This window comes from Altericroceibacterium spongiae (genome assembly GCF_003610805.1).
In the GTDB taxonomy this organism is placed as follows: domain Bacteria; phylum Pseudomonadota; class Alphaproteobacteria; order Sphingomonadales; family Sphingomonadaceae; genus Altericroceibacterium; species Altericroceibacterium spongiae.
In genome coordinates, this window is sequence record NZ_RAPF01000003.1 from 112,225 (window position 1) to 169,895 (window position 57,671).

46 protein-coding genes and 1 tRNA gene (2 of these 47 only partly in view) are annotated in these 57,671 nt (G+C 57.3%); 21 read left to right on the forward strand and 26 right to left on the reverse strand.

Annotation, left to right across the window (positions count from 1 at the left end):
- The 3 genes from tolB to D6851_RS06515 all read left to right on the forward strand — a co-directional run.
- Positions 1 to 802: the 3' portion of a Tol-Pal system beta propeller repeat protein TolB gene (gene tolB, locus D6851_RS06505; protein ID WP_120324092.1), read on the forward strand. It extends 617 nt beyond the left edge of the window; the window shows 802 of its 1,419 coding nt (coding positions 618–1,419); its start codon lies beyond the left edge, outside the window; it ends in the stop codon at positions 800 to 802.
- A 60-nt stretch (positions 803 to 862) separates the two neighbouring features.
- Positions 863 to 1,372, forward strand: coding sequence for a peptidoglycan-associated lipoprotein Pal (pal, locus tag D6851_RS06510; RefSeq protein ID WP_120324093.1), 510 nt, complete (start codon positions 863 to 865; stop codon positions 1,370 to 1,372).
- 213 nt (positions 1,373 to 1,585) lie between these two features.
- On the forward strand, positions 1,586 to 2,119 hold the full coding sequence (locus D6851_RS06515) for a J domain-containing protein (protein WP_120324094.1): 534 nt from the start codon (positions 1,586 to 1,588) through the stop codon (positions 2,117 to 2,119).
- A gap of 148 nt (positions 2,120 to 2,267) precedes the next feature.
- Here the strand turns inward: D6851_RS06515 and infC are convergent, their stop codons facing one another.
- Together infC and pdeM are read right to left on the reverse strand one after the other, a co-directional pair.
- Positions 2,268 to 2,810, reverse strand: a complete 543-nt coding sequence (gene infC / locus D6851_RS06520) for a translation initiation factor IF-3 (protein WP_120324095.1) — start codon at positions 2,808 to 2,810, stop codon at positions 2,268 to 2,270.
- Between the two features lie 86 nt (positions 2,811 to 2,896).
- Positions 2,897 to 3,589: a ligase-associated DNA damage response endonuclease PdeM gene (pdeM, locus tag D6851_RS06525; protein ID WP_120324096.1), complete on the reverse strand. Its 693-nt coding sequence runs from the start codon at positions 3,587 to 3,589 to the stop codon at positions 2,897 to 2,899.
- Between the two features lie 47 nt (positions 3,590 to 3,636).
- Here pdeM and hemF point away from each other — a divergent pair, with 47 nt between their 5' ends.
- Together hemF and D6851_RS06535 are read left to right on the forward strand one after the other, a co-directional pair.
- Positions 3,637 to 4,491: an oxygen-dependent coproporphyrinogen oxidase gene (hemF, locus tag D6851_RS06530; protein ID WP_120324097.1), complete on the forward strand. Its 855-nt coding sequence runs from the start codon at positions 3,637 to 3,639 to the stop codon at positions 4,489 to 4,491.
- Between the two features lie 92 nt (positions 4,492 to 4,583).
- Positions 4,584 to 6,668, forward strand: coding sequence for a RelA/SpoT family protein (locus D6851_RS06535; RefSeq protein ID WP_120324098.1), 2,085 nt, complete (start codon positions 4,584 to 4,586; stop codon positions 6,666 to 6,668).
- A 23-nt stretch (positions 6,669 to 6,691) separates the two neighbouring features.
- Here the strand turns inward: D6851_RS06535 and D6851_RS06540 are convergent, their stop codons facing one another.
- Complete coding sequence (locus tag D6851_RS06540) at positions 6,692 to 9,235, reverse strand: TonB-dependent receptor (RefSeq protein ID WP_120324099.1); 2,544 nt, start codon at positions 9,233 to 9,235, stop codon at positions 6,692 to 6,694.
- A 164-nt stretch (positions 9,236 to 9,399) separates the two neighbouring features.
- Here D6851_RS06540 and D6851_RS06545 point away from each other — a divergent pair, with 164 nt between their 5' ends.
- Entirely contained in the window at positions 9,400 to 9,948 is a 549-nt protein-coding gene (locus tag D6851_RS06545; protein ID WP_120324100.1) for an RNA polymerase sigma factor, read from the forward strand.
- Positions 9,949 to 9,970: 22 nt separating this feature from the next.
- Positions 9,971 to 11,005: a FecR family protein gene (locus tag D6851_RS06550; RefSeq protein ID WP_183030012.1), complete on the forward strand. Its 1,035-nt coding sequence runs from the start codon at positions 9,971 to 9,973 to the stop codon at positions 11,003 to 11,005.
- 102 nt (positions 11,006 to 11,107) lie between these two features.
- Here D6851_RS06550 and D6851_RS06555 read toward each other — a convergent pair whose 3' ends face one another.
- From D6851_RS06555 to D6851_RS06575, 5 genes are all read right to left on the reverse strand, one after another.
- A complete protein-coding gene (locus tag D6851_RS06555; RefSeq protein WP_120324102.1) occupies positions 11,108 to 12,574 on the reverse strand; it encodes an amidohydrolase in 1,467 nt (488 codons plus the stop codon).
- 90 nt (positions 12,575 to 12,664) lie between these two features.
- A complete protein-coding gene (locus tag D6851_RS06560) occupies positions 12,665 to 15,670 on the reverse strand; it encodes a TonB-dependent receptor domain-containing protein (RefSeq protein ID WP_120324103.1) in 3,006 nt (1,001 codons plus the stop codon).
- A 157-nt stretch (positions 15,671 to 15,827) separates the two neighbouring features.
- A complete protein-coding gene (locus D6851_RS06565; protein WP_183030013.1) occupies positions 15,828 to 18,620 on the reverse strand; it encodes a M14 family metallopeptidase in 2,793 nt (930 codons plus the stop codon).
- 103 nt (positions 18,621 to 18,723) lie between these two features.
- A complete protein-coding gene (locus tag D6851_RS06570) occupies positions 18,724 to 20,136 on the reverse strand; it encodes a putative 2OG-Fe(II) oxygenase (RefSeq protein WP_120324104.1) in 1,413 nt (470 codons plus the stop codon).
- Positions 20,133 to 21,098, reverse strand: a complete 966-nt coding sequence (locus D6851_RS06575) for a peptidylprolyl isomerase (protein WP_120324105.1) — start codon at positions 21,096 to 21,098, stop codon at positions 20,133 to 20,135. Before D6851_RS06575 ends, D6851_RS06570 begins: the two co-directional genes overlap by 4 nt.
- A gap of 141 nt (positions 21,099 to 21,239) precedes the next feature.
- Here D6851_RS06575 and D6851_RS06580 point away from each other — a divergent pair.
- From D6851_RS06580 to D6851_RS18350, 3 genes are all read left to right on the forward strand, one after another.
- A tRNA-Ser gene (locus D6851_RS06580) sits at positions 21,240 to 21,330 on the forward strand.
- Between the two features lie 192 nt (positions 21,331 to 21,522).
- Entirely contained in the window at positions 21,523 to 21,798 is a 276-nt protein-coding gene (locus D6851_RS18005; protein ID WP_238473974.1) for an integrase arm-type DNA-binding domain-containing protein, read from the forward strand.
- Positions 21,740 to 22,015, forward strand: a complete 276-nt coding sequence (locus tag D6851_RS18350; protein ID WP_420797096.1) for a phage integrase central domain-containing protein — start codon at positions 21,740 to 21,742, stop codon at positions 22,013 to 22,015. Before D6851_RS18005 ends, D6851_RS18350 begins: the two co-directional genes overlap by 59 nt.
- A gap of 121 nt (positions 22,016 to 22,136) precedes the next feature.
- Here D6851_RS18350 and D6851_RS06590 read toward each other — a convergent pair whose 3' ends face one another.
- The 3 genes from D6851_RS06590 to D6851_RS06600 form a co-directional block, all read right to left on the reverse strand.
- Positions 22,137 to 23,675, reverse strand: a complete 1,539-nt coding sequence (locus D6851_RS06590) for a bifunctional aminoglycoside phosphotransferase/ATP-binding protein (protein ID WP_120324106.1) — start codon at positions 23,673 to 23,675, stop codon at positions 22,137 to 22,139.
- A 441-nt stretch (positions 23,676 to 24,116) separates the two neighbouring features.
- Positions 24,117 to 24,704: a VOC family protein gene (locus D6851_RS06595; protein WP_120324107.1), complete on the reverse strand. Its 588-nt coding sequence runs from the start codon at positions 24,702 to 24,704 to the stop codon at positions 24,117 to 24,119.
- Positions 24,705 to 24,788: 84 nt separating this feature from the next.
- Positions 24,789 to 25,283 carry a VOC family protein gene (locus tag D6851_RS06600; protein ID WP_183030014.1) on the reverse strand — a complete coding sequence of 165 codons (495 nt, stop codon included), beginning with the start codon at positions 25,281 to 25,283 and terminating at the stop codon, positions 24,789 to 24,791.
- Between the two features lie 719 nt (positions 25,284 to 26,002).
- On the opposite strand from D6851_RS06600, the gene D6851_RS06605 reads away from it, so the two are divergent.
- A complete protein-coding gene (locus D6851_RS06605; protein WP_120324109.1) occupies positions 26,003 to 26,986 on the forward strand; it encodes a zinc-dependent alcohol dehydrogenase family protein in 984 nt (327 codons plus the stop codon).
- Positions 26,987 to 27,074: 88 nt separating this feature from the next.
- Here the strand turns inward: D6851_RS06605 and D6851_RS06610 are convergent, their stop codons facing one another.
- Positions 27,075 to 28,715 carry a BCCT family transporter gene (locus D6851_RS06610; RefSeq protein ID WP_120324110.1) on the reverse strand — a complete coding sequence of 547 codons (1,641 nt, stop codon included), beginning with the start codon at positions 28,713 to 28,715 and terminating at the stop codon, positions 27,075 to 27,077.
- A 363-nt stretch (positions 28,716 to 29,078) separates the two neighbouring features.
- On the opposite strand from D6851_RS06610, the gene D6851_RS06615 reads away from it, so the two are divergent.
- Together D6851_RS06615 and D6851_RS06620 are read left to right on the forward strand one after the other, a co-directional pair.
- The gene (locus D6851_RS06615) at positions 29,079 to 31,751 is read left to right on the forward strand and encodes a TonB-dependent receptor (RefSeq protein WP_120324111.1); all 2,673 of its coding nucleotides are present in this window, start codon (positions 29,079 to 29,081) and stop codon (positions 31,749 to 31,751) included.
- A gap of 79 nt (positions 31,752 to 31,830) precedes the next feature.
- Positions 31,831 to 33,810, forward strand: a complete 1,980-nt coding sequence (locus D6851_RS06620) for a tetratricopeptide repeat-containing sulfotransferase family protein (RefSeq protein ID WP_120324112.1) — start codon at positions 31,831 to 31,833, stop codon at positions 33,808 to 33,810.
- Here the strand turns inward: D6851_RS06620 and D6851_RS06625 are convergent.
- Together D6851_RS06625 and gmd are read right to left on the reverse strand one after the other, a co-directional pair.
- Entirely contained in the window at positions 33,734 to 34,762 is a 1,029-nt protein-coding gene (locus tag D6851_RS06625) for a GDP-L-fucose synthase family protein (protein ID WP_120324113.1), read from the reverse strand. The two genes, D6851_RS06620 and D6851_RS06625, sit on opposite strands and share 77 nt — an antisense overlap.
- Before the next feature lie 2 nt (positions 34,763 to 34,764).
- Positions 34,765 to 35,844, reverse strand: coding sequence for a GDP-mannose 4,6-dehydratase (gene gmd, locus D6851_RS06630; RefSeq protein WP_120324114.1), 1,080 nt, complete (start codon positions 35,842 to 35,844; stop codon positions 34,765 to 34,767).
- Positions 35,845 to 36,280: 436 nt separating this feature from the next.
- Here gmd and D6851_RS06635 point away from each other — a divergent pair, with 436 nt between their 5' ends.
- The 5 genes from D6851_RS06635 (at position 36,281) to D6851_RS06655 (ending at position 44,364) form a co-directional block, all read left to right on the forward strand.
- On the forward strand, positions 36,281 to 39,760 hold the full coding sequence (locus D6851_RS06635) for a PAS domain S-box protein (protein WP_183030015.1): 3,480 nt from the start codon (positions 36,281 to 36,283) through the stop codon (positions 39,758 to 39,760).
- A 140-nt stretch (positions 39,761 to 39,900) separates the two neighbouring features.
- Complete coding sequence (locus D6851_RS06640; protein ID WP_120324116.1) at positions 39,901 to 41,301, forward strand: aldehyde dehydrogenase; 1,401 nt, start codon at positions 39,901 to 39,903, stop codon at positions 41,299 to 41,301.
- Positions 41,302 to 41,546: 245 nt separating this feature from the next.
- Positions 41,547 to 41,942, forward strand: coding sequence for a protocatechuate 4,5-dioxygenase subunit alpha (locus tag D6851_RS06645; RefSeq protein ID WP_120324423.1), 396 nt, complete (start codon positions 41,547 to 41,549; stop codon positions 41,940 to 41,942).
- A complete protein-coding gene (locus D6851_RS06650) occupies positions 41,939 to 42,793 on the forward strand; it encodes a class III extradiol dioxygenase family protein (RefSeq protein ID WP_120324117.1) in 855 nt (284 codons plus the stop codon). The genes D6851_RS06645 and D6851_RS06650 overlap by 4 nt, the downstream gene beginning before the upstream one ends.
- A 113-nt stretch (positions 42,794 to 42,906) precedes the next feature.
- Positions 42,907 to 44,364, forward strand: coding sequence for a lignostilbene-alpha,beta-dioxygenase (locus D6851_RS06655; RefSeq protein WP_120324118.1), 1,458 nt, complete (start codon positions 42,907 to 42,909; stop codon positions 44,362 to 44,364).
- 99 nt (positions 44,365 to 44,463) lie between these two features.
- On the opposite strand, the gene D6851_RS06660 is transcribed toward D6851_RS06655, so the two are convergent.
- The 11 genes from D6851_RS06660 to ccoN form a co-directional block, all read right to left on the reverse strand.
- Positions 44,464 to 45,363, reverse strand: coding sequence for an NAD(P)-dependent oxidoreductase (locus D6851_RS06660; RefSeq protein ID WP_238473975.1), 900 nt, complete (start codon positions 45,361 to 45,363; stop codon positions 44,464 to 44,466).
- A 65-nt stretch (positions 45,364 to 45,428) separates the two neighbouring features.
- Positions 45,429 to 46,742, reverse strand: a complete 1,314-nt coding sequence (gene hemN, locus D6851_RS06665; RefSeq protein WP_120324120.1) for an oxygen-independent coproporphyrinogen III oxidase — start codon at positions 46,740 to 46,742, stop codon at positions 45,429 to 45,431.
- A gap of 32 nt (positions 46,743 to 46,774) precedes the next feature.
- Complete coding sequence (locus tag D6851_RS06670) at positions 46,775 to 47,047, reverse strand: hypothetical protein (RefSeq protein WP_120324121.1); 273 nt, start codon at positions 47,045 to 47,047, stop codon at positions 46,775 to 46,777.
- Positions 47,044 to 47,211: a cbb3-type cytochrome oxidase assembly protein CcoS gene (gene ccoS, locus D6851_RS06675; RefSeq protein ID WP_120324122.1), complete on the reverse strand. Its 168-nt coding sequence runs from the start codon at positions 47,209 to 47,211 to the stop codon at positions 47,044 to 47,046. The genes D6851_RS06670 and ccoS overlap by 4 nt, the downstream gene beginning before the upstream one ends.
- A complete protein-coding gene (locus D6851_RS06680) occupies positions 47,208 to 49,343 on the reverse strand; it encodes a heavy metal translocating P-type ATPase (RefSeq protein WP_120324123.1) in 2,136 nt (711 codons plus the stop codon). The genes ccoS and D6851_RS06680 overlap by 4 nt, the downstream gene beginning before the upstream one ends.
- 17 nt (positions 49,344 to 49,360) lie before the next feature.
- Positions 49,361 to 49,825 (reverse strand): FixH family protein, encoded by a 465-nt coding sequence (locus D6851_RS06685; protein ID WP_120324124.1) that lies wholly within the window; start codon positions 49,823 to 49,825, stop codon positions 49,361 to 49,363.
- Between the two features lie 16 nt (positions 49,826 to 49,841).
- Positions 49,842 to 51,344 carry a cytochrome c oxidase accessory protein CcoG gene (gene ccoG, locus D6851_RS06690; protein ID WP_120324125.1) on the reverse strand — a complete coding sequence of 501 codons (1,503 nt, stop codon included), beginning with the start codon at positions 51,342 to 51,344 and terminating at the stop codon, positions 49,842 to 49,844.
- Positions 51,331 to 52,257, reverse strand: coding sequence for a cytochrome-c oxidase, cbb3-type subunit III (ccoP, locus tag D6851_RS06695; protein ID WP_120324126.1), 927 nt, complete (start codon positions 52,255 to 52,257; stop codon positions 51,331 to 51,333). Before ccoP ends, ccoG begins: the two co-directional genes overlap by 14 nt.
- The gene (locus D6851_RS06700) at positions 52,247 to 52,411 is read right to left on the reverse strand and encodes a cbb3-type cytochrome c oxidase subunit 3 (protein WP_120324127.1); all 165 of its coding nucleotides are present in this window, start codon (positions 52,409 to 52,411) and stop codon (positions 52,247 to 52,249) included. Before D6851_RS06700 ends, ccoP begins: the two co-directional genes overlap by 11 nt.
- Complete coding sequence (ccoO, locus tag D6851_RS06705) at positions 52,408 to 53,169, reverse strand: cytochrome-c oxidase, cbb3-type subunit II (RefSeq protein WP_120324128.1); 762 nt, start codon at positions 53,167 to 53,169, stop codon at positions 52,408 to 52,410. Before ccoO ends, D6851_RS06700 begins: the two co-directional genes overlap by 4 nt.
- Before the next feature lie 12 nt (positions 53,170 to 53,181).
- Positions 53,182 to 54,840 carry a cytochrome-c oxidase, cbb3-type subunit I gene (ccoN, locus tag D6851_RS06710; protein WP_120324129.1) on the reverse strand — a complete coding sequence of 553 codons (1,659 nt, stop codon included), beginning with the start codon at positions 54,838 to 54,840 and terminating at the stop codon, positions 53,182 to 53,184.
- 223 nt (positions 54,841 to 55,063) lie between these two features.
- Here ccoN and D6851_RS06715 point away from each other — a divergent pair, with 223 nt between their 5' ends.
- Positions 55,064 to 55,753, forward strand: a complete 690-nt coding sequence (locus tag D6851_RS06715; RefSeq protein ID WP_120324130.1) for an OmpW/AlkL family protein — start codon at positions 55,064 to 55,066, stop codon at positions 55,751 to 55,753.
- Between the two features lie 16 nt (positions 55,754 to 55,769).
- Here D6851_RS06715 and D6851_RS06720 read toward each other — a convergent pair whose 3' ends face one another.
- A complete protein-coding gene (locus tag D6851_RS06720) occupies positions 55,770 to 56,450 on the reverse strand; it encodes a Crp/Fnr family transcriptional regulator (RefSeq protein WP_120324424.1) in 681 nt (226 codons plus the stop codon).
- A gap of 196 nt (positions 56,451 to 56,646) precedes the next feature.
- Here D6851_RS06720 and D6851_RS06725 point away from each other — a divergent pair, with 196 nt between their 5' ends.
- Complete coding sequence (locus D6851_RS06725; protein ID WP_120324131.1) at positions 56,647 to 57,429, forward strand: enoyl-CoA hydratase-related protein; 783 nt, start codon at positions 56,647 to 56,649, stop codon at positions 57,427 to 57,429.
- Between the two features lie 141 nt (positions 57,430 to 57,570).
- On the forward strand, positions 57,571 to 57,671 hold the start of the coding sequence (locus tag D6851_RS06730) for a pilus assembly protein TadG-related protein (protein WP_183030016.1). The gene runs 1,684 nt beyond the window's last position; 101 of the gene's 1,785 nt are visible here — the first part of the coding sequence; its start codon is at positions 57,571 to 57,573; its stop codon lies off the right edge, out of view.

Consider the following 57,671-nt stretch of genomic DNA (forward strand, 5'->3'; position numbering starts at 1 on the left):
GATTGCCTATATCGCTGAAACAGGCCCCAAAGGTAAGAGGGTGAAGCGTCTGGCGATTATGGATTCGGACGGAGCCAATCACCGTTTTATTACCAACGGTCAGTCTACTGCGCTGACGCCGCGTTATTCGCCCGATTACCAGAAAATCGTCTATCTCAGCTATATGAACGGCAATCCGCGGATCTATATTTACGACGTGGGTACCGGCAAACAGCATTTGGTGACTGAAAGCAAGAATGCCACTTTCGCCCCCCGCTGGTCACCGGACGGAAAGTATATTCTCTATTCGATGGCTTCGGGCGGGAACACGGATATTTATCGTGTATCGGTTTCGGGTGGCCCGAGCGTGCGCCTAACCGATAATCCAGCCATTGATGTCGGCGGTTCTTATTCGCCTGACGGATCGAAGATCGTTTTTGAGAGTGATCGGTCGGGCAAACAGCAAATCTATGTGATGAACGCGGACGGCACCAATCAACGGCGGATCAGCTTTTTTGGCGGTGCGTCGGCTACACCGGAATGGAGCCCTCGCGGTGATTTGATCGCTTTCACCCATATTGCGGGCAATCTGCGTATTGCCGTGATGAATCCATCAGGTGGAGGGATGCGCTATTTGACCAATAGCTGGCAGGACGAGGCGCCCACATGGTCGCCCAATGGCCGCATCATTCAATTTTTCAGGACTCAGCCCAATTCGGGCGAAACGTCTTTGTGGCAGGTCGACCTGACCGGTCGCAATGAACGGCGTCTGCCGACGCCCGTGGGGGCATCCGATCCCGCTTGGGGACCGGTTTTGCCATAAGTGCGTTAGTGTGAATAACCGGGCGTGCCCGGCTGTGTTGATGCCTGAAAGGAGGAAGGCATGAAGTATGTCGTCACGTGTATGACTGTGGCCAGTGCGATTGCACTGGCTGGCTGTTCCAAGAAAGCACCGGAGTCGCTTCCCCCGGCTCCTACTGAAACTACCCCGGCTCCGGCGCCTACGCCGACGCCAACCGGTCCTGTTCCCGGATCGCAGCAACATTTCCATCAGGCAATGATGGGGCAGGATGTCATTTATTTCGATACTGACAAATATGACATTGACGGTGAAGATATGGCAGCTCTGCGCAAGCAGGCGCAGTATCTGATGCAATATCCCAATATTAGCGCCACAGTTGAGGGCCATTGCGACGAACGCGGGACGCGTGATTATAACCTCGCCTTGGGTGAACGTCGGGCTAACGCGGCCAAGAACTATCTAGTGAGCCTTGGTGTGCCGGCTTCGCGTTTGTCGACCATCAGTTACGGTAAGGAACGCCCTGTGGCTATGGGATCAAACCCTGAAGCTTGGGCCAAAAACCGTCGAGCTGTGACCATCGTCGTTAACTGACGGGAATTACTCACGACGTCATATTCCTCCTTGGAGGGATCAGTAAAGCGGGCGGTCCGTTATTCGGGGCGCCCGCTTTTTGTCTGGCAGGGCAGATCATCTGGAAGGGCGTTGCACGGCGACAGCATAGCCCCCATAGTAAAGTACAAATATACAGCTTTCCCGGGGCCTGATCTGCCTCAAAAGATACTAAGAGATTTAGGAGTTTGTTTTATGGTCCGCGCGCGCCGATCCAATGATTGGGGTTTCCCGCGCTGGAGAGGATATGGTGCTTCTCGTGAAGCGGCCAATGTGCGTTTGTGTGACCGGCATGGTTGTGAGGAGCCAGGCGATTGCCCAGCACCCAAAGCCCCCAATAGCCCTGAGAAATGGTATTTCTGCCAGAAGCATGCTGCGGAATATAATTCGAAATGGGATTATTTCGCTGGACTTGAAGAGGAAGAAGCCAAGCAGCGGGCTAAGGCCGAGGCGAACGAAAATGCGGGCTATGCCGAATCCGCTCATTACGGGTGGGCCGGTTCGGGTGATGGCAGTCGCAGTCAAGACGAATTACGGGCGCTGGACGTCCTGGGGCTGGAGCCTGATGCCGATTTCGATACTGTGAAGAAAGCGTGGCGAAACCGTGCCAAGGAAGTGCATCCCGATGTCAAACCGGGAGACCAGGAAGCTGCTAAACAGTTTCAGGCCTATCAGGTTGCATATGACGTGCTCCGGCAGGCCGAAGAACGCCGTGTGTGGAAGGGTTAACCACCCACATAGCCTTAATCTCACTGTATGAACTAAGCGATTATGACTGGTCTTCGTTTGATAGAGATGTCGAATGCTTTTTTGAAATAACGAAAACTCCGCCCGTTCCCGAGCGGAGTTCTGCCATTTCACAATAGATGTCCAGACTCTACTTTGGTGCGAGCACCATGAGCATCTGGCGGCCTTCAAGGCGTGGAAACGCTTCGACTTTAGCCACTTCGGAAGCTTCTTCCTGTACGCGGCGAAGGAGGTCCATGCCAAGCTGTTGATGCGCCATTTCACGACCGCGAAAGCGCAAAGTAACCTTTACCTTGTCACCATTATCGATGAACTTGAAAACATTACGCATCTTCACGTCATAATCATGCGTGTCGATATTGGGACGCATCTTGACCTCTTTAATATCCTGGGTCTTCTGCGTCTTGCGTGCAGCATTGGCTTTTTTCTGTGCTTCGTAGCGATATTTGCCGACATCAAGGAATTTGCAGACAGGCGGGTCCGCATTGGGGGATACTTCCACCAAATTGAGGCCTGCGTCAGCCGCTTGTTCGATGGCTTCGCGCGTGTACATGACGCCGAGATTCTCGCCATCGCCATCGATGACGCGAACTTTGTCGACTTGAATGAAACGGTCGTAGCGCGGCCCGCTTTTGGTTGGGGGCGTTAATGAGCGCCGGGGTGGACGAGCTATTGTGTGGTCTCCTGTAATTACTTCGGTTGCAGCCTGATATTTAAGAGCAATCGTTCAATTGTAAAAGGGGTTCCGTATTTGTGCGGCTATGCAGCCGTTCGCCAGAGGGGAAAGTGCAACAGTTGGTCCTGGGCTGTAACGAGGGCTTCGATCTCTCTGGCGGGGCTGAGGGCTTCGCGAATAGCTGGATCGGCAGCGTTCATTCCGCCTGTAAGTGCCCCAAAAGCGGGGAGAATCATGCGGTCCGTACCATGCTCCATGCGTGCTATGACGGCACAAGGGCGACGAATATGACGTTGGCGTAAAGAGAGCTGAATGCGCGGGTGAAAATGGCCTGAAATTTCAGATCTGGTTTCGCCTTTTCGTGCTTCATGTCTGAGAATTAGCCCGGAAATATCGAGCTCGTCGGCGATTGAGCCGCCCATATCGGCGATAAGGGCCGAATCGTGATTGCCGGTGATCCAGACCCAGTCGACTATGCGGATCAGAGCTGCCATCATACCTGACGCATAGGGTTCGAGTCTTTGCGGCCCGTCATTATCGTGAAAATTGTCTCCCAGACTATATACACGTCTCGCCCCTGTTTCCCGAATAGCCAGAGCGAGGCGAGAGAGTGTTTCACGGCTGTCATAAGGTGGCAGCATTTGGCCGTGGCGAGCATAAAAGCTGGCTTTTTCGAGATGCAGATCGGCAACCAGCAAAGCCGCTTCACGCGGCCAGTACAGCGCATTGCTGCTGGTCATCACCAATTCCTCACCAGAGAACGAAACGGGAACCATTGCATTCTCTTGCCGTAGGCGCGCGTAAATGGCAAGCCAGCAAAACGATGATCGACTGGACACCTTATACAACCCGCGCTCGCGAATGGTTTGAAACGTTGCGTGACAGCATTTGTGCCGAGTTCGAAGCAATCGAATCCGAAGCCGGGGATTCTGCGCAATTCGAATACATCCCTTGGAATCGTGACACGGAAGACGGCTCTGATGGTGGCGGGGGAGTGCGCGGCGTGATGAAAGGCAAGGTGTTCGAAAAGGTCGGTGTGAATGTCTCGACCGTTTCAGGCACGTTCGCACCGGAATTTGCCCGGACGATACATGGGGCACAGGATGATCCGAGTTTTACTGCAACCGGGATAAGTCTCGTTGCACATATGGCCAATCCGCATGTTCCAGCGGTTCACATGAACACGCGTTTTCTCACAACCGGCAAAGCCTGGTTCGGTGGCGGGGCCGATCTCAATCCACCGATTCCCTATCAAGAGGATACAGAAACTTTCCACGCGGCGTTCCGGGCGGCCTGCGCCAAACATAACCCCACTTATTACGACCGCTTCAAGCAATGGGCGGATGATTATTTCTTTATTCCCCACCGCAATGTAGCCCGAGGGGTCGGGGGCATTTTCTATGACCATCTGGAATGTGAAAACGAGGCTGGCTGGGAACGGAACTTTGCGTTCACACAGGATGTCGGTTCGACGTTTCTCGATATTTTCCCGCAGCTTGTCAGACGCCGTATGAATATGCCTTTCACCGAAGCAGAAAAACATCGGCAACGTGAATGGCGCGGGCGCTATGTAGAATTCAATCTGGTCTATGATCGCGGAACACTGTTCGGCCTCAAAACTGGCGGGAATATCGATGCTATACTGATGAGCCTGCCTCCGGATGTCAGTTGGTCCTGATCGCGCAGCTTTCCTGAATCCGGAAGTTACGCCCTTTTAACGTCGCTTTGTCATTGCTAAAGCTTCATAAATCCCCAAATCATTGGCATGAGATGCTGCGCCAATATGAACTTGTAGAGAGGGTCAAGGAATACGACCCGGATGCCGATGAGGCGCTGTTGAACCGTGCCTATGTTTACACGGTGCAGAAGCATGGTTCGCAAAAGCGAGCCAGCGGTGACCCCTATTTCAGTCATCCTGTCGAAGTGGCAGGATTGATGACCGATTTGAAACTCGATCAGGAAACGATCATTACAGCGCTACTCCACGATACAGTGGAAGATACGCTGGCGACGATCGAAGATATCGAGAAAAATTTCGGCCCGGATGTCGCGCGGCTCGTTGATGGGGTGACCAAACTTTCAAAAATCGAGCAAATGCCTGAAAATGAGCGGGCCGCCGAGAATCTGCGCAAATTTCTCCTCGCGATGAGTGAAGATCTGCGTGTGTTGCTGGTGAAGCTGGCGGACCGGCTGCATAATATGCGTACGCTGCATTTTATTAAAAAGCCGGAAAAACGGCGCCGCATCGCTCGCGAGACGATGGATATCTATGCTCCGCTCGCTCAGCGCGTGGGCATGTATGAATATATGCGCGAAATGCAGTTGCTCGCCTTCGAGCAACTTGAACCGGAAGCCTATGCGACGATCACCGGAAGGCTGGAACAGATTCGTAGTCAGGCGGGCGGTCAGGTCGATGAAATCGCTCTGAAGATCAAACAGGCGCTGGCGGAAAGTGACATCCGGGTCGAAGTGAAAGGGCGTGAAAAACATCCTTATTCGATCTGGAAGAAAATGGCCGAGCGTCATGTAAATTTCGAGCAGGTCACCGATATAATGGCATTCCGCGTGCTTACGGATAGCATTGAAGATTGTTATCGGGCTCTGGGTGTTCTGCACAGTAACTGGCAAATGGTGCCAGGGCGCTTCAAGGATTACATTTCGACTCCTAAAGCCAATGGCTATCGCAGCCTTCATACGACTTTGATCTATGCCGGGTCTATGCGGGTAGAAGTTCAGATCCGCACACACGAAATGCACCGCCTGAACGAGTTCGGGCTGGCCGCTCACTGGGCTTATAAGCAGGGAGGAAAGAGCCCTGACGGTCAGGTTGGCTGGCTGCGCGATCTGATCGAGATTATCGATGCCAGTCAGGATGCTGAGGAACTGCTCGAGCACACCAAACTTGCAATCTATCAGGACCGGATTTTCGCTTTTACCCCCAAAGGCGCGCTTTTCCAGCTTCCCAAGGGGGCAACCCCGATTGATTTCGCTTTTGCGGTGCATACCGATCTCGGCGCTCATGCGGTGGGTGCCAAGATCAATGGTCGCCACATGCCATTGCGGACGCCGCTCAATAATGGCGATGTGGTAGAGGTTATCAAAGGCGCCAATACAGAACCGCAACTGTCCTGGCTCGGCTTCGTGGTGACAGGTAAGGCGCGGGCGGCCATTCGCCGTGCTGTCAGGCAAAAGGAGCGGCAGGAAGTTACCGCGATCGGCCAGATGCTGTTCGACGATATTTGCGAAAGGCTGCCGACTAAAATCGGTAAGAAAGCTATTTCTGCCGCTCTGGAACGGCTTGAACTGGACGATGAGCGCGAGCTGATGTTTGCGATGGGCTCCGCCAAATTGACGGATCGTGCGGTTATGGAAGCGCTCGTTCCGGGCAGCACTGCCGATCTTCCGGAACCGCCTCGACAGGAAAAAACTATTTCTATCAAAGGCCTGACACCGGGAATGGGGTATAAGCTGGCTGATTGCTGCCACCCTGTTCCGGGCGACCGGATCGTAGGGTTGCGGCATCATGGGCAGGGGGTGGAAGTTCACACGATCGACTGTCTTGAACTGGCGCAACAGGCCGATGCCGACTGGCTGGACCTGTCCTGGGGAGAGCGTTCGCAAGGTGCCGTCGGCCGGTTGCGGATCGTTCTTTATAACCGGCCGGGAACTCTGGCAGATATGGCCGGAATTTTTGCCAAGAATCATGCCAATGTCATGAATCTGGAAATGTCGGAAAGAGATGGGCCTTTCCATACTTACGATGTCGATCTGGAAGTGCAGGATCTGGCTCATCTGACACGGATTATTAGTGCCATTCGGGCCAGCGATGCTGTGGCTGAAGCAGAGAGAATCTAGCGGTTTTTCAGGAGTATATTGGCTCAGAACTGGCGTGTGAGCTGCAGGCTGTAGGAACGGGGCTTGCTGCCATAGATCTGCCCGGTGAAGGAAGGGCCGGAATTGATCCGCGTTGCCCCGACAGCCCCGAAAATATTCTCTATATTCAAGGCGATAGTCCAGTTTTGATAGTCCAGGCTGGCTGAGGCATCGAACAGGATATGGCTGTTCAGCCTGTCATAATACCGGAAGCTGCTGTTGAAGCGCGATTGCGTGCCGCTGATACCGTTGCTGTTGAGCTGGAAAAAAGCGATAATATCTGAAGTTATCGTGGTTTTCCAGGCGGTTCCGAAAGAATAGCTGAAAGGGGTTATGTCAGGCAGACGATCCCCCGGTTGCGCCCCGAGAGCCAGAGCGCCCGAATTGGCCAGCCTTGCATCGGTATAGCTAAGGCGGCCATAAACCGACCATAACGGGGCCAGAAGCAGATTGAAGCGGGCCTCAAAGCCGTTGACATTCACGCTACCGACATTGGCATTATAATAGAAAGCGCCATTGGGGCTTCCTGTATAATAGATCATATCCTGCCAATCGACGTGATAGATCGATGCCTCGATATCGCTGCCATTGGCAGTCTGGAATTTCGCCCCGGCTTCATAGCTCCAGAGCCTGTCGGAATTATAGATCTGTTCCTGCGCAGTGAGGCCGGGAGTGATGTTGACGCCGCCGGGGCGAAAACCTTCACTGGCCCGGACATAGACGAGCAGATCGCTGTGCGGAGTGTAGCTCAGTTCGAATTTTGCCGAAGTGCCGTTCTCATGGGTTGAAAATTCGCCTTCTGCAATTTCGCCCGTCCCGGTAATGATATTTGGAACCTCGACATGGCCGCTGGCTTCGCGCTTGTAGGAAAAGCGCCGCAGCCCGGCCGTGAATGTCCACCGGTCGCTCAGGGCCAGACGATATTCCCCGAAAACAGCCCGCTGTTCCAGCCGGGTCTGAATAAAACGCAGGCCTGTGATGTCGAGCGGGCGGACGGGCTTTCCCGTGTCACTTTCAGCGCGCACCGTATAGCTGTCGGCATTGTCCGACCGATCCTCGAAAAAAGCGCCCAAACTCCAGCCCGATGCGAACCCGCCGGAGGATTGAAAGCGGATTTCCCCATTCGTACTGCGGACACCCATGGGTTGATACAGCATGCCGAGCAGGCGCGAATCGACGAAACGTCCATAGTTGCGCAGATCGGAGGCCGAGCATGAATCGCCGGAGCTGAGACCGCGAAACCGAGCACATCCGGCTTCACTGTCGCGCTGAGAGGCCAGAACCGCGGTAAAATCGTTCTGACGGAGCAGATTCCATTTATAATAAGAGAGCGTGGCCAGCATATCGACCGGGCCCAGTTCGCCCGAAAAGGTAAGATTGCCTAGTTTCAGACGGCTGGAATAGGGCGTTCTGACAAGGTCCTGATTACGATAGAGCGGTCCGCCGCGTTCCCAGCTCAGACTGTCATCGAGAGACAGGCGGTGGGAAAAGCCGGTCGCGGTCAGCTTATACCCGGCAGCAGGTTGCCAGGCGAGGATCAGTCTTTCCCCATGCCGTTTGACGCTGCCGACATTGGTGAGATCGAGTGCGGGCTTGTCTATGAAGCTCGACGACACGCTGCGATAGGCCACGGCGCGCATGGCCAGCTTATCATCGATCAACGGCGCGTTGAGAATGGCCGAAACTTCACCTCCGGGATCGCCGCCTTCAGCGATCGAGCTGCCAGTGCTCAGCGTTGCGGCCCAGTCATTCATCTCTGGTTGCCGGAACAGCAACCGCAATGTTCCGCCCATCGAGCTGGCCCCGTAAAGCGTGCCTTGCGGGCCACTCAGCAACTCTACCCGATCCATATCGATCAGTTCGATATCGGGCGTTGTACCACTGGGGTCCAGCGTAGTGCCGGAGGGGCCACTGACCGGTGTTTCCCCGAAATATACCCCAACCGTGGCTTCACCGGTGCCATATATCCCGCGGATGGCGATACGCTGTTCGCCATTGCGTGAATCGATCACGGCCAGACTAGGGCTGACCCTGGCGAGATCGCGCAATTCGGTGAGATGACGTGAGGTGATTTCCTCCTGGGTAATGACATTGACGGTGCCCGGCGTCTCCAGCACCAGACTGGGGCGTTTGAGCGCTGTCACGACGATATTTTGCGGGATCGGCGGAGCGACCGGCATGGATCTTTGTTGAGAAGCGGGCCGCGATAGCTGGCGCGTGCTGGCACGACGAATCAGGATAACGCCATCATCGACGATGCGGGCTTCCAGCCCCGAACCTCGCAATATTTGCCTCAGCCCGATATCTCGCTGCTCGGAAACTGACATGGCCGCCACGCGTTTTCCGCGCACCAGCAGCGGATCGAACAGAATCTGCCGCCCGGTGCGTGCGGCATAATGTTTAAGCGCCGCGCTGAGCGATCCTGCAGGAATGGAGATGCTGGCCTGCGCGCTGGCAGGCACGGCAATGCTGACAGCGAATAAAGTCGCCGTACAGGCTGCCGGGCCGGTGCACCGGAAAATGGCGCGATGTGTCAGCCAGTCCATCATCAGGGCAAAGTGAAGTTCCGGAATATCGGATCAGGATAAAATGCAGATCGGGCAAGCCCCCACAGCAGACCCGATCGCAATATGCATACTTGACGTATCTTTGGCAACGCAGCACGGTGTTTCGCAACGCATCTTTCTCTTTGGATATATGCGGGGGGAACATAATGAGCAGGGGTCATGCCGTCAGAGCAGGAGACGGCGCAATCAGCAGGGATCGACACGGGCCGGCCAGCGATACCCTGCAAAAATATCTGCGCGCGGTGCGGGGGTTTTTCATCAAGCGCGTGCAGGCTTCCGAGGTTGACGATATGGTGCAGACCGTGGCTTTGCGTATACAAAGTCGTGGCGAGGCCAGCAGTGCGATTGAAAATCCGGAACGCTATATTTTTCAGGTCGCGCGCAGTGTGATGATCGATCAGCATCGCAAAAATGTCAGCCGTCAGGCAGCCCGGCATGAGACGCTTGAAGAATGGCACCATCCGGTCGATGAGATGTCCCCCGACCGTATCGTTGAAAGTGCCGATGCTCTTCAACATGTCATGAACGCCCTGCATTGTCTGCCAACCCGTACGCGTCAGGCTTTTGTACTGCACAGATTCGAACATTTGAGTTATGGCGATATTGCGGCGGAGATGGGAATCTCTATCAGCGCCGTGGAAAAACATATTATGAGAGCGATCCGGAAGCTGAGTGTAGCGCTTGACGATGAATGATACTTCACGGCCCAGCAGGAAGATGAACGAGGCTGCCGAATGGTATGCCCGGCTGAATGCGCCCGATTGCTCCGAAAGCGACCGGCGCGATTTTTCTGCCTGGCTCAAAGCCGATATTCGTCACGAAAGCGCCTGGAGTCTGATTGCTTCCGCCGATAGCGCCATGGATCAGGCCGCCGATCATCCCATGATTGCAGAACTGATTCAGGAAGCGCGATCCATGCCGCCTGTCGGGCAGGAGAATGCTGCATCATCTGTCAGAACGCAGACGGACGGCGAAACCCGCCATGCAGCATCGCACCGCAGACTGGCCCCATGGCATTACGGGATTGCCGCTGCACTGGCCCTGACGGTAGGGCTGGGCGGTCTGGCCGCATGGCATTCTTCACCGCTGTCGAGCGGAGAGGATGCCCGGCTGGCACAAAGCACGCATTATGCGACGGGCGTAGGCGAGAAGCGCGTTGTGACGCTCGCAGACGGTTCCACGCTCACACTCGATACGAATAGTGCTGTCGAGATTCCGCAATGGGGCGAGCGGCGGCTGGTTCATCTGGTGAAAGGGCAGGCTTTCTTCGAAGTAGCGAAGGATGCCGAGCATCCGTTTATTGTCGAAAGTGGCGGCAACTCGGTCGAAGCGCTGGGCACGGCCTTTACCGTGCGCGAGGGCAAGGGCACATATAATGTTGCGCTGCTAAAAGGACGGGTGAAAGTCGCTCTCGGTCTGGCGGGGGCGGGCGATGCGATTCTCGAACCGGGCGATACCCTGTCTCTGTATGGCAAAACGGTGGCGATCAGACATAAGAACGCTGCGAGATTCTCCGGCTGGCTGGAAGGGCGTCTGACTTTCGAGCAGCGCCCGCTCGGTTCTATCGTTGCTGAAATGAACCGCTATTCCACCCGCAAGATCGTGCTGGCCGATTCCGAATTGCAGAACCGGCCTTTCAGCGGCACCTTCACGACGGATGGCGGCGATGCGCTCGTTAGTGCACTGGGCGCTTATGGCATCGCCCATGTGTTGCGCAGCGATGACAAGGAAGTGGTGCTGGCGGCTTCATAAGCCCGTCTGCCACCGGCATTCACGAATACGCAAAAGCGGTAAGCCGAATGTAAAAGGCTGGCCCGGCGAACCGGACCAGCCTTTTTGCGATACCCGAGGGGCTTATTCGCTTTTGGAAGCAGCGTCGCGATAATCGAGCGGCGGGGCACGATCGCCGACCAGCGCCCGATATTCGAAATCGGGGCCGACCCGTTCCTTCAGTTCGTCTTTCGCTTTGGCGATTACGTCCGGGCTGCGAAACAGATCGGCTGTAGTAAGGGCGAGCGTCTTGGTGGCAACCATCGCGCCTTTGATGCCGACGCTCGATCCCGAAGCCGCGACATTCTGCCAGCTATGCCCGGGGGAGCCGGGTACGAAAGTGGCTGTGGACAGGCCGACTGTGGGGACGATCCAGCTAATATCCGAAACATCTGTGGAGCCGCCCATCGCCTGATCGTACAGCTCGGCCTCTTCCACGTCTCCGACGGAATCGAGCGAGGGTGCCTCACGGCCAAAGCTCTTCTGAATGGCGGCACCGAAAGTTTTTTCCTCTTCGGTCCAGGTGATGCCGCCGACCTTGTGCAGATTGCGATCCATCACATGCATCAGCGTTTCATTGGGCATCATGGAATAGACGCCGCCGGTCTGTTCGAATTCCACCGTGGTTTGCGTGCCCATGGCTGCACCGTCGGCTGCCTGCTTGACCCAGTCCATCACGCTACGGACGATTTCGGGGTCCTGATGGCGGACGTAATAATAGACTTCGGCGAAATTGGGCACGACATTGGGGGCCTTGCCGCCATCGGTGATGACGTAATGGATGCGTGTGCGGTCAGGGATGTGTTCGCGCAGCATATTGACCATATCGTCCATCGCTTCCACGCCATCGAGCGCGGAGCGTCCCTTATCGGGATTACCGGCAGCATGGGCCGAAACGCCGTGAAAGCGGAACTTGCCGCTGATATTGGCGAGGGTGGGGCCTTGCGATGCCGAGTTCGTGTTGCCCGGATGCCAGTGGACCGCGATATCGACATCGTCGAAATAACCGTCACGCACCATAAAGGCCTTGCCCGAACCGCCTTCTTCGGCAGGCGTGCCGTAGACGCGGACTTCGCCGGTGACATTATTGGCCTTCATCCATTCCTTCACCGCGATACCGGCATAGGTGGAAGCGGTGCCGAACAGATTATGCCCGCAGCCATGGCCGGCAATGCCGCCCAGCGATTCCTGCGTGCCTACACCGGCCTTTTGCGAAAGGCCGGGTAAAGCATCATATTCTGCCAGCAGGGCGATGACCGGGCCATCCCCGTTCTTATAGCTGGCCATGAAAGCGGTCGGCTCTCCGGCAATGCCGGGTGTGATCGAGAAACCTGCCTGTTTCAGCTTTTCCTGCAACAGATCCGAACTTTGGGTTTCCTTATATCCCAGCTCGGCGAAGTTCCAGATGGCGAGTGCGGTGTCCTCGATGGGTTTGGCATCGTCCGTCACAGTCTGGAGAATTTCGCTCTGGTCGGCGCTGCTCAGCTCGGCATGGGCCGGCTGGGCCAGGATCGTCGATGCGGCCAGCACCGCGAGCATCATGCGTTTCATTCCTGCCTCGTTTGAAAATGCAAAAGGTGATGGGATCACCATCACCAAAAAGCGCCCGGCGGCAAGGTTGCCGCCGGGCGAGGGGGTGGATCAGAACGACTTTTTCAGACCGACAAAGAAATAGCGGCCCAGAACGTCGTAATTCTGTGCATCATAGTTACCCTGCGTGTTCCCGACCTGCGGTGGTTTGCGGTTGAACAGATTGGTAATGCCCACGCGCATTTCGGTTTCGGCAGGCAGCATCACACGGCCATTGAGATCGAAGATGTGGTAGGCTTCGACCCCGCGTGTGGTGCTGTTGGGATTCACCACCTGGCTGGAGGACTTCATGCTGTCGATGAAGCGCCAGCGCAGACCCAGGCTGGCCTGGCCCAGAGAATAGGTGAGCGACGTCACCGATTTCCACGTCGGATGCGCCGATCCGGCATTGCTTTCGATCGCCTTGCCGATGCTGCCGGCATAATCATAGGTGGTGGCGCCTGGCAGATCCTGAATTTCGAAACTGTCGAGATAGCTCACCGCAGTGTTGATATCGATCCGCCCGCTATTGGCGCCGACACCCAGCTCTTCGAGATCGAGCTGCCAGTCGAGCTGCACATCGATCCCGCTGACTGAGAACTGCCCCAGATTGAGCAGTGGCTGAACCGGGTTGAGCGGGACACCGCTATCCGGATTGCGTTCGATCAGCGAGCAGTAATAATTGTCGGGGTCGAAATTCGGATTGTTGCCGCCCTGATTGAAGCAGAACTGGAACCCCTGGGCGATGGAAAGCGGGCCGACTGCATCCTTTACCTTGATCTTGTACCAGTCCACGGAGAGCGACAGGCCGCTCAGCATGGGTGAGTAGAAGGGTGAACGGATAACCCCGCCGAAAGAGAATGTATCGGCTTTTTCTTCCTGCAGATCCGGATTGCCTCCGGTCAGCGCGAAAACCTGTGCGGTGCCGAGCTGATAGGAATTGATCAGCGCATCCGGCACGCCCTGTGCCAGACACAATGCCGCCACATCGTCCCCGTTCGGGCCCTGACGATAGGAGGAGCGGACATCGCATGGATCGCCTTCGGAGCCAGTCGGGGTGGGGTTGCCGATCCCGACGCTGCCGGTCGATACCGGTGCGTAGAGCTCGCCCACGCTGGGCGCGCGAATGGCGCGGTTATAGCCGCCCCGGAAGCGCAGCCAGTCCGTGGCCTGCCAGTCCACATCCGCCTTGTAGGTGTGCACACCGCCGACCGAACTGTAATCCGAATAGCGATAGCCAAGGTCGAGATCGAGATGCTGAACGAGCGGAATATCCTCCAGCAGCGGAACCAGCAATTCGGCGAAGAATTCGGTGGTATCGACCGAACCGCCGGCCGGGCGCAGCACGCTGAAGCCGAGCACATCGCTGGTGCCATCGGGCTGATTGAGCTGGGCATCGGGCTCGAAATTATAGCTGTTATAGCGATAATCCGCACCCATGGCGAAGCGCACCTGACCTGCCGGCATATCGAACAGGCCACCCTGCACGCTTCCTTCGACGATCCGCTGCTTCAGCTCATTGGTATTGAGCGTACGGCGATAGATATAATCGACACATTCCTGCGAAGGGGTGACGTTGCCGAAGGGATTGAAACCGCCTTCGCAATATTCGGTGCCTCCGGTTGGACTGTAGAGCAGGCGTGCCAATGCTGAATCGCTGGCACCGCCGGTCTGTTCATTCTCGAACTTGGCGCGGCTCACGCTCCCATACACATCCCAGGTCAGATCCCCGATACCGAGATCGCCGGAGAAACCGCCGGTGATCTGATAGACGTCATATGTGTAGGTCTGAACGCGCGGCCCGAGAATATTGAAAGCCTTGTAAAAGGTGAAATCGCCCGTCGGATCGGGACGGGACGCAAGAATGCTGGCGAAATCGTTGCTGATGAACGGGTTCGATGCCGGAACGCTCAAGCCATAGACATTGGAGGCCAGTGTCGGGTTGCCGGTCGCCACGCTTTCATAATTCACATAGCTGAACTGCAGGAAGGAGCGGATGCTGTCGGTCAGTTCGTAATCGACATTGCCGAAGACCGTGTAGCGTTCCAGATCCGCCTGCAATGCACCGTCGGCATAGCCATAATTGATCTGCTGGCTGTTGGGACCGCTATCGACGATATAGGCTTCATCGGTTTCCGGATCGCGGAAATTCTGCACCGGAACGCCCGATGTGGTGAAGAGCGTCTGATCGGTATTGAAACCGATCTGCCCGGTGTAGAAACCGTCGCTGCCGGAAATCGGATCGAAACCGTAACCGGCAAAAACCGAATTGACAGCATCGATGGTCGGGCGGTTGGCACCGAAGATCGTATTGCCCTGCGGGATCGTGGCGAGGCCCGGTGTCGTGCGGCGGAAGAAGTAATAATCCCGATCGCCTTCCAGCGCGCGCCAGCGCTTCGTGTAATCGACCGAGAGAACCGCATTGCCGCGGCCATCGGCGAAATTGCCGCCCAGCGTACCGTTAATGCGGAAGCTGTCCCCATCGCCATAATCGCTGATACCATATTGCGTGCCGACAGTCAGACCTTTGAAGTCACGCTTAAGGCGAAAGTTTACCACACCGGCGGTCGCGTCCGAACCGTAAGTGGTGGATGCGCCGCCCGTAATGACCTCGACATTTTCGATCAGGGCTTCGGGAATAATGTTCAGATCGACAGAGCCATCCGGGTTGGAAGGCTGCATACGCCGCCCGTCGAGCAGCAGCAGAGTGCGCTTGGAGCCGAGGCCGCGCAGACTGGCATAAGCCTGACCGCCATTGAGGCTGGTGCTGGTGCTGCGTGTGTTGGACTGGCCGAAAGAACCGGTGAATTGCGGCAATTGGGCCAGAGCCCGTTCCACCGTTACCTGACCCGAATTTTCGATGGCTTCTTCACCGACCGATACGATCGGGCTGTTGGCCTGATAGTCGGGCCGCGCAATGCGCGAGCCGGTAACGACGATTTCCGGCGATGAAGCATTGGCCGATGGCTCTTCCGTATCGGGTGCTTCAACCTGTGCATGAGCTGTTTGTGCGAATAATGTGGCAAAGGCGCTTCCGCATAAGAGCATAGTGCGCCGCGACCCGGTGAAACGATTCATTCCCAAATCCCCCTTGTTGCTAGGAATATGTCGTAGTCCCGAGAATTGACGCAGTGCAGCGAAAGCCCCTCACTTCAAAATTTCAATTTTATTTCAAAAAATGGGGCCGGACATTGCTGCCCGGCCCCAACTCTTTCGCGGAGTGTCAAAGAGGGGGTTAGTCTTCCGCGCTGGCCGGGCCATAGAACAGCCCGTTAAACAGGAATTTGAAAGTCGCATAAGGCTGCGCGCGCTGGGTGATTTCCGGCCCCATCATAAAGATTTTGCCATCGCCCAGATCGGTATCGAATACGGCGACCGTATCCTTCAATCGTTCCTGACCCAGTGCCCAGCCGCTATGCAGCGGCGTAGCAGTGTCGAACCAGGAAACCGGTGCTGCACCGTTACCCTTGGCCTGGAAAGACTGGCTGTTGGCAAAGAACAGATCGACAGTGTCAGGCATCCCGAAGGCCAGCGGCTGGCTATTATCGACATGCGCCGTCACCAGCGAGCCGGGAATATAGAATTCGCGGCGGTCGAGGATTTTGCGCTGATTGCCATCCTCTTCGTAAAGCGCTGCTTCCACCGGTGCGCCGATCAGTTCGGCAAGCCTGTTTGCGCTGCCTACAGTGATGACCGTGCCACCTTCGCGAGCGAAAGTGGCAATAGCCGGCACGGTGGTATCCTGTGTGATTTCTCCGAGCCAGGGACGATATTCGGCAGGAATATCTTTGGGGTCCGGCTGATCGGCTTCGCGCGGGGCACGATAAAGGCTGTCTTCATCGCCCGGCACCGTGCCATCGGCAAAGATGAGAACATCGTATTTGTCCTTCAGATCGCCCTTGTCGAGTTCCTGCGGATAGACGATCGAGAAGGGAAATTCATATTGTTCGAGCAGCCAGCGGGTCCAGCCTGCCGGGATATTGCCGCCATATTTATCGACCAGCCCGATACGGGGCTTGGTGAGTGCCATTGTGTCTGCCGAAGGCGCCGTCGCAACCCCGAAAGCGTCCAAACCCAAATCCGCAGCCGCACTGGCCATGACTTTCTGCGCGCCGGCCGAATTGGGCACCCAGATGGCACCGGGCTGAAAATTGCGGCCTGCTGCATCGATCGGTTGCATCACCCATGAAACAGGCACACCGGCTTCCTGAAGGCGATTGGTCAGAATGAAACTGTTATTGGCCGTGTGCGGTACAAGCCAGCCTGCCCCGGCCGATCCTTCAATTTTACCGGCGGGTGTATCGATCAGACCCGGTACGTGCGCGAACGGCCCGTCAAACCCTTCCAGAATACGATCGAAATCCACACCCATCTGGAAAGCGAGTGTATAACCTGTGATGTCGTAAGGCGCTTTGGGCGGGCCGCCGGGATATTCGAAATCATGCGGGTGATCCTGCGGCTCGAACATGTCCAGCACATGCGGACGATAAGCCTGTGCGGTTTTCACGATATAAGAACCTGCCGGATAGGTCTTGCCTTCCACGGTGAAACTTCCGGTCGCCTTTTCCACATCCACGCCATTTTTGATAAGCGCATTGAGAAAAGCCACGACCGTCGGCATGTCCGTTTGTCCGGCAGGAATGATGTAACCGCGCGGATCGCGATTTTCCGGCTTTTGCAGCTCGGAATAGAGACTGGAGGCCACACGTCCGCGAGAGCGCCAGGGATTGATCCCCTCTTCTTCAGGGGGCGGGCCGTCGCCGGCCGCTTCCTTCAGCGCATCGACATCCTTGGGTGTGATCGTCCAGCTATCCTGTTCGCCCTTCCGGATATTGGCGGCGCCCATCTTGTAGATGTTGAGCAGCAGACGCTCCCGGTTGCGCGATGCGTAATCGAGTACCGCCCGGTTCAGGAACCACTGATATTCGAGACTGTCCTTCAGATGCCATTCCTGCGGGGCAATCGGCATCGGCTCGTCATTGCGGGCCAATTGTGTGTCCGGGATCAGCGGAATGCGCTCCGGCGTCGGACCGCCGATAATTTCGGTCAGCAGGCCCACTGCATTGTGGAAATAGGCGATCGAGCGGAACATGCCATTATGCCATGTGGAATAAGGGGCCACGCTGCGCTTGCCCGAACCCGGCTTATTTTCCGATACGAGGCGGCTGTGCATTGTCGAGCCGACTTCGTCCAGCGTGGTCATGACCAGCGGATTATAGTTGTAGTTGAACGGATCGCGGAAAGGCGGAACGAACACAACCATGCCCGCCGGGCCGGTCTGGTGCTGATTGAAAATGATCTGCGGGAACCATTCGCGGAACATGACGCGATTGGCATTTTCGGTTTCCGGCATCTGCGACATGAAACTGTCGCGATTATTATCGTGGCCGACATATTTCTGGTAAAGGCGCGGGATCGAACCGAATTCACGCTGCTTCGGATCATCCTTGCGCATATACCAGTCGGCGACAAGTTGCAGGCCGTCAGGATTGTCATGCGGGAAAAGCATGATGACATCGTCCAGCTCACGCAGGGTTTCGGGATCGTTCTGGCTCAGCAGGCGATAAAGCACATGGATCTGGCTTTGTGTGGTGACAGTTTCGGTCGCATGAAGCCCTGCATCGATCCACACGACGGCCTTGCCCTTCGCCGCGAGCGCTTTGGCTTCATCCTCGCTCAGCCCGTCGGCCTTGGCCAGACGCCGGGCAATATCGCGATATTCATCCAGTTTTGCCAGATTTTCCGGCGAGGAAACGATGGCCATCCACTGATCGCGCCCTTCGGCGGTTTTGCCGATATTGACCAGTTTCATCCGGTCGGACTGCTGGTTCAGCAGTTTCAGATAGGCTTCATATTGCGTGTAATTGGCGAGGAAGTAATCGCTGCCCGGTTCCTGTGGAAAGGCATCGGCCGGTGCGGTAATACCCAGACTGTTGCTGCCTGAAATATGCTCTTCCTGAGCAAAAGCCGTAACCGGCTGAAGTGCCAGTCCGATAATGGCTGCGCCGCAAAACAGAAAGTGTTTCATTATTCCCCCTCGCATTTGCATGGTTTCGGCCCACAAGAAGCCCTGATCGAATAGACGGAACCGAAAGCAACATCCTCACTCCCGGTCTGCACTTAAAGATTATTTATTCGCCCGGCATGATGTCGAAAGCGATCGTCAGGCGTTTCTGATGGCCGGAAAACAGCTCTGTGCCGTGCCACAGATAGCTCGGGAAAATGGCCAGCATACCCGGTTCGGGGCGAATGTGATGGAAAGGCGCCAGTTGCGGGCGAGTGGGAATGCCTGGCCGTCCGAAAGCGAGCCAGCCTTCTTTTCCCTGCCCGATGGTCTGGGGCAGATCGACATAAAAGGCAGAGGACATCCAGCCCTGCGGATGCACGTGATCGACATGAAACCCGCCGGGGGAAAGCGCTACCGACCATGCCGGGCCGAAACGAAACCGTCCGTTGGAGCGCATTCGCACCGGGTCTTTGCCCGGGCCGAGCGCGGCAATATGGCGCTCGATCACCGGGTGCAATGCGCGAAACAGTGCCTGAATAGCCGGATCGGTAGATTGCGTCAGATCTTCCTGCGTCTGACTGCCGTGACGCAGCGACTGATCGAGCGGATGGCTCGCCCATGGATGCCGCCTGAGCAGTGCCGTTTTGAGATCGCCGAGATAGGCAGACAGGTCACTCCAGCCCTCGGGCGTTGCAATCGTTCCGGTCGATATCAGACCGGGTGCCGTGCAAAACAGGGCGTGGCGCGGATCGCCTTTCATGCGCCAGGCGGTGGTGAGCAATGCGACGATACCCTGATCGCCGGGATGGGCCTGCAAAATACGGATGGCGAGCTGCTCGGCTTCATCCACTCGTCCGCAATGGAGCAGTGCTTCCAGAGCAGCCTTGGCCGCACTGTGCGATGTTCTGTCGCATTCCAGCGCCTGACTGGCAAAAGTGAGCTGCGCATCGGCCTTGCCCTGCTGTCCGGCAATGTGCGACTGCACGATCCGCAGACCGGCTTGTCGGGGAGCCAGCTCCACTGCGCGGGCTATTGCCGCGGCAGCCTCTTCCGGCAGATCGGCCGACAGGAGAAGCTGCGCTTTCAGTTCCAGCAGGTCGGCACTGGCCGGATTGCGAAGAATCTCCCGGTCGAGTCTCTGTGAAGCCTGTGCGATGTCGCCGGTAAGCATCCAGCGCAGTTGCGCAAGATCGTGATGTGCTTCCCGGTAAGCGGGACGTGCGGCAAGGGCTTGTTCGAAGCTGTCCTCCGCCGCAGTCAGATCGCCTTTCCCTTGTTGCGCCCGCGCCAGAACCAGCAGGCTTTCCGCAGCTCCCCGGCCCAGACGGACTGCTTGCAGCGCCCATGTTTCGGATTCGACGAAACATGACATATCGCCGAGCATGGCCGCCAGATTGTGCGCTATGGCAGCGTTATCGGGAGCCTGCGCCGCGGCTTTGCGATACAGTGCGAGTGCTTCTTTCATACGCCCTGCTGCGCGTGCATGGCGCGCCTGTGCAAGGAGTTCGTCCGGGAGGAGCCGTGCAGGCATTGTCATTCGGCTGATGCGCCCGTTTTGCGTGCGCGAATGGGGACGGGCACATTGCAGACATCCACACCATGGGCCGGAACATGGTAAAAATCGTCGTGCCGTGCAGCCCTCAGCGCGAAGTAGTGGGCAAAACTATCGCTGTCGTCGGTCATGAATTCGAAAGCGGGCCGATCGGCTTCGGGCAATTGCGAAGCCAGCCTCACAGACCGGATAGGAACGCGCATGGCCGGATCGGCATAGGTCCCCGCCGGACCTTTCCCCCGTGGTAAGGTCGAGAGATAGGTCATGCCTTCAATGACCCGTCCGACCACTGCCACATTGCGGTCGAGCTGCCGTGGTGCATGGCCGATTACCGTATAGAGTTCGGCACCCGAGCCGGTATCGGGCGAAAGGTTGCGCGCTACGCCTACCGAGCCATAACAATGGACCGGCCAGCGCGATGTTCCGTCGCTTGCCAGCGGCCAACCATCGATAATCTGCGCCACAGGGGCGTAGGAGTCGCACAGGGCCTGCGGTGTCTCAGCCTTGTCGCAGGATAAGGATATGGCTTTGCCAAGAGGCGTGATATATTCGCTTTCGGGAATATCGCGCAGACTGTCCGGCAGCGGTTTGGTTTCTTCGGCATCGCCCCATTGGGTTACCCAATTATCGACCACACGATAAACGCTCGTACCATCCCACCAATGCGCTTTTGCCAGCTTGCGGATATTATCGACCCAGCCCTGCGAATAGGGCGAGGGAACCAGCTGGATGACAATTTGCCTTGACGAGCCGTCTTTCGCCGGCGCCAATGTCATCACCAGCAACTCATCGGCGGGAATGGCCTGCCAGTCCCCGGCGGGAGACGCAGCCACAATTGCATCGGGTGTAGCTGGCCCCGTCTCTGCGGCATGAGCGGCCGGAACGGTCAGCAGAGCAAAAGTTGCGCAAGCGAAGGCGCCTGCCCGGCGCGGGGAAAAGATCGTCATGGACAGGCAGCATGCCACTGGAACAGCTGCTCGGCAATTCTCCAAGGAAGGGGAAATTTTCAAAATTTATGCGAAAAGGATCGGGGACGTCTTGCACAACCGCTTCCCGCCCGCTAGGGGCCAGCGCTCGCACAGGCATGCGGAGCGGTGGCCGAGTGGTCGAAGGCGCACGCCTGGAAAGTGTGTATACGGTAACCCCGTATCGAGGGTTCGAATCCCTCCCGCTCCGCCAATTACCCATTCACCAGTGTTCATAGTCAACCGCCGAAAGGCGCGGTTTTCTGAGGCTTTTCGGTCCGTATGTATCCATCCGTGTTCGTTGATATTCGCCCACAGCCTCGCTAAAATGTGGGGAGATATCCAAGTGTGAGGAAGCGTCCCCACATTGTTTGGGGAGCTGACATGGGCAAGCCCGGAACCTATAGTGACGGGGGCGGCCTTTTTCCTAAAAGTAAGTTGCAGTGGCGGTGCAAGCTGGCTTCTACGTATCCAGCATGAGGGTAAGCGGCGCGACATTGGCCTTGGCAGCGCCAAGCTGGTTACGCTGGCATCGGCCCGAGCCAAGGCCGCCGAAGCCCGCAAGGCAACTCGCGAAGACGGGCGTGACCTTGTGGCAGAGAAGCGCAAGGCTAAGGCCGGGAGTGTTGCCTCAGGAAGCTGCCCAGACCTACTACGAAACACACAAGGACCAGTGGTCTAACTCCAAGAGCGATGACCAGTGGACCAACTCCATGACGGCCTATGCTTTCCCTTCCCTTGGTTCCAAGCCGGTCGGCAGTATAACCGCTGGTGAGACCATCACCGCAATTTCCAAGGTATGGACTGAGAAATCCGAAACCGGCAGGCGGGTGAAACAGCGAATCAGGGCCGTGCTTAACTTTGGGGCCTATATACCTAACCAGCCAACAATATCTTGACGCCATCGCCATTTTTGGCTGGTTAGGTATATAGGCCCCCCAATTATTGTGGTTACCGAATGGCGCTCTTCCACTCCTGCCCTGGCCGGCAAGTCATCAGACGGGTGCCTATAGCTTTGCGTTACTGTCGTTCCCTGGAAATGATCTGCAGAACGTTGTCTGCAAGCGCAGATGCCGTTCCGGAGGCATCCAGCCTGTGCCAGTCGCCCAGCTCACCAACATCATAGGTCGATTGCTGCTTAACCACATCAATATCTGCATCCGAGGCATCGCATCGGCGGTCTCTGACGCGATGTTCGAGAGTCATGAGCGGTGCGTCGAGCCAGATGCCGGAGAAGGGGATATTGATGTCCCGACATAAGCGCTCCAGTGCCAGCCGTTCATCTGGCTTGGCGAAAACCGCATCGGTAATGACTGATTGGCCTGCATCCAGAGCTTCTCCAGCCTCCTGAAGCATTCGCTTATAGACCCTTTGTCCGGCTTCGGCTGAATATGCGCTCTCGGGTAGTGTGTCTTCGGGAGTGAGGCCAGCCATACGCTTGCGTAATACATCACTGCGCAGCCAGCGCGCGCCGGGTGGCGCTCCGATAGAGGGGGCAAGGGCTGCTGCCAATGTGGATTTACCCGTGCCACTCAGCCCGCCGATCGCGATAAGTCGAGGTTTGTTCGGGTGCAGGAAGGTAAGAGCTGCCGTAAGATAGGAGCGAGCCTTTTCGAGCGTGTTCTTACGCTTATATTCATCGGATTGTTGCTGCGCCTCGCTTGCCGTCACATGCGCACGAATAGCTGAGCGCATGGACAGGAAGAGCGGCAGAGCTGCCAGCCCATCAGATTCATCTGCCATGTCGCAATAGCGGTTGAAGAGGCGATTAGCCTGTACTGCAAAACCGCGCTGCCATAAATCCATCAATAAAAAGGCGAGATCGTACAATGTGTCTGTCGTCGCGAGTTCGGCATCGAATTCGAGACAGTCGAACATCAACGGATGCCCCTCCCAGAGGCATATATTCGCCAGATGAAGGTCGCCATGGCAGTGGCGTACACAGCCTGCTCCGGCGCGGCGGTCGAGTAACGGTGCCATGTTGTCCAATGTTGCAAGGCTGGCGCGATGCAGTCGCAGATACTGATCTTCCGGCAGAAAACCGTTCGGCAGGCAGGTCATACTTTCGAAATTTCCTTCGATGACCTTTCGTATCCGTGAGGTTCCATCTGCAGACATGCAGATTTCGGCCTGCTCGTGAAAAGTCGCGATATGATCGGCAATTTCATCGATCAGGGGAGGCGTCAGTTCCCCTCTTTCGGCGATATGTTCGAGGAGTGCATCATCGGCGAAGCGACGCATGACGACCAGCCAGTCCACAGTCTCACCCTGATCGAATGTTAGTGCGCCGTCCGGTGTCTGTCGAATAGCGCGGACTTCACAATAGAGTTCCGGAGCGGTGCGGCGATTGAGCGCTAGTTCCGTCTCGCAAACCGTTCTCCGTTTCGCGGCGGTTGAAAAATCGAGATAAGGAAGGCGTATCGCTCGCTTCAGCTTGTAAGCATGTTCGCCGGCAAGAAATACAATTGCATCATGCGTATCAATACGCTCGACCGGCCCTGAACAGCCATAGGTTTCCGGCCGGGACAGGAAGCGGATGGTTTCGCTCTGATCGATCATGGAGTGGCTCGCTCCTTTCTTGTCTGCCAAGCAGCATATCAGAACACATCTTTCCTTCCTGATCCGGTAAAAGATGTTCGGCTAAAGTTTCAAACCATGTTCTGTTGAAAGGACTGAGGTGCATTTCCGATCCGGCATAAGAAGCGGAGCAGGCGAACCGTATGTCACGGGCTCTGATGTCGGATAGGCGCGATCAGTGGAGGAACCGTACAAAACTGCCACAATATTGGGTTTTAACCCAATATTGTGGCTCCACTCTAGCTCATATCTGCCACTATTACGATAATGCGCAGCGGTGAAAAATATGGCTTCGCAAGACTTGTAATTGAGCTGTCTGCCACACGGTTTTCTACCAGATTGCGGGAAGCTTTGATTGCCGAAAATTCCGAAATTGGTCCGTTTATGTTGGGCAGACTACATCTTATAGGGGAGGGCGCAAGCTTACTGTGTCGCCTGCGCCTTCCGAACCGCGTCCTTTTTTGCCGCCGTTTTTTTAGTCCAGTCGGCGAGCACGTCTTTCGCCCGGCTTTTTTCTCTCGCAATGACGTCGTCGTAGTTGGGGACCGGGGCCGAAATTTCCAAATTCAGGTCGTTGGGGTCCTTGAAATAGATGGATGTTACAAATCCATTGTTTACAGGGCCGCGAAATTCCACACCTGCTTTCGAAAGCCGGTCGACCATTTCATTCAATTCGGTTTCCGTATCCACTCGCAAGCCGACGCGGAATTCATTTTCATTATATGGCTTAAAAATATCCGGCTTTATGTCGATGTCCTTGTCGAAAAAGGCGAGGAAATCACCGTCGGCCATGCGGAAGAAAATATGCATGAAAAAATAGTCACCGCCACGACCGTCATCATTGATCATCACCGCTGCATTGAGCGGCAAGCCGAGAATATCTTCATAGAATCTACGGGTTTCTTCGGCATCAAAACATTTGATCGCCGGATGATGAAAGGAATGAATAGGCGGACGTTTGACAGCAGAAGATGTCTGCGGGGCTTCGGCGGTTAAGGTTGCATTGCTCATATCTAAATATCCTCTTACCCGTGTTTTCCTGGCGCAGTCGTTACGCCGCAGGCACTCCACTGGAACGAATTCCGAGAGAAGGGTTTATTGAATTTCCCGGAATTTTTTCTTCTTGGGAGCGGATTGCACCGTCCAGTCAGCTAGAATGTCTTTGGCTTCAGACATTTCCCGGTGCATAATCTCTTCGTGATCAGGGACCTGATAGGTTGCTTCCAGCCAAAGACCATTTGGGTCCTGGAAATAGATTGACTGAACCATGTCATGATCCATCGGGCCCATATATTCGATGCCCCTTTCCTTCAGTCGTTCCGCCCAGGTCATCATGGCTTCTTCTGAAGGCACTTTCATACCGAGATGAAGTTCCATGGGATCGAAGGTGAACTTTTCGGGAGTGACATCGTCCGGCATGTCATAAAAGGCGATGAAATCGCCATCTGCCATCCGGAAATAGATATGCATGACTTCTGTGGTCCTGCCATCCACTTCCATTTTTTCCGGTATCGCGGCGGTAAATTCCATTCCCAGAAAGTCCTCGTAGAACTCACGGGTCTCTTCACCATCGAAACAGCGGAAAGACATATGCCGAATGGATCGAATCGCAGGCTTCTGTGTGTATTTGGTCCAATCGACGTCAGACGAAGATGATAGTTGTCCCATTTTATCTCTCTCCTTGTTTCACCTGCATGCCCTACAGTTGGAAACTCGAAGACATGCGATGATATTCAAAACAACTTCTATATAGAAGATAAGGCATAAAACCCTGTGAACGCAAGATGCAAGAAAGAACCATGTCTTTTTAAAATGATAATTTCCTATATAATTCAATGTTATGTTCCGGAATTTTCCTGCTGCGAATTTGCCAATCGAACGGGGTAGAGGCCGGAACGGTTATTCTCCTGACCAATATAGCGGCCCATTCCTATTTTCGTAGGACAATAGGTGATTCGGAATCATGTCTGATTGCGTCTGTTATATCTGCTATCAGATAGCAGGCTATGGAAAGCCCCGGCTTTGTGCGAGGCTGGAGTGTCAAAGCTCTGATCCGGGCAAAAGCCTCGATTGATCGGCTGTTCTGCCGGGTAGACCTTCGGGGGGTGCAGGCTGTGACGAAATGGCTGCTTACCCGCAGGTCAGCAAGGTGTATTCTGCGGGCCGGTTACCGGCTGTTTGATCTGCTTTTCCAGTCCGGACGGGCAATTGGTAGCTTCAGAATTGAAACCGGAGCGAGGGTGTGAACTGAGCTTTTTATAGCTCGGGTACAATCATCGCAAAGGCCGGAATTAATATGGGAATGTGCCATGCATGCGATGGTTTTGAGAAAGATTGGCGAACCACTGGTCTGGGCCGAGTTGCCCGATCGTGATCCCGCAGCAGGAGAAATCCGCGTGAGCGTGTCGGCCTGCGGGGTCTGCCGCACCGATCTGCATGTGGTTGATGGTGAACTTCCTGATCCTAAAGTGCCGATCGTTCCGGGGCATGAAATCGTTGGTCGCGTCACGGCGATTGGCAACGAGGTCGAAGGTCTGCGGATCGGTGAAAGAGTCGGGATCCCCTGGCTAGGGCATACTTGCGGTACTTGCCCCTATTGCCGGATTGAACGGGAAAATCTGTGCGATGCGCCGGAATTCACGGGTTATACAAGGGATGGTGGCTATGCGACATCGGTGGTGGCCGATGCCCGCTTTGCCTTTCCGTTAGGCGAGCAGGGGGATGATGTAGCGCTGGCGCCGTTATTATGTGCGGGACTGATTGGGTGGCGTTCGCTTGTTATGGCGGGGGACGCTGGGAAGCTGGGGCTCTACGGTTTTGGAGCGGCTGCCCATATTATCGCACAGGTGGCCCGTTGGCAGGGGCGGTCAATCTACGCTTTTACCCGTGGCGGCGATACGGCAACTCAGGATTTCGCGCGTGAGCTAGGGGCCGTCTGGGCGGGGGGATCGGATGAAGCCCCGCCAGACCTGCTGGATGCTGCGATTATTTTTGCGCCGGTTGGCAGCCTTGTTCCGGCAGCATTGAAAGCGGTGCGCAAGGGCGGCCGGGTTGTCTGTGCCGGCATTCATATGAGCGACATTCCGAGTTTCCCCTATGCCGATTTGTGGGAGGAGCGGCAGATTCTTTCGGTTGCCAATCTGACCAGGCAGGATGGAATCGACTTTCTCGGTCTTGCGCCCAAAATCGGCATTGCCACGCAGACGACGACCTACCCTCTGCAGCAGGCCAATCAGGCGCTCGACGATTTGCGGGCTGGCCGGTTCGAAGGGGCGGCCGTTCTGGTTCCGTGACGGGTTGCGACAAAAGCTGTTATAGAAAAGGCCCGGACCGTCCTGCTAGACGATCCGGGCCCTGCTATTTGGCGAAAGTATCGGCGTTCTAGTCTTTCCGCGACATTTCGTTTTCCGCATAGAAAGCTTCGGCTGCTGCAGCGGCGGCTTCGGCCGCTTCGCGTTCCTGCTTCTCCAGTTCCGCTTCGTCACGCAGATGCAGTTCATGCAGGATCATGCGTAGCAATCCGGCGGCCATCAGAAGCAGAACGACTGCAAAGGGCAGGCCTGTCACGATGGCAGCGGTTTGCAAGGCATCGAGCCCGCCAGACCAGATCAGCGCACCTGCCAGTGTGCCGAAAGCCACAGCCCATGTGATGCGGTGTATCAGTCCGGCATGGCTATGCCCGCCCGAAGCGATCATGGCGGTCACCAGCGCTCCGGAGTCAGCTGAAGTCACAAAGAAAGTCGCCACGATGATAATCGCGAGCCCGGAGGCAATCTGGCTCAGCGGATAATGATCGAGAAAGGCGAACAGCGCATCGGGCATGCTGGCATTGACCGCTGCGGACAGTCCGCCATTGCCAAGCAGTTCAATATGAAGTGCGCTGTCTCCGAAGATCGTCATCCAGGCGAAAGTGAACAGGCTCGGTACCAGCAGGACGCCGCTGATAAATTCGGTCAGCGATCGACCATAGGAAATGCGAGCGATAAAAATGCCGACAAAAGGCGACCAGCTGATCCACCAGGCATAATAGAAGATTGTCCACTTGCTCTGCCAGTCTCCCGGACTGTAGGTCTCCGTCCAGGTAGACAGATAAATGAAGCGTTGAAAATAATAGCCGATATTCTGCACGAAACCGTCGAGCAGAAACACTGTTGGCCCGACAACGAAAATGAAGAGCGCGAGCAGCACGGCCAGTGCCATGTTGCATTCCGAAAGCCGCCGGATGCCGGTATCCAGACCCATCGCCACCGATAATGTGGCCAGCCCGGTGATAACGGCGATAATGATGGCTTTGGCCAGGCCGTTATCGGGCACGCCCAGCAAAAGTTCCAGTCCGGCATTGATCTGCGATGCACCGAGGCCGAGTGAGGCGGCAACGCCACAGACTGTTGCCGTAATGGCAAGCACGTCGATCATATCGACAACCAGCGTTGGAATACGCGGGAAGGCTTCCTTCAGAAATGCGCCGATACTGAGACTGAGATTCCGGTTATAAGCGACATAGGCCAGCCCGAGCCCGATGATCGCGTAAATACCCCAGGCATGTAGCCCCCAATGCAGAAAGACGAGGCCCATAGCGTGCTGCGCGTTTCCAGCCAGTCCGCGCGGTAATGTCGCATCGGGATTGGAGAAGGCTGAGGAGGGGGGATTGGAGAAATGCATCACCGGTTCGGCCACGCCATAAAACAGCAAACCGATACCCATGCCCGCGCTGAACAGCATCGCGAACCATGTCAGCAGGCCGTATTGCGGCTTGGCTCTCGGCCCGCCCAACCGAATATGACCGGCTCGGGAAATGGCAAAATAACCGCAGAAAACCAACAGGATGTCTGCGGTTAAAACGAAGAACCAGCCAAAGTTATGGGTTGCAGCGGATTGAATGGCGCCGAAACTGCTTTCTGCCTGATCGGCATTGAAGACGGCAAACAGGATAATCAGGCCAATTAAACCAATGGCCCCAAAGAAAACGCTGGGTTTGAAATTTGCGGCGGGACTTCCCGGACCGCCAGATTGACTTGCCACGTGGAAATTCCTTAAAGTATAGAAATCTTATTACTTGAATTGCCTGAAAGTTGTTCGTTAGAACATGGCGATATTTTCAAGTATAATGTCAAGCGTGTGCACCCTGTAAAAAATTGAGAGCGCTTCACGGCTCTTCTTTCACACCAATAAGTGCACTGTTGTGTTCATGCAACGCTATTATTTTTCCTTGGCAAATTCCGTGATCGCCGGTGGATATCTGGCCAATGCTCATTTAGCCGCAACCTCCGGATCAGGGGAATTTATTTCTGCCTCTGGTGATCTGATGGTCTTTTCGATCTGCCTCTAAGAGTGCTGCTGCATGCTGCGCGGCGCTGCGGGTCGAGCTAGTAACAGGGAAACGATATGAAGAAGCTTTGCAGCGGAGCGTCTATTGGCGCGCTTGCCATTGCCATTACCGCCCCGGCGGTTGCACAGGACCAGCAGCCTGCCCGTCAGGGTGGCGTCCAGGAAATTATCGTCACGGCAACCAAGCGTGTAGAAAGCACGCAGGATGTGCCGATTTCGGTGCAGGCCGTGGGTGAAGAAGCGCTTGAACAGCTCGGCATTGCCAACTTCACCGATTATATGCAGCAATTGCCGAGCGTGACGGCTGGCGGCGGTGGCCCCGGCCAGAATACGATTTATATTCGTGGCCTCGCTTCCACTACGCCAAACCTCACCACCGCGGGTGTGGCCGGCCTGGCACCTAACGTATCGGTCTATCTTGACGAACAGCCGCTTTCACAGCCCGGCCGTAACCTTGACGTTTATGCCGCCGACCTTTCACGAGTGGAAGTGCTGGCCGGTCCGCAGGGCACCTTGTTCGGTGCATCGAGTCAGGCTGGTGTGGTTCGCCTCATCACCAATGATCCGGTCATGGGTGAATGGCAGGGCAAGGCCAAGGCTGGTGTTGCTTTCACCAAGGGCGGTGACATGAGCAACAATGTCGAAGCCGTGGTCAATGCTCCGGTGACTGACAACTTCGCTGTTCGCGGCGTGTTCTTCGTTGACCATCAGGGCGGTTATATCGACAATGTTCACGGCACGCGCGATCTGAGCGGAAGCGCGCGTTTCCGCCCCGAAGGTACCGTGCGTCAGAACGGCGTTCCGGTCGGTCCGAACCGCGCCGGTTTTCAGTCTACTGCCGATCTGTCGGGCGTTGATTTCATCTCCGCTGATAACGCAAATCTGGTGGAAGACAATTTCAACGACACCGATTATAGCGGTTTCCGCGTGACGGCATTGTGGGAAGTAACGCCGGACTGGTCGATCAAGGTCGCCCATATGCGGCAGGGTCTCGATACGGACGGTGTTTTCTTCGAAGATCCCGAACTCGACGATCTCGAAATCGAGCGTTATCAGCAGGACAATCTCGAAGACGATTTCTCTAACACCGCATGGACGGTCGAAGGTCGTCTCGGGGCGCTCGAAATGGTTTACACCGGGGCCTATACGGATCGTGAAACGAACCAGCGCGTCGATTACACCGACTATATGTATGCCGGTCAGTATCTGCCCTATTACATCTGCGATACGTCGGTGACCTATCCGGGTGATGGTGTGGCACCGTCAGGCACCTGCCAGGCACCTTATGCCAATGTGACGTCCGATTCCTCGATGAAGAAATTCACCCAGGAACTGCGCTTCAACACGCCGGCTGACAAGCCCTTCCGCGTGACTGCAGGCGGCTTTTACAGCAAGCTGAATCTGAAAGAGCGCAACGATTATAACTATCTCGGTTCTAAAGACGTCGAACTGTATGATGGCTCGATCGGCTACCCGGCGAATAGCGCCTTCACCAGCGGCTATTATTCCGATCCGGCAGCATTCAATCCGGGCACAATCTTCCGTAACGACACCAAGCGGACGGACGAGCAGTTCGGCATCTTCGGCGAAGCCGCCTTCGATGTCGTGCCCGATTTGCTGACGGCGACTGTCGGTGCCCGTTATTATAACGTGAAGGTCGATCTGGAAGGCGGTGCGAGCGGCTCTTTCTGTAACCCAAGTGCGGGTATGGATGTGAATGCTTACGGCACTAATATCAGCGATCTCTACGATGGTGACGGTGAATACACCTATATCAACACCTGCAATCCGGATGCGCAGCTCACCTTCGATGACAGCCAGTCGGTCGACCAGATCGCTCAGGCACTGAGCGCCGCTGGTGAAGGTCCGGTAGGCGATCTTCAGGGTACGGCCCAGCAGATCTATAATGCCGTTCGGGCACCCGATAAGGCGAAGACCGATGGCGTGATCTTCAAGGGAACGCTGACGCTGACACCGACCGAGAACACGCTGTTCTATGCAACCTATTCGGAAGGTTTCCGCCCCGGTCTGCTGAATCGTCCGGGTGGGGCAGGCGGCCCCGATGGCTTCACCGTGCCCTTCGCGCTCGATACCGACGAAGTAAAGAACTACGAAATCGGCTGGAAGCTCGATCTGTTCGACCGTCAGCTGCGCTTCAACGGCAGCGCTTTCTATGTCGACATTTCTAACCTGCAGACGACGATTTTCGATCCGTCCATCACCAATCTGTTCTTCTCGGACAATGCGGCGGATGCCGAAATCAAGGGCGTTGAAGGCGAAATCACCTTTGCTCCCTATAGCGTTCCGGGCCTGACCGTTTCGGGCGCTTTCTCGGTTCTCGACACCGAGATCACCGATGTTCTGACGCCGACCAACGATGTGGTCGAAGGCAGCGATCTGGCTTATGCGCCGTCCTTCCAGGGCAATCTGCGCGTACGCTATGAATTCGATCTGGGCGATACGGGCCTGCGGGCTCACATCATGCCTCAGATGGCGCATAGCGCGTCCAAATATACGGATATCATCAAGATCAACCGTCTGAAGCTGGACAGCTACACCACTTTCGGTCTCTCGGCCGGTGTCGCGAAGGATAACTGGACTTTCGAAGTCTATGGCGACAATCTCAGCGATGAGCGCGCCGAGCTGAGCGGTGATTTCTATTACGATCGCGCTCGCGTGGTCGTGAATCGTCCGCTGACAGTGGGCGCGCGGGTTTCCTTCAGCTACTGAGCTGACTGACCGCAAGGCAAGTGAGAGAAGGGCGGTCCGGCGTGGCCGCCCTTCTTATTTGAAATGAGGATAAACAGCCATGGCCGCAACGGCAGAGAGTGACGATGCGCATAAGGATGCGCTCGACACCGCCCGCAAGCAATTGAAAGCACGGCAATTTGCCGAAGCCATGGCAACGGCGGAGCGGGTGCTTTCTGCCAGCCCGGATCATGTCGATGCGCTCTATATTGCCGCCGTAGCGGCGCGTTACGCCGGGGATTATGACAAGGCCCAGGCCTGCCTTCTGCATCTCCAGCAAGCGGCTCCCGAATATGGCCGCGCGGTGCAGGAGCAGGGCCATCTTGCGCGCGACAGGGGAGAAAGCGAGACGGCACTGGCGCATTATCGCCGGGCGGTGCGGCTCAATCCTGCCTTGCAGGCAAGCTGGATGGCGCAGGCGAAGCTGCTGGATGATAAGGGTCAGGCGGTTGAAGCCGGTCATGCCCGAAAACAGGCCGAACGAATTGCGCAATTGCCGCGCGAACTTGTCGCAGTCACCAACTGGATTTATGAAGGGAAAATTCTCAAGGCGGAAAAACTGTGCCGTTATTTTCTGCAGCAAAATCCGCATCATATCGAGGCGATGCGGCTGCTCGCTGAGATCGGCAGTCGGCTGGGCGTGCTCGATGATGCCGAATTTCTGCTGGAAAGTGCGGTCACCTTTGCCCCCGGTGACACAAGATTACGGCTCGACTATATTGAGGTGCTGAGGAAGCGGCAGAAATTTGCCCAGGCGCGTGATGAGGCCGAGAAGCTCTATCGCACCAACCCTGAGAATCCGCTTTTCATGTCGCATCTGGCGATCGAAAGTATGCAGACCGGCGATTACGATCGCGCTTTTGCGTTATTCGATGCCGTACTGCAAAAGCTGCCCGGCGATCCTGCCACATTGACGTCCAAAGGGCACGCCCTCAAGACCATGGGACAACAGGATAAGGCGGTGGCTTCCTATCGTGCAGCCTTCACAGCGCGCCCCGATCACGGTGATGCCTTTTATGCGCTGGCCAATCTCAAGACTTATCGTTTCACGGATGATGAACTGGCGGCGATGGAAGTGCAGTTGCGGCGTCCCGATCTCGCTTTCATGGACCGTGTCCATATGAGTTTTGCCCTCGCCAAGGCCTATGAGGATCGCCATGATTATGAGCGCTCATTCCATCACTATGAGGAAGGAAACCGGCTGAAACGGGCGCAGACACGCTATGATGCGGATGACATGTCGGCCGAATTGCAGAAGCAGATCGATATCTGCACACCTGCCCTTTTTGCGCAGCATGAGGGGGCGGGTGATCCGGCACCGGACCCGATATTCATTCTCGGCCTGCCACGTGCCGGTTCGACGCTGCTGGAACAGATACTGGCCTCGCACTCACAAATCGACGGGACGATGGAACTGCCCGATATTCTGGCACTGGCGCATCGTCTGCGGGGCCGCAAGGCAGGGGCTTCGCGCTATCCGGAAGTGCTGCATGATGTCACTGACGAGCAATTCGCGCAAATGGGCCGTGCCTATATCGAGAATACCCGGATTCACCGGCAGGGTGCGCCATTTTTTATCGACAAGATGCCGAATAATTTTCGCCATATCGGTCTGATCCATCTGATTCTGCCCAATGCTAAAATCATCGATGCGCGCCGTGCGCCGATGGATTGCTGTTTTTCGGGTTTCAAACAGCTCTTTGCCGAAGGTCAGGAATTTACTTACGGCTTGCATGAAGTGGGCCGGTATTACGCCGATTATGTGCGCCTGATGGACCATTGGGATGCGGTGTTGCCGGGCAAGGTTCTGCGCGTGCAGCATGAGGATGTGCTGGATAATCTCGAAGGCCAGACCCGTCGGATGCTTGATTTTATCGGTGTATCTTTCGAGGAAAACTGCCTCGATTTTCACCGTACTGAACGTGCCGTGCGCACTGCCAGTTCAGAGCAGGTTCGCCGCCCGATCAACCGATCGGGTGTTGGTGCATGGAAGCCTTATGAACCATGGCTCGGGCCCTTGCGCGATGCGCTGGCTTCCTGAGGACTGGCCACAATGCAGCGGGGCCGTGACGTTCGCGAAACCAGCGATGCGTTGCGGCAATTCCGTCCTCCAGGCCGATATGCGGCTGCCAGCCCATCTTGCGCATACGCGAATTGTCCATCAGCTTGCGCGGTGTGCCGTCGGGCATGGTCTCGTCCCAGTGAAGTGAACCATAATATCCGGCAATCTCGCACACCATTTCGGCCAGATCTCGAATGGATATCTCTTCCCCGCTGCCTATATTGACCGGCTTCTCGTCCGAATAATACTGTAACAGGAAAATCAGCGCATCGGCGCAATCATCGACATGGAGAAACTCCCGTAAAGGCGTGCCACTGCCCCACAATGTGAGGTCCGGTGCGGCATTTCTGGCCGCCTCTTCGACCTTCCGGATCAGCGCGGGCAGAACATGTGCAGTGCGTGGATCGAAATTGTCATATGGCCCGTAAAGATTGCAGGGCATGGCACTGATAAAATCACAGCCATATTGCCGGCGATAGGCCTGACACAGTTTGATTCCGGTAATCTTGGCCAGTGCATAGGCTTCATTGGTTTCCTCCAGCGGGCCGCTCAGCAAGGCTTCTTCGGCGATCGGCTGGGCTGCCATGCGCGGATAGATGCAGGAAGAGCCGAGAAAGAGCAGCTTTTCTACATCGACCGATTGTGCGGCATCGATCACATTGGCCGCAATCAGGAGATTATCTTGCAGGAATTGTGCCGGAGCGTCACGATTGGCGATAATCCCGCCGACTTTCGCGGCTGCCAGAATGACGGCGTCGGGTCGTACCGTTGCAAACCATTGGCGCACATCGCTTTGTTCGCGCAGGTCGAGCGAAGATTCGGCAGTTAGAATCGTACAATTCTCCTGTCGCAGCCTGTGCAGGACGGCAGAACCGACCATCCCGCCATGACCGGCGACATAAATCCGCTTACCTGTCAGATTATAGGCCATGCTCAGTGAACCCGTTCACGGCTATGCTTCCATGCCGGTTCGGCTTTCAGGGCCTGTATGTCAGCAGCCACCATTTCCCGTGCCAGCTCACGCACCGGCATGTCGTGGTGCCAGCCGAGCTGTTGATGTGCCTTGCCTGCATCGCCGATCAGCAGATCCACTTCGGCAGGACGGAAATAGCGCGGGTCCACTTCTACGAGGCAGCGCCCCGTGCTGCGACAATAGCCCTTTTCCTGAAGGCCCTGCCCGGCAAATTCCAGGGGGATGCCTGCATCCTCGAACGCCCAGTGAACGAACTGGCGCACCTGAGTGGTCTTGCCTGTGGCCAGCACATAATCGTCAGGCCTGTCCTGTTGCAGCATCAGCCACATACCCCGCACATATTCGCGTGCATGGCCCCAGTCGCGCTTTGCATCGAGATTGCCGAGATAGAGTCGGTCCTGTCGGCCCAGTGAAATGGCCGCCGCGGCGCGGCTGATCTTGCGGGTGATGAAGGTCTCGCCGCGCAGCGGGCTCTCATGATTGAAGAGAATGCCGTTGGAGGCGTGTAAACCATAGGCTTCACGATAATTCACCGTGATCCAATAGGCGTAGAGTTTAGCCGCAGCATAGGGAGAGCGCGGGTGAAACGGGGTGGATTCGCGTTGCGGTGTTTCCTGCACCATTCCGTAAAGTTCGCTGGTGGCAGCCTGATAAAACCGCGTATCCTGCTGCATTTCGAGAATGCGGATGGCTTCGAGAAGCCGCAATGTACCTATAGCATCGACGTCGGCCGTATATTCGGGCGTTTCAAAGCTCACTGCTACATGGCTTTGCGCTGCGAGATTGTAGATTTCGCCGGGGCGGATGTCCTTGATAAGCCGGATCAGGCTGGTTGCATCGGTCAGGTCTCCATAATGGAGGGTCAGCTGCGAGTGTCGCTCCGGTATGTTGTTTAACAGTTTGTCGAGCCGGCCTGTATTCGACATTGAGGCGCGACGTTGAATTCCATGCACTTCATAGCCGCGATCAAGCAGAAACTCGGCCAGATACGCCCCGTCCTGTCCGGTTATCCCTGTAATGAGTGCTCTCTTCTGTATCATGACATACCCCCCTTTTGTCACCTGAGTGAGGCACGGGATGCGGATTCGCAGAAGTGTAAATTAACTATAATCCTGTTCTGGGTCAGTTTTGAGCCGATGCCAGCCGGACGGAATGAGCAAGGCGATGATCTGTGGAGGTATGTTTCAGCGCTTTGTCATAATAAGTGGTCTGCAGACGTCAGACTGCTTCCGATGATGAAGAAATTGGAAAGGAAATATTAAGCGACATTACGTAGTCCTCAGAGGTATGATTGGGGAAAATCCGGTAATCGAGAGTGACTTTCGTGACAGGTAACGCGTCTTTTGCGGCTGGCTTTGCAGATCGGGCTAACGATATGCCAGCCTGTTCGGCGACGGGAACGCCGGAGGCAGGTTGAAGACTATGCAAAAGGCCTTGAGGCATATCCGGCCTGTTTTGCTTCTGCATATTGCCGGCATGGCATTTCTCTTCGGGCTGCTGGCCTGGCTTGGAATTACTCTGACACGAGGCGAGGGACGGATTGCGGCCATCTGGGCGCCCAATGCCGTCCTTCTGGCGGTTTTGTTGCGGCGCCATGCCAGGGAGGATCTTCTTTATCTCCCGGCAGTTTATGCCGCTAATATTGCGGCCAATCTATTGGCAGGAGACAGCCTGGCCCGCGCCATGGGGCTGGGTTTTGCCAATATTGTCGAGATCGTGCTGGTCTGGCGCAGCATGGCTTATTTTCAGGCGGTGCCATTCGATCCTTCGCGCAATCGGGATCTTTTGTGTTTTGCAGGCAGCGTTCTGCTCGGCACGATGGTTTCAGGCATAATCGCCACACCGGTTCTTACGCCGGAAAACTGGTCTGATATCGCCTATGACTGGTGGGCATGGGTTCGGGCAGATGCGCTCAGTCTCGTTCTGGTTACGCCATCGCTCACTATTCTGGCCGATGCCTGGGGCGCGCGTCACTGGCCGACCCGACAGAAAATGGTCGAAGTAGCCGGTATTCTGGCGTTGGGAACTGCGGTCAGCATATATGTCTTCTGGCAGACGGCTTACCCGTTTCTGTTTCTCGATGCGCTGATCGTTCTGCTCTATGTGTTCCGGCTGGGGCCGCCAGGCGTCGCGATCGGGATTCTCAACGTGGCGATCATTGCGTCTATCGCAACCTCGATCGGGCGTGGGCCGATCAATCTGGTGCAGGGCGGGCTCTCCGAGAAGTTGCTGGTGTTGCAGATCTTTCTGGCCAGCAGTTTTATGATGGGCTTACCCGTCGCAGCTACGCTGATGGCGAAAAAGCGGGTTGAGGAAGAGTTGCGCCTCCATCGCGATATGGGACGTTCCATCATGGAGAATACGCGTGAGGCGATTTTTCGGACGGATGCAGAGCATCGCTGGACCTATCTCAATCCTGCCTGGGAAGAACTGACGGGGAAAGTGCCGGAGCAGAGTCTGGGCGAGACGCTGGAAATGGTGATCTATCCCGAGGACTGGAAGAATCTCGCTGGCCGTCTGCAACAGCTGCGCAAAGGTACGCTCGACAATTTCACACATCGCTTTCGCCTGATCCACGAGGATTGCACCATTCGTCATGTCGAGCTCGGCGTTACGGCGCTGTATGACGATGAGGACCAGTATATCGGCTTTGTCGGCAGTATGATCGATCTGACGATAGAACGGCGTTCGCGCCTTGCTCTGGAACAGAGCGAGGAACGTTTCCGGCGCCTGTCCGACAGTGCTCCGCTGGGCATTTGCCGGGTCGATCTGAATGGCTATCTCACTTATTGTAACGATGCTTTTGCCGAATTGCTCGACCTCACGCGCGAACAGGCGCGGGGCGATATGTGGAAGAGGCGTCTGATCGATCCCGAAAGCTGGCCGCCCCATGGCGACTGGCGAGCCATTGCCGGAGAGAATAAACCGTTCAAATGGCGCGTAGGCTTCCGCAAACTGCATGGAGAACAGGTCGTCACCACGCTGACGGCGGTGCAGGAATATGACGAAAGGGGCGATGTTTGCGGGACGATCTGCGTTTTGCTCGACATTACGCGCGAAGAAGAAGCGACCGAAACGATTCTGGCCGCCAAGCGGACCTTTGAAACACTGGCCAATCTGTCACCTGCGGGAATTTTCCGGACCGATCCCCAAGGGGCCTGCACCTATGTGAATCCGTCCTGGTGTGAGCTTGCCGGGCTGAAACCGGCTGATGCACTGGGATCGGGCTGGACCGAGGCAATTCATCCTGCCGACCGGTTACGCGTCTCCCGAGAATGGCAGGAATCGGTTCGCACGAAGAGTGTTTTCCGCACTGATTTTCGTTTCTTGCGCCATAATAGCGATATTGCCTGGGTCGATGCCTTGTCGACGCCAGAGCTGGATGACCGGGGCGATATTGTCGGTTTCGTGGGCGTCAATGTCGATATTACGGATCGCAAGACGCTCGAAAACGAGCTGGTAACGGCCAAACGCACTGCAGAGATGGCCTCGAGCACCAAGGCCAAGTTTCTTGCCAATATGAGCCACGAAATCCGTACGCCCATGAACGGTGTGCTCGGTTTTGCCGAATTGCTGCTGCATAGCGATCTCGATGAAGATCAGCACAAATATGTGTCGCTGATTGCCGAAAGCGGCCGGACGATGATGCAATTGCTCAACGATATCCTCGATATTTCGAAGATCGAGGCAGGGCATGTGGTGATTACCCATGAACCGACCGACCTGCGGCATTTGCTGAAGGGATGCTGTCGGTTGATGCAGGCGGAGGCGGACAGGAAGGGGCTTCCGCTCACACTGGATGTGGATGATGCTATTCCGGCGGTTATGCTCGCGGATTCGTTGCGCCTGCGCCAGATCGTGCTCAATCTGGTGGGCAATGCGCTGAAATTTACCGCACAGGGTCATGTGGCGGTTCGCGCAAGTCTGCAAATTGGCCGTATTGGGCAGCGTGAAGTGGTGGTAGATGTGGAAGATACCGGCCCGGGCATTCCCGCCATGCGCGCCGAAGCGATTTTCCGGCCCTTCGAGCAGCTGGACGATTCGACCCAGCGGCAATATGGCGGCACCGGATTAGGCCTGCCGATAAGCCGGCAGCTTGCCGAACTGATGGGCGGGCACCTGCAATTGCGCAGCGAGGAAGGCCGGGGCAGTACCTTCACCCTGTCGCTGCCGCTCGATGTGTCGGAAAGCGGCGATGTCGAAGTGAAGCGTCATTTGCAGGCCGAACCGGTGGCTCCTGGCAGTCTTGCCGGCGAGGGGCATATCCTGCTGGTCGAGGATCATGAGATCAATCAGGTGCTCCTCACCCACATGCTCGAAGGGCTCGGCTATACGGTCGAACTTGCCGGAGACGGGGCAGAAGCGATCGACATTCTGGGGCAGACACCGGAAACGCCCGACCGTTTCGATCTGGTCTTGATGGATATGCAGATGCCGGTGGTGGATGGCATCAGGGCGACACGGATTTTGCGGGCTGGCGGGCTCAGCCCGGAAGACCTGCCGATCATCGCGCTGACAGCCAATGCCTTTGAGGAAGATATTCAGACGTGCCGCAAGGCGGGCATGCAGGATCATCTTGCTAAACCCGTATCGCGCGAGATGCTCGCCCGAATGCTCCATAAATGGATCGGGAGGAAACCCGATAAAGATAAGGATGAGCTGGCCGAGACCGGATTTGATCTGCCCGAGGAGTTGCAAATCCAGTATCGCGAGCGGCGGCAATTCATTCTTGACCGGATTGACGGGGTGCTTCGTTCGGGTTTCCTGTCCGATGAGGATGCAGGCGATCTGGAAGAGCACCTTCATAAGCTCGCCGGAACGGCGGGCCTGTTCGGTGAGGCCGAACTGGGCGAGCAGGCGCGTGAACTGGAAAGCGCCCTGCGCAATGCTGGCAGTAAGGAAGAGCGGCTCGGTATTTTCCGCCGCCGGGCGCAGGCGATGTTGCAGGCGGCCTGACTGCCGTTTGAAGCTGAGCGGTTTATTCGGTTTTCTCCCGAAGACTATCGTCCTGAAGCCCATTGCGCGCTATTGCGTTTGAGTGAGTCCAGGCCGTCGTTTCAGCGCCGGCCGGCCGATATGCTGAGAGGAGAAATCGAGTGCAGTTCGAACGCAAGAATCCGATGACCGGGGAGGTCGCTTCGACCGCCGAGGCGATGAAACCCGCGGATATTCCCGCTATTGCGCAAAAGGCGCAAAAGGGTTTCGAACAATGGTCGAAGATGGGGCCCAATGCGCGCCGTGCCGTGCTGGTCAAAGCCGCGGATGCGCTGGAAGCGCGCAAGGACGATTTCGTCAATGCCATGATGGGTGAAATCGGGGCAACGGCCGGCTGGGCCATGTTCAATCTCGGCCTTGCCGCCAGCATGCTGCGTGAAGCCGCCAGCATCACTACACAGATTTCAGGTGAAGTGATTCCGTCCGACAAGCCCGGCTGCCTTGCCATGGGTGTGCGCGAACCGGTGGGAGTCCTGCTCGGCATTGCGCCATGGAATGCGCCGATTATTCTGGGGGTTCGGGCGGTTGCTGCACCGCTGGCCTGTGGTAATGCTGTTATCCTTAAAGCGAGCGAAAACTGTCCGCGCACGCATTCGCTTATTATCGAAGCGCTGGCCGAAGCCGGTTTCCCCGAAGGTACGGTGAATTATGTCACCAATGCGCCCGAAGATGCCGGTGAAGTGGTCGGTGCGCTGATCGATGCTCCCGAAGTCAAACGCATCAATTTTACCGGCTCCACAAAGGTCGGCAAGATCATCGCCAAACGGGCGGCTGAGCATTTGAAGCCCGTCTTGCTCGAACTGGGTGGCAAGGCACCGCTGGTGATCCTCGAAGATGCCGACCTCGACGAAGCGGTGAAAGCCGCCGCTTTCGGAGCTTTCATGAATCAGGGCCAGATCTGCATGTCCACCGAACGGATCATCGTGGTGGATGCGGTGGCCGATGAATTCGCCAAACGCTTCAAAGCCAAGGTGGAATCCATGCCCGTGGGCGATCCGCGTGAAGGCAATACGCCACTGGGTGCCGTGGTGGATCGGGCTACGGTGGAACATTGCCTGAGCCTCGTCCAAGATGCGCTGGGTAAGGGAGCCGAGCAGCTCACCGGCGGTGAAACCACGCAGAATGTGCTGATGCCCGCTCATGTGGTCGACAAGGTAACGCAGGATATGAAGCTGTTTCGCGATGAGAGTTTCGGCCCGGTGGTCGGTATTGCCCGTGCGCGCGATGAAGACCACGCGATCGAACTGGCCAATGACACCGAATATGGCCTTTCCGCTGCGGTCTTCACCGGAGACGGCGCCCGTGGCCTTCGCGTGGCCCGCCGCATCCACTCCGGCATTTGCCACGTCAATGGCGCGACCGTGCATGACGAAGCGCAAATGCCTTTCGGCGGTATCGGTGCTTCGGGTTATGGCCGTTTCGGCGGCAAGGCGGGAATCGACAGCTTCACCGAATTGCGCTGGATCACGATGGAAACCGAACCCGGCCACTTCCCGATCTAGGCAAGCGAAGAAAAAGTGGGGCGGTTTGCCTGTTGCAGTGGCCTCGCTTTGGTCAGATCGGCCTGAATTCTGAAAAATGATAGCCGGGGCAAGGAATTGCTCCGGCTTTTTCATGCTGGCGAAATTAGGCAGAGATCTTTCTATTTTTGATCCATCGCAAGGTGTGCTCGCGAATCTTCAGGCAAATTCTCACCATTCTAAGTGGAAAGAGATGCAGTTTCTGAAAGGTGACGAGGATGAATGCGATGTTCAGACCGGCAGGTGACGACAGACGTCAGATCCCCGGCACATATGTTTTCGACGGTGATGCCGCGCAGCGTGGTTTTGCGATCAACGATATGTGCTTTTCCTTCAACAAGGCAGAAAATCGCGAAGCCTTCGCGGCCGATGAAGAAGCCTATATGGATCGTTACGGCCTCTCCGAAGAGCAGAAGAAAGTGATCCGTGATCGCGATGTGATCGGCATGCTCAATTCGGGCGGCAATATCTATTATCTTGCCAAGCTGGCCGGTATTCTCGGCCTTGGCGTGCAGGATATCGGTGCGCTCCAGACCGGAACCACGGTGGACGAATTCAAAGCCGCTTTGCTGGCCCATGGCACGCGTCTCAAAGAGATGACCCATCAGGGAGAAGCAGCATGAGCGAGATTGCAGGCGGCATTTTCACCAGCCATGTGCCCGGTATCGGGCAGGCGATTGCCAAGGGGCTTCAGCAGGACCCGTATTGGAAGCCTTTCTTTGACGGGTTTCATCCGGTTCATGAATGGCTGAAGCGCGAAAAGCCCGATGTGCTGGTGTGTTTCTATAACGATCACGGGCTGAATTTCTTTCTCGATGCGATGCCGACTTTCGCCATCGGTGCAGCGGGCAGCTATCGCCATGAAGATGAAGGCTGGGGCATTTCGGGTTATAAGCCCTATCCCGGCATGCCGGAGCTTTCCTGGCACATCATCAATGAAGTGGTGCGCGAGGAATTCGATCCGACCATGTGCCAGAAGATGCTGGTCGATCATGCGCTGGCCATTCCGGTCGAGCTGGCATGGCCCGATGCGGAAAGCTGGCCCTTCAAACTTGTTCCGATAGCGATCAACACCGTGCAGTTCCCGCTGCCGAGTCCGAAGCGCTGCTTCGATTTCGGTCGCGCCGTCGGCCGGGCGCTGGAAAGCTGGGAAGGCGATGAAAAGATCGTGGTGATGGGCACAGGCGGCCTTTCGCACCAGCTCGAAGGACAGCGCGCAGGACATATCAATATCGAATATGATACTTTCTGCATGGATAATCTGTCGCGCGATCCGGAAGCTTTGCTGCAGCACAGTTCACTCGACATTGTCGAACTGGCTGGCAGTCAGGGTGTCGAAATCCTGAACTGGATCGCGGCACGCGGTGCCATGCGCGGATCGGTGACCGAATATTCGCGCAATTACCATATTCCGATTTCGAACACGGCAGCAGCCACCATGCTGCTCGAAAATCACGAAAAAGTGATTGCCTGAACACAGGCACGCAAGAGGGGCCGGATAACAGGAATCCGGCCTCTTAATATTACCATATCAGATCATCATATCGGGCCCATGCTGCTGCATGGGCTACTCTGGGGAGAGAAGAGTTGGTCCATTTTCCGAATTCGCCGCTGTATAATGACGTTCTGCGTCTGGTCCGTCTGGAAGGCGATATTGCCGATCTGGAAATCGAAGGCGAGATCCCGGCAGAGCTGGACGGGGCATTCTATCGCGTGCATCCCGATCCGCAATTCGCGCCCAAATATGAGAACGATCAGTTCTTCAACGGCGATGGCATGGTGTCCATGTTCCGTTTCAAAGACGGCAAGGTCAGCTTCCGCCAGCGTTATGCGAAAACGGATAAGTGGAAACGCGAAAATGAAGCCGGCCATGCGCTGTTCGGTGCCTATCGCAATCCGCTGACCGACGATCCTTCGGTAAAAGGCGTGCCGCGCGGCACGGCCAACACCAATGTGCTGGTTCATGCAGGCAAGCTCTTCGCCATGAAGGAAGACAGCCCCTGCCTCATCATGGACAAGGAAACGCTGGAAACCGACGGCTATACCGATTTCGACGGTGATCTGGAAATTCCAACCTTTTCGGCCCATCCCAAGATCGATCACGATACGGGTAATTTCTGCGGCTTCGGTTATGCCACCAAGGGCGATCTCACCCGCGATGCAAGCTATTTCGAGATCAGCCCCGAAGGAAAAGTGGTGCGCCGGGCCGATTTTCAGGTGCCCTATTACACTATGCTGCACGATTTCGCGATTGCCGGGGATTATGCGGTGTTCAATGTTTCACCCTATTCTTCTGACTGGGAAACGCTGGAGCAGAACCGCCCGCATTTCTGGTACGACCGCAGCCTGCCATTCTATCTCGGGGTGATGCGCCGCGATGGCGATGGCAGCGATATTCGCTGGTTCAAACAGGAACCCAGCGTGTGCGGCTGCCATGTGATGAATGCCTATCAGGATGGCACGAAGATCTATTTCGATCTGCCCGTCTCCAAAACCGGCAGCCTGCCTTTCTTCCCGGAGAAGGACGGGACGCCGTTCAATCCGGAAGAAGCGACGACTTTCCTCAACCGCTTCACGGTGGATCTTGCCTCCAATACGGATGAGATCACGGCGATGGAACCGATCGGCCAGATGCCGGGCGAATTCCCCCGGATCGATGACCGTATGGCGGGCAAGCCCTATCGTCATGGCTGGATGATTACCTATGATTTCGACAAGCCCTATAACGGCCCGCAGGGGCCGTTTGTCGGGGTCATCAATTCACTCACCCATTACGATCATGCGACGGGTGAGGAACAAAGCTGGTGGTGCGGGCCGGACGGGGCGATTCAGGAACCCTGTTTCATCCCGCGTTCGAAAGATGCTGCCGAAGGCGATGGCTGGCTGGTGGCGCTGGTCGACAATCACATGACCAACTATTCCGACCTGTGCATTTTCGATGCACTCGACGTTTCGAAAGGGCCGGTGGCCCGCGCCAGACTGCCTATCCGGCTGCGGCAGGGCCTCCATGGCAACTGGGCCGACGGAGACAAATTGGCGGCCTGACACATTTCGCGCCGAGTGCCGCCGGTTTGGAGGGCGCCTGTCGGGGGGCAGGCGCTCTTTTTCGTGCTTGTGTGTTCTGCCGGGAGATGGCCGAGGGCTTTATTCCTGGCCGGCGCGGCGGGTGGCGACGCGGGCGAGCGAGGCCCAGTCCTGATCGCCCTGATGATGCGCCAGCGCGTCGATCAGCGCATCGCGCAGAATCGCCGAGATGGGCTGAGGCACATTGACCCGTTCCCCCGCTTCGAGTGCAAGGCGGACATCTTTCAGCCCGAGAGACAGTTTGAAACCGGCCGGTTCGTAGCGTTCTTCGGCAATCGCGCGGCCATAACCCTGATAGACCGGGGAGGCGAACAGCGTGGTGGAAATCAGCTCGATAAACTGTCCGCGGTCGATCCCGTAGCCCTGCGCCAGCGCCACGCTCTCGCCCATCATCCCGATAGCGCCGGCAATCATGGCATTGACCGCCAGCTTCACGGCATTGGCCTGCTGCGGCTCGTCTCCGAAATGCCAGACCTTGCTGCCCATGGCTTCCAGCACGGGCATGGCGGTATCCAGCGCATCCTGTCGGCCAGCGGCGAGGATATTGAGCGCCCCGGCTGCCGCCACATCGGGCCGGCCGAGGACCGGGGCGGCGAGATAGTGCAGGCCCTTACCGGCCAGAAATTCATCCAGCTCGCGCGAAAAAGCGATCGAGACGGTCGCCATATTGATAAAAACCGCACCCTCAGGCAGCGCATCGAGCGCACCGCTTTCCACCAATACCTGCCGTGTCACTGTATCATCGGGCAGCATGGCGATCAGAATATCTGCATTCTCGGCAGCCTGCTGCACTGTATCTGCCGATGTCGCGCCTTTTTCCGCCAGAGCCTGCACCGGTTCGGGCGAGCGATTCCATACTGTTACGTCAAATCCTGCCGCCACCAGAGTGGCGGCCATGGCTTCACCCATATTCCCGAGGCCGCAAAAGCCTGTTTTCATCGCATCTGTCCTGTCGTTCACCTGGGATCGTCCCCTGGCAGGAAACGACTGAGACAATGCGGAGTGCCCGAAGGCTCAGGAAATTCCTACACCGCCGAGCTGAAGCGCCGCGGGGAATGCTGGCGATAAGGATCGAAAGCCGCCGCAATCGAGCGGGCATAGGGCAACCCTCCGGCTTCGATAGCCAGCATATTATCCTCCAGCACGCAGCATTTGCGTTCCAGATAAGGTTCCAGACGCGGCAGCGCGGATTCGAGCAGATGGGGCGCCACTTTTGCATGGCCCTGACAGAGCAACTGCCTGATAATGGTGCCGCGGGCCTGATCCTCCGCGCTCCGCCGCACGCCGAGCGCGGCGGTCAGCCGGTGTTGCGAAAGCATCATCCGGTAGCGGCCCGAATTCTTCTCATTCTGCACCAGAAGATCGGGGAAGGAACTGATGGACGAGGCGCCAAGGCCGATCAGGATCGGAGCCTGATCCTCGGTAAAGCCCTGAAAATTCCGGTTCAGTGTCCCTGCCGTCATTGCCTGTGCCAGCGGATCGCCGGGCAGAGCGAAATGGTCGAAGCCGACCGGGACATAGCCCGCATTGCTGAGCTGATGATGCCCGATAGCCGCCATGCGGAAGCGTTCATACTGATCGGGCAGGGCGCTGTCGTCGATCTTGCGCTGGCGCGGAATCATATGCGGGACATGGGCATAGCCGAACAGAGCGATGCGATCGGCCCCGAAAGAGGTCGCCAGATCGAGCGATTCACGCAGATCGTCTATCGTCTGGCCGGGCAGCCCGTACATGAAATCGAAATTCATCGACCGGATGCCCGCTTTGCGCAGCATACGATAGCTGTGTTCGATCATGCAGAGCGGCTGGATCCGGCCAATCGCTTCCTGAAGGCGCGGGGTGAAGGTCTGCACGCCGAGGCTGGCATGGGTCGCCCCGATACCGGCCACCACTTCGCCCCAGTCCTGCGATAAGGTGCGCGGATCGAGTTCGATCGAGATGGTCGGATTTTCCAGCCGGAAATGCAGCGTCAGCATATCCATCAGGCGCACGAAATCGAGCGGTGCGATGGCATTGGGGCTGCCGCCACCGAAAGCCACACGTGTGACCTGTGCATCGTGAGGCAGCCTGGCGGCCACCAGTTCAATTTCGCGATGCAGTGAATCGAGATAGGATGTCAGGCGCTGCTTGCGATTGGCGGCGCCGGTATTGCAGCCGCAATACCAGCATATTTTCTCGCAAAAGGGGATATGCACATAGAGCGAAATATCGCCATGCGCCTGCGCCAGCGCTGCGGTGAAATCTTCCGGGCCGATGTCAGGCCGGAATTCCGCTGCGGTCGGAAAGCTCGTGTAACGCGGGACGGGCGTTGCGAGAAGATCGGGATGATAAGGCCACATACATGCTTCTAAAGCCTATCCGCAGCACTTCATCATTGCGCTTTGTCAAACCGCGCGCGGGCCTTTTTCTTTTTCGAATTATGGCAGCCTTTTGAACAGCATGGGCTGCTGGCCGCACCGGGCAGGCGGGGCTGATCGAGCGGTATGGTGATGGCCGCACTTGTGCTTTGCGATGCGCTTTTCAGCCCGCTTGCCGCACCGCACAGGCCCAGCGTGATCTGCTTATCCGTCTGCACGAATAAAGCGGGATTGAGCGCGGCGGGAAACAGCGCCGCCGCAGCGAGGAGAACGCCGGCAGGTGTCACGAATCCTTCCCGTCTTTCGGGCGGTCTTCATCGTCGATCAGGATACGATTGGCGGCTCCCTCGGGATCGTCGAACTGCCCGTTGCGCACGGCCCAGAAAAAGGCCGCCAGTCCGGTGAGCCCCATAAACAGGGCAACAGGGATAAGGAAAGTCAGGCCGGTCATTTTGCAATTCTAGCCAGACGCAGCGAATTGCCAACCACGATCAGCGAACTTGCCGACATGGCCAGGGCGGCGATCAGAGGGGTCACCAGCCCGGCAACGGCCAGAGGCACGGCGCAGATATTATAGAGAATGGCGAGGGCGAAATTCTGTTTCACCACCCGCATGGTGGCGCGGGCCGCCTCAATGGCGCGGGGAACGGCCAGCAGCGAATCGCCCATGAAAACGAAATCCGCTTCCTGTAAACCGACATCGCTGGCCGAACCCGGCGCGATGGAGGCATTGGCGCTGGCAAGGGCCGGTCCGTCATTCAGCCCGTCACCCGCCATCAGCACAGTTTTTCCGGCATCCTGAAGACGCCGGATCACGTCCTGCTTGGCGATGGGAGAGGCACTGGCCTGCGCGGTGAGCCCGGTTGCCTGTGCCACTATTGCCACCGCGCCGGGATTGTCGCCTGAAAGGATCGAACATTCCACACCCATGCGCGCGAGACGGCTGAGCGCTTCCTGTGCATCGGGACGCAACCGATCCGTATAGCGGATGAGGCGCGAGGGGCGGGCGCCGATAATGAGAGCGACGGCGATTCCATCGCCCTGATCCGGGCGGCGCAGCGCCACCGGCGTGCCTTGCCATGTCGCGAAAACGCCTTGTCCGGCTTTCTCTTCCACATGATCGAGCGCGGGAAGACGGCAGGGCGTTTGCGCCAGCGCGGTGGCCAGTGCGCGCGACAGCGGATGGCGGCTATGTGAAGCGAGGGCGAGGGCGAGGGCTTTTTCCTCCCCTGACAGGGCATCCAGCGTGGCCGGATCGGGCAGCGGCCTGCCCACAGTGAGCGTGCCTGTTTTGTCGAGCAGTGCGCGATCCGTTTTGGCGAGTCGTTCGAGCCCGGCCCCGTCTTTCACCATGATCCCTTTGCGCATCAGCGATCCGCTGGCCACCACCTGGGCGACCGGAACGGCAAGGCCCAGCGCGCAGGGACAGGTGATAATCAGGACGGCAACACCGACCACCAGCGACTGATACAGGCCTGCTCCGGCGATCAGCCAGCTCATTACCGTCATCGCGGCGAGCGAATGGACAGCGGGAGCATAAAAGCTGGCCGCGTGATCGGCCAGACGAACATAGCGCGATCTGGCCTGTGAAGCGGCGTCCATCAGGCGGGCGATTTCGGCCAGTGTGGTATCGGCACCGCTGGCGGATATGCGTATATCCACCGGCCGATCCAGATTGAGCGTGCCGGCCAGCGCAGTGTCACCGGTTTTGTGGCTGACGGCTGCGCTTTCGCCGGTCAGGAGTGAAAGATCGAAGCGACTTTCTCCATGCAGGATCGTGCCATCGGCGGCGAGCCTTTCACCGGCGGCAACCCGCATAATCATGCCAGGCTGTAACTGACCGGCTTCTTTCCATTCGAACAGGCCTTTATCGCCCATCACCATGGCGCCCTGCGCAGCCTGACTGATAAGCGCGTTGACTCCTGCTCTCGCCCGGTCGCGCATCATCGCATCGAGCACGCGCCCGGCGAGCAGGAAGGTCAGCAGCATCAGTGCTCCGTCGAACCAGGCATGGGCGCCGCCAGTGGCGGTTTCATACAGGCTCAGCCCTGCCGCCAGCACGATGCCGATGGAAATGGGCACATCCATATTGGTGTGTCCCTTGCGCAGGACTTTCCAGGCCGAGCGAAAAAAGGGCTGCCCGGCATAGGCGATGGCCGGAATGGCAATCAGCGCGGAGAGCCAGTGGAACATCTGCCGTGTTGCGCCTTCCGCGCCCGACCAGATACTGACCGACAGCAGCATGACATTCATTGCGGCAAAACCGGCCACGCCCAGCGGTGCGAGCAGCGGCCTGACCGCCGAAACAGGCGAGGTGATATCGTCTTTGCGCTGTTGTGCCTCGAAACCGATAGAATCGAGCGCGGTAATGATGGCACCGGGCTGCAATGTGCTGTCATGCATCACCCGCACGGTGCGGGCGGAGAGATTGACGCGCGCTTCGCTGACTCCGGGCAGTGCGGACAGGCTGCGCTCCACCTTGCCCATGCACCCGGCGCAATGCATGCCGGGGACGGCGAACAGGCTGCTGGCCTGTGCGGAGGTTGCCGCGGACGATTCGCGTTCTGGCGCAATGTCGCGCATAGGGTGCGGAACCGCGTTCACTGGAGCCGCTCCTCACGGCGCCATTGCCGGCCATCCGCTTCGATGGCGAGACGCAATATCCAGCGCCCGTCGGGCAGCGCTCCGTCGGACAGATAGGTGCCGTTGGGTGTGGCCGTGAAACGCATCGGACGGTCCGCCATATGGCCCAGCGGATGCCGGGCGATGGCTGTGACCACTGCGCCCTGCGGCACATTCTTTAGCGCCAGAGCCAGCCGCCCGTCGGGGCGCCATGTGGTGACGGCATCCCAGCCCAGTTCCCGCTCCTGTGCCGCTTCGTCGAGCCAGCCGTTGAATTTCTGGCTCGCGACATAGGAATTTTCGACCACAATGCCGCCGAAAGTGGAAGTGGCATAGCGCGCCATCGTGAAGTTCACGGTGATGATCGTGCCGAAAAACAGCACCAGTACGGCGGCCATATGCTTGCCGGTGAAGGGGCGCGGACGGGGTGATGCAGGGCGCATAGCGGGGTCTCTCATCTCAGCTTTCGGGCGCGTTGAAGCGGATGGTGGCGCGGTCTTCTTCGCCTTGCGGGTCGAGCGCGAGAACATGGAATGTCACATCCTGCTCATGACTGTCGGCCGGGGCGACCACATAGATTCGCAGCGGCAGCGTCGCATCTTCGGGAACCGTGCGGACAAGCCGTGAGGCGGCCTGCTCGCGCGGCATGTCATCGGTCCACATTACGGCAGCGGGCAGGCCTTCCAGCGTGATTTCCATATCGCGCGGGCGGCCTTCCATATTGCGCAGTTTGACTGTGTAGGCATTGCGGATCGAGCCGTCGCTCATCCGCATGAAAGGCGGATTGCGGTCGGCGGCGGCCGAAATATCGGTATGAGTGCGGGTGCCGAGCATGAAGAGCAAGGCAAAGCCGATAGCCGCCCAGAGCGTGAAATAAATCACCGTGCGCGGGTGAAGCAGTGTTTTCCATACCGGGCGCGGCTCTTCGCCCGCCGCTTCGCGTTTGCAATCTTCCAGCGTGGCATAATCGATCAGCCCGCGCGGGCGACCGATTTCGCCCATCACCCGGTCGCAGGCATCGATGCACAGCGCGCAGGTGATGCAGCCGACCTGCGAGCCTTCGCGAATATCGATCCCTGTCGGGCACACCGCGACGCACTGATTGCAGTCGATGCAATCACCGTAAAGCTCGGGGTTCTTCTTCGCTTTCTTGAGGCTGCCGCGCTTTTCGCCGCGCCAGTCCTTATAGGTGACGATCAGCGATTTCTCGTCCAGCATGGCGGACTGAATGCGCGGCCAGGGACACATATAGATGCAGACCTGTTCGCGCATGAAGCCGCCCAGGGCGAAAGTCGTCGCAGTGAGCACGCCGACCGTGGCATAGGCAACCGGCGCTGCCTCTCCGGCGAAGAAATCGCTGAGCAGGGCGGGCGCATCGGCGAAATAAAGGATCCATGCCCCGCCGGTTGCGAAGCTTATCAGCAGATAGATCGACCATTTGAGCGCCCGCTTGCCGATTTTGGCCGGCCCCCAGGGCGCTTTGGCGAGGCGCATCTGGGCATTGCGGTCCCCGTCGATAAAGCGGTCGATATGCTGGAACAGATCGGTCCATACGGTTTGCGGGCAGCTATAGCCGCACCATGCGCGGCCCACGGCGCTGGTCACAACGAACAGGCCGATTCCCGCCATGATGAGCAGACCAGCGACGAAATAGAATTCATGCGGCCAGATCTCGATGCCGAACATGTAGAAGCGGCGATTGGCCAGATCGATCAGCACGGCCTGATCGGGCGCATAGGGGCCGCGGTCCCAGCGCAGAAAGGGCGTGCAGTAATAGATAGTCAGGGTGATTGCCATCACCAGCCATTTGAACCGCCGGAAGCGCCCGTCTATCTTTTGCGGATAGACGCCTTTGCGCTTCTCATAGAGCGTTTCCGGCACGCTTGTGCGCGGCGGCTGCGAAGGGGCGGGCCGGGCAGCGTCGCCCGGCCGCTCACGTTCGAGGGTTTCAGGGTGTTTCATCGACCTCTACCGCCGGATCGGCGCCGATTTCCACGAAATCCTCACCCCCGCCCAGCGAATGGACATAAGCGGCAAGCATCTTGATCGTCGGCGGGTCGAGACGGCCTTCCCAGGCCGGCATCACACCCTGGCGCGGATTGGTAATCATGGCGATCACATCCTCGCGGCTATCGCCATGCAGCCACAGCGCATCGGCGAGATTGGGTGCGCCGAATTCACGCAGACCGGTTCCCTCCGGCCCGTGGCAGATGGCGCAGTTATCGGCGAAGATCTGCGCACCCTGCGGATTGTCTTTCGCCTTGCCGGAAAGGCTCAGCACATGGTCGGCCACAGCATTGATCTGTGCGGATGTGAGCAGCCCGTCCCGCCCGAAAGCAGGCATCAGGCTGAAGCGTGTGCCGCCATGTTCGGGCTGGCGGATACCGTTGGTGATCGTATATTCGATCGCCTTCAGATCGCCGCCCCATAACCAGTCATCGTCATTGAGATTGGGATAATGTCTGGAACCAGCGGCGCCTGCGCCATGGCACTGGACGCAATTGACCTTGAAAGCTGCCCGGCCGCCCGCCACGGCCGCGCGCATCAGGTCGCTATTTTCAGGCAGACGTTCGATCGGGGTCAGCGCCAGTGCTTCCATGATCGGGGCACGGCGTTGCCGGTCTTCCGCCATTTCCTCGGCAAGCTGGCCATGGCTCGACCAGCCGAGCACCCCGGCGGTTGCCTTGTCGATCATCGGCCAGGCCGGATAGGCGACCGTATAGCCGATGGCGAAGACGATGGTGGCGTAGAACAGCCACACCCACCAGCGCGGCAGCGGCGTGTTCAGCTCCTCGATACCGTCCCATTCATGGCCGACCGTTTCGGTGCCGGTGGCCTCGTCGATGCGTTTTCCCTGCGCGGTCTCATTCGCCATCGGTTTCATCCTTGAAGATCATAGTCGCGGCTTCGTCCGAACGGTGGCGCGCTCCGGGGCGGAACGGCCAGGCGCACAGGACCACAAAGGCGGCGAACATGGCGAGAAGGGCATAGCTGTCGGCAAAATGGCGCAGCGTGTCATAGAGGCTCATGGGCGGGCCTCCCGTTCGACATCATGCGCGGCGAGTTCCTCCTGTGCGGCAGCCCCCTCCACATCGACCAGCGTGCCGAGCATCTGGAGATAGGCGACCAGCGCATCCATTTCGGTAAGGCGTTTGGGATCGCCGTCAAAATCGCGAATTTGCACCTTGGGATAGCGTTCGGCCAGATCGTCTGCATCGAGATCGGGATTGGCCTGCGCTTTCAGATCGGCCTCGGCCATGTCGATATCGCGATCCGAATAGGGCACGCCGACATGGGTGAGCGCGGTCAGCGTTGCTGCCGGATCGCCGATTTCGAGGTCCTTTTCCTTCAGGAAGGCATAAGGCGGCATCACGCTTTCGCGCACCATGGATCGCGGATCGATCAGATGCTGGACATGCCATTCATCCGAATAGCGCGCACCCACACGGGCAAGATCGGGCCCGGTTCGCTTGGAACCCCACTGGAAAGGATGGTCATACATGCTTTCCGCGGCCAGCGAATAATGGCCGTAGCGTTCCACTTCATCGCGAAACGGGCGGATCATCTGGCTGTGGCAGACATAGCAGCCTTCGCGGATATAGATGTCCCGCCCGGCCTGTTCCAGCGGCGTATAGGGGCGCATACCCTCCACTTTCTCGATCGTATTATCGATCCAGAAGAGCGGGGCGATTTCCACGATCCCGCCGATTGCCACCGTGGCGAAGGCCGCCACGGCGAGCAGGGTGACATTGCGTTCAAGCTTCTTATGCTTTTCGGCCATGCTCATCGCAACTCTCCCTTATTCGGCCGGCACGGCGACGATCGGGCGGTCTTTCGCCGGATCGTAAGCTGCATCGGACATCGGAGCTTCATCGCGCAGATGGCCTGCAATCGTGCGCCACACATTGACGACCATCACGACAGCGCCCGAGAGATAGAGCAACCCGCCGAAAGCGCGCAGCAGATACATCGGGTGCAGCGCGGCGACCGTTTCGGCAAAGCTGTTCACCAGGTAGCCGTCAGCGCCATATTCGCGCCACATCAGGCCCTGCGTCACCCCGGCGACCCACATGGAAGCGGCGTAGAAAACGATGCCGATCGTGGCGAGCCAGAAGTGCCAGTTGACCATCCGCAGAGAGAAGAGCCGTTCACGGTTCCACAGGCGTGGTGTCAGATAATAGATCACGCCGAAGGTAATCATGCCGTTCCAGCCCAGCGCGCCGGAATGCACATGGCCGATGGTCCAGTCCGTATAATGGGACAGCGAATTGACGCTTTTCACAGACATCATGGGTCCTTCGAAAGTGCTCATGCCGTAAAAGGCGAGGCTGATGACGAACATGCGGATGATGGGATCGGTGCGGATCTTGTCCCACGCCCCGTTCAGGGTCATGAGGCCGTTTATCATGCCGCCCCAGCTTGGCATCCACAGCATGACCGAGAAGACCATGCCCAGCGTCTGCGCCCAGTCGGGCAGGGCGGTGTAATGGAGGTGATGCGGGCCCGCCCAGATATAAAGGAAGATCAGCGACCAGAAGTGGATGATCGACAGGCGATAGCTGTAAACCGGACGTTCGGCCTGTTTGGGCACGAAGTAATACATCATCGCCAGGAAGCCTGCGGTCAGGAAGAAGCCCACCGCATTATGGCCGTACCACCACTGGGTGAGAGCGTCCTGCACGCCCGAAAAGGCGGAATAGCTCTTGGTGCCCAGCAGGCTGACCGGAATCGCCAGATTGTTGACGATATGCAGCATGGCAATCGTCAGCATGAAAGCGAGATAGAACCAGTTGGCAACGTAGATATGCGGCTCGGCCCGTTTGACGATCGTTCCGACGAACACCGCAATATAAGCGACCCAGACAATCGTCAGCCACAGATCGACATACCATTCGGGCTCGGCATATTCCCTGGACTGGGTGATACCCAGCAAATAGCCGGTGGCGGCCAGAACGATGAAGAGTTGGTAGCCCCAGAAAACGAAACGGGCGAGACCAGGGAAGGCAAGCCTCGCCCGGCAAGTGCGTTGCACCACGTAAAAAGACGAGGCGATCAGCGCATTGCCTCCGAAAGCGAAAATCACGGCCGATGTATGGAGCGGCCGCAAGCGCCCGAAAGTGGTGTATTCGAAACCCAGATTGAGCACCGGATAGGCCAGTTGCAGGGCGATATAGAGCCCGGCGAGAAAACCGGCCATGCCCCAGAAGACCGTGGCGATTACGCCCCAGCGAATCACTTCGTCATCATAACGTGACGGGTCTGCCGGCATCCGCAGAATGCCGCGTGCAATGGCGCCATAATCCTGACGGCTGATCGTCACCCACAGCCCGATCAGGGCTGCGATGGCGATGATACCCATATGGATGGCATAGCCCCCATCCCGTGCAAAAGCTGCTGCCACAAAGGCAAGCAGCAATATTGCGAACCATATGCCGGTTCGCGCTAAAACGCGTTCCATGGAGATCCCCTTCCCTTGGAATACTCGATTGCGCAGCTCTGCAAGGAAAGGGGCGGGCAAACATTGATGCGGGTCAAAATACTGAACTGAAACAGAAAATTACAACTTTGTGAAATTTGCGAAGAATCAATGTTTGATTCGGGCGATGGCGCGAAAAGGCCCTCAATCGCAGTCATGGTTTGGGCCGCAAGGGGCGGCCGCTGCGAACTGAAAGGGAATATCCATGCGCAAGACAGCAGCTATGGTGGCTTTCGCCGCCGCCGCTATCGCTCTCAATGCCCCGGCACAGGCGCAGGACATGGCCGGCACCGTACAGGTAAAGGTACTGGGCACTGCCGTTCTGCCTGATGGCAATATGAAGGAAGTGAAATTCGTTTCCGACGATATTGCTGCTGCTCTGCCGAGCGAATTCAATACCAAGGCCGACAATAATTACGTTCCGACTCTTGCGGTCGAATATTTCCTGACCTCCAATATTTCGGTCGAAACGATCTGCTGCGTAACGCAGCATGATGTGACCGGCACGGGCGGCCTCGAAGGGGCGGAACTGGTTTCCAACGCCAAGATCATCCCGGCCACACTGACGGCGAAATATCACCTGCCGCTCAATGCGCCGATCAAACCCTATATCGGCGCCGGTGCGACCTACTGGTTCATTTTCGATGAAAAGCCCGGCACCACCGCAGCGGCTCTCGGCGTGGCCGATACCGATGTGAAAGATGGTTTCGGGGCGGTGCTGCAGGCCGGTTTCGATGTTCCGCTGAACGAAAAGTTCGGCCTCAGCTTCGATGCCAAGAAATATTTCATCAACCGGACGGCCAGCTTCTACGATGCCAGTGATACGCTGGTGCTCAAGACCAAGCACGACCTTGACCCCTGGCTGCTCAGCGCAGGTGTGAGCTACCGTTTCTAAGCCCGAGGGGGCTCGGCTACCCGGCGCGATCCTCGAGCGACTGACGGTCGAGGATCGTGACGGCCCGGCGCGAAGGAAGATCGATTACGCCTTCCTTTTTCAGCCGGGTGATCTGGCGGCTGACTGTTTCGATGGTCAGCCCCAGAACATCGCCGACCTGCTGGCGTGAAAAGGGCAGGTCGAAGGAAATAGTGCCATTGGCTTCCGTGCCCAGCCGGTCGGCCATTTCGAGCAGGAATGTGGCGAGTTTTTCCTCGGCATTCTTGCGGCCGAGCAGCAGCATCCAGCGCCGCGTGCGGTCCAGCTCGGACAGGGTGCGCTGGAGCAGCTTGTGTTCGAGGGCCGGGTGCTGCGAAGCGAAGGCATCGAAATCGCTGCGCGAGAAGATGCAGACCCTGGCATTGGTCAGCGCCGTGACATTCTGGCTGCTGGTGGCGCCGAAGGGCCGGCCGATAAAATCGGATGGATAGACCACGCCGACGATCTGCTCGCGCCCGTCTTCGGTGCCGGTGGACAGTTTCAGCACCCCGTCGATCACATTGGCGACGAGGAGCGAATCATCACCCTCCCACATCAGACTTTCGCCCGGCTCCAGTTCCCGGCGGCGGCCGATCCCGTTAAGGGCGCTCAGCTCCTCGGTCGAAAGGGCGGAACAGATCGCCTGATTCCGGATGACACAGGTGTCACAATAGCTCATGAAAAACCGCCTATCAGCAAGCTGCAAACCGTGCAATCTGCCATTCAGAAGCTTTTGACAGGCAATGGTTTCCTGCCGGGAAAATGCCGGATTTTGGCGGGTTAGGGCAAGAGTGACCTTGCTCCCGCGCTGCACAGTCTGCATTCTTTATGTTCATTGCCCGGCTTTTCGGGCCATCAGCCGATAGGACGCAACCATGAGCTACGATACGATTCTGGTCGAACAGCACGACGCGGTCACGCTGGTGACTCTCAACCGGCCCAAAGCGCTCAATGCCCTGAATGCCCGGGTGCTGGATGAACTGATCGATGCTTTCGCCGCTTTCGAAGCGGATGACGGCCAGCGTTGCGCGGTGCTGACCGGGCAGGGCGATAAAGCTTTCGCCGCCGGGGCGGACATCAAGGAAATGGCCGAAAAGCCGATGGCCGATTTCTATCGCGAAGATTATCTCGCCAAATGGCATAGCGATTTCACCAATGCCATCCGCAAACCGTGGATCGCCGCTGTGAACGGTTTTGCGCTGGGTGGCGGTTGCGAAGTGGCGATGATGGCGGATTTCATCATCGCTTCCGACAATGCCCGATTCGGTCAGCCTGAAATAAAGCTCGGAGTCGCGCCCGGCATGGGCGGCACGCAGCGCCTCACCCGGGCCATCGGAAAAGCCAAGGCGATGGAAATGATTCTGACCGGCCGGATGATGGGAGCCGAAGAAGCCGAGCGCGCCGGACTGGTCGCCCGGGTGGTGCCGCAGGCCGATCTGATCGATGAAGCGCTGAAGAGCGCCACGACGATTGCGGCGATGCCCCCGCTCGGTACGATGATGAATAAGGAGCTGGTGAATGCTGCTGCGGAAATGACTCTCAGCCAGGGTATTCTGCATGAACGGCGCCTGTTTCAGCTTCTCGCCGGCACGGAAGATAAGGCTGAAGGGATGCAGGCTTTCATCGAAAAGCGTGAAGCGCACTGGAAAGGGCGCTAAGGCCCCGTTCTGTGCTTGTCTGGCCCTGTTCGGTTCCGTTCAGGCCCCGCTGTCTTTGAGGCGCTTTATAGCTATTGATTAACTATTCCCCGCTAATTCGGGGGGATGAGTGGTCGCATATTATCATTGTTTTTGCGTAGTTTGCGGAAAATTCCCCGAGACTGCACGGCCAATGTCGCCATTATTGCGGCACTTGGCCTGCCGGCAATCATCGGTTCCGCCGGTCTCGCCCTCGATCTCAA

Bases quoted from the DNA above. Each gene is read 5' to 3' on its own strand.
- D6851_RS06700 (WP_120324127.1), bottom strand. From the start codon at position 52,411: ATGAGCCTCTATGACACGCTGCGCCATTTTGCCGACAGCTATGCCCTT.
- D6851_RS06715 (WP_120324130.1), top strand. From the start codon at position 55,064: ATGCGCAAGACAGCAGCTATGGTGGCTTTCGCCGCCGCCGCTATCGCT.
- D6851_RS06535 (WP_120324098.1), top strand. From the start codon at position 4,584: ATGCTGCGCCAATATGAACTTGTAGAGAGGGTCAAGGAATACGACCCG.
- D6851_RS06620 (WP_120324112.1), top strand. From the start codon at position 31,831: ATGGCCGCAACGGCAGAGAGTGACGATGCGCATAAGGATGCGCTCGAC.
- D6851_RS06625 (WP_120324113.1), bottom strand. From the start codon at position 34,762: ATGGCCTATAATCTGACAGGTAAGCGGATTTATGTCGCCGGTCATGGC.
- D6851_RS06590 (WP_120324106.1), bottom strand. From the start codon at position 23,675: ATGATCGATCAGAGCGAAACCATCCGCTTCCTGTCCCGGCCGGAAACC.
- D6851_RS06545 (WP_120324100.1), top strand. From the start codon at position 9,400: ATGAGCAGGGGTCATGCCGTCAGAGCAGGAGACGGCGCAATCAGCAGG.
- gmd (WP_120324114.1), bottom strand. From the start codon at position 35,844: ATGATACAGAAGAGAGCACTCATTACAGGGATAACCGGACAGGACGGG.
- D6851_RS06615 (WP_120324111.1), top strand. From the start codon at position 29,079: ATGAAGAAGCTTTGCAGCGGAGCGTCTATTGGCGCGCTTGCCATTGCC.
- D6851_RS06555 (WP_120324102.1), bottom strand. From the start codon at position 12,574: ATGAAACGCATGATGCTCGCGGTGCTGGCCGCATCGACGATCCTGGCC.
- D6851_RS06645 (WP_120324423.1), top strand. From the start codon at position 41,547: ATGTTCAGACCGGCAGGTGACGACAGACGTCAGATCCCCGGCACATAT.
- D6851_RS06605 (WP_120324109.1), top strand. From the start codon at position 26,003: ATGCATGCGATGGTTTTGAGAAAGATTGGCGAACCACTGGTCTGGGCC.
- D6851_RS06635 (WP_183030015.1), top strand. From the start codon at position 36,281: ATGGCATTTCTCTTCGGGCTGCTGGCCTGGCTTGGAATTACTCTGACA.
- D6851_RS06550 (WP_183030012.1), top strand. From the start codon at position 9,971: ATGAACGAGGCTGCCGAATGGTATGCCCGGCTGAATGCGCCCGATTGC.
- ccoO (WP_120324128.1), bottom strand. From the start codon at position 53,169: ATGAGCATGGCCGAAAAGCATAAGAAGCTTGAACGCAATGTCACCCTG.
- ccoS (WP_120324122.1), bottom strand. From the start codon at position 47,211: ATGACCGGCCTGACTTTCCTTATCCCTGTTGCCCTGTTTATGGGGCTC.
- D6851_RS06685 (WP_120324124.1), bottom strand. From the start codon at position 49,825: ATGCGCCCTGCATCACCCCGTCCGCGCCCCTTCACCGGCAAGCATATG.
- D6851_RS06570 (WP_120324104.1), bottom strand. From the start codon at position 20,136: ATGACAATGCCTGCACGGCTCCTCCCGGACGAACTCCTTGCACAGGCG.
- ccoG (WP_120324125.1), bottom strand. From the start codon at position 51,344: ATGAAACACCCTGAAACCCTCGAACGTGAGCGGCCGGGCGACGCTGCC.
- D6851_RS06515 (WP_120324094.1), top strand. From the start codon at position 1,586: ATGGTCCGCGCGCGCCGATCCAATGATTGGGGTTTCCCGCGCTGGAGA.
- D6851_RS06565 (WP_183030013.1), bottom strand. From the start codon at position 18,620: ATGAAACACTTTCTGTTTTGCGGCGCAGCCATTATCGGACTGGCACTT.
- D6851_RS06725 (WP_120324131.1), top strand. From the start codon at position 56,647: ATGAGCTACGATACGATTCTGGTCGAACAGCACGACGCGGTCACGCTG.
- ccoN (WP_120324129.1), bottom strand. From the start codon at position 54,840: ATGGAACGCGTTTTAGCGCGAACCGGCATATGGTTCGCAATATTGCTG.
- pdeM (WP_120324096.1), bottom strand. From the start codon at position 3,589: ATGGTTCCCGTTTCGTTCTCTGGTGAGGAATTGGTGATGACCAGCAGC.
- D6851_RS06720 (WP_120324424.1), bottom strand. From the start codon at position 56,450: ATGAGCTATTGTGACACCTGTGTCATCCGGAATCAGGCGATCTGTTCC.
- ccoP (WP_120324126.1), bottom strand. From the start codon at position 52,257: ATGGCGAATGAGACCGCGCAGGGAAAACGCATCGACGAGGCCACCGGC.
- D6851_RS06595 (WP_120324107.1), bottom strand. From the start codon at position 24,704: ATGAGCAATGCAACCTTAACCGCCGAAGCCCCGCAGACATCTTCTGCT.
- pal (WP_120324093.1), top strand. From the start codon at position 863: ATGAAGTATGTCGTCACGTGTATGACTGTGGCCAGTGCGATTGCACTG.
- D6851_RS06560 (WP_120324103.1), bottom strand. From the start codon at position 15,670: ATGAATCGTTTCACCGGGTCGCGGCGCACTATGCTCTTATGCGGAAGC.
- hemF (WP_120324097.1), top strand. From the start codon at position 3,637: ATGATCGACTGGACACCTTATACAACCCGCGCTCGCGAATGGTTTGAA.
- D6851_RS06600 (WP_183030014.1), bottom strand. From the start codon at position 25,283: ATGTCTTTCCGCTGTTTCGATGGTGAAGAGACCCGTGAGTTCTACGAG.
- D6851_RS06575 (WP_120324105.1), bottom strand. From the start codon at position 21,098: ATGACGATCTTTTCCCCGCGCCGGGCAGGCGCCTTCGCTTGCGCAACT.
- D6851_RS06540 (WP_120324099.1), bottom strand. From the start codon at position 9,235: ATGATGGACTGGCTGACACATCGCGCCATTTTCCGGTGCACCGGCCCG.
- hemN (WP_120324120.1), bottom strand. From the start codon at position 46,742: ATGTGGCCTTATCATCCCGATCTTCTCGCAACGCCCGTCCCGCGTTAC.
- D6851_RS06650 (WP_120324117.1), top strand. From the start codon at position 41,939: ATGAGCGAGATTGCAGGCGGCATTTTCACCAGCCATGTGCCCGGTATC.
- D6851_RS06680 (WP_120324123.1), bottom strand. From the start codon at position 49,343: ATGCGCGACATTGCGCCAGAACGCGAATCGTCCGCGGCAACCTCCGCA.